Source organism: Pseudomonas sp. A214 (genome assembly GCF_900156295.1).
Lineage (GTDB): Bacteria > Pseudomonadota > Gammaproteobacteria > Pseudomonadales > Pseudomonadaceae > Aquipseudomonas > Aquipseudomonas rhizophila.
On the sequence record NZ_LT707062.1, the window covers coordinates 5,648,435 to 5,706,105 of the forward strand.

Genomic DNA, 57,671 nt, shown 5'->3' on the forward strand with positions numbered 1-57,671 from the left:
CACGGCCGGACGGCAGAGTCTGGTCGTGGCGGTTCAAGTGTCATGACGGCACTACCAACGCCACTGAGGGAAAATAACTTCGGTAGCGTTTGGCATCACGAGTGAGCAAAGGCAGGCCATTCACAGCCGCATGGGCACCGATAAAAAAATCGGCCAGCACGTTATTTTTCCCGCCTCCTACTGGCTGATGTGAAACCAGAAAGATGGATAAAGGCGCAATCCGAGCTCTCTACGAGCAGATCCGCACTCATTCAAAACCTCGAAACACTGCGCATCGCATCCATCAGGCAACGCATGGCGATCCGGTCGTTTTCCGACAGTTCGCGATAGCGTTCCACCAGTCTTAGTTCGTCCATGCTGAGCGGCCGGGTCCGGCGCGCGCTCGTCAAGCATGGAAGGATCCCCAGCAATTGGGTGATGCCCTGTATTTTTGTCATTGAGCCTTGTCCTTCTGTACGTCGAATTGACCGATAGCACCTGCTGAATCCGCGGGTTCAACCTCTATCACGCTAAAGGATAGGGAGGATTCACACCGTGAACAGGGAGTTTTAGAGTAATTAGTCAAAAAATGCAGAGTTACCCGTTAAAAAAGGAAATATCTGTAAGGAAATTTAACTAAACCACGCTTTCCTCTCTCTCCCGTGCCACGTATCCCCTATGATTTTGCGCCTCGGTGAACCGATCCAGCTCTCAGGTATCTGTTCTAACGTCCGTCGCGTTTGGCCAAAGGCATGTCCGAACTTCTTTACCAGTCTCTGTTGCCAGGAAAGGCTCGGGATTGTTTCCAGAAAGGTTGTATTTATGCACCGCAGGAATCTGCTCAAGGCGTCCATGGCTTTCGCTGCCTACACCGGGCTTTCGGCCTCAGGGCTTATGGCCGCACGCGCCTGGGCTGCTGACCGGACCGCCGACGGCGAGGCCCGTCCTTTCGATTTCAATGGGTTGAAAGAACAGGCCCGGGAACTGGCCAAGAGCCGTTACGTCGACACCAAGCAAGTTTTGCCGCCGACACTGGCGATGATGTCCCCGCTGCAATTCAACGCCATCCGCTACGACGCCAACCACTCGCTGTGGAAGGAGCTGGACGGTCAACTGGACGTGCAGTTTTTCCACGTCGGCATGGGCTTCAAGCAACCGGTGCGCATGTACAGTGTCGATGCCAAGACCCGCATGGCCCGTGAAGTGCACTTCCGCCCGGAGTTGTTCAACTATGAGAAAACCACGGTCAACACTTCGCAGTTGACCGGTGACCTGGGCTTCTCAGGGTTCAGGGTGTTCAAGGCGCCGGAGCTGGACCGGCACGATATCGTTTCGTTTCTGGGGGCCAGTTATTTCCGCGCCGTGGACAACACCGGCCAGTACGGATTATCGGCCCGGGGCCTGGCCATCGACACTTACGCCAAGAAGCGTGAGGAATTCCCGGACTTCACCAAGTTCTGGTTCGAAATCCCGGACAAGAACAGTACCCGTTTCGTGGTCTACGCCCTGCTCGACTCGCCCAGCGCCACCGGCGCCTATCGTTTTGACATCGATTGTCAGCCCACCCGCGTCGTGATGGAAATCGATGCGCACATCAATGCCCGTACCGCCATCGAGCAATTGGGCATCGCGCCGATGACCAGTATGTTCAGCTGTGGCACCGTTGAGCGGCGCATGTGCGACACCATCCACCCGCAAATTCACGATTCCGACCGACTGGCGATGTGGCGCGGCAATGGCGAGTGGGTTTGTCGCCCGCTGAACAACCCCGCCACCCTGCAGTTCAACGCCTTCGCCGACAACAACCCCAAAGGCTTCGGCCTGGTGCAGACCGATCACGACTTCGCCAGCTACCAGGACACCGTGGACTGGTACAGCAAGCGCCCGAGCCTGTGGGTCGAACCGACAACGGCCTGGGGCGAAGGCTCGGTCGATCTGCTGGAAATTCCTACGACCGGTGAAACCCTGGACAACATCGTCGCATTCTGGACGCCGAAGAAGCCGGTCGCTGCCGGTGAATCGCTGAACTACGGCTACAAGCTCTATTGGAGCGCCTTGCCACCGGTGAGCACCGAGCTGGCCCAGGTCAACGCGACCCGTTCAGGCATGGGCGGCTTCATCGAAGGCTGGGCACCGGGCGAGCACTACCCCACCGTCTGGGCCCGACGTTTTGCCGTGGACTTCAACGGCGGCGGCCTCGACCAGCTCCCCCCTGGCACCGGTATCGAACCGGTAGTGACCTGCTCCCACGGCGAGGTGAAGGACTTCAACGTGCTGGTGCTCGATGCGATCAAGGGTTACCGCATCACCTTCGACTGGTACCCGACCGACGACCGCGTGGACCCGGTGGAGATGCGCCTGTTCCTGCGCACCAATGACCGGACCTTGAGCGAGACCTGGCTGTACCAGTACTTCCCGCCGGCGCCGGATAAGCGTAAATACCCTTGATCCTTGCGCGTCAGGGATGACGCCATCGCGAGCAGGCTCGCTCCCACAGGGTGGGGTGTGGATCACAAATTCTGTGAACAACACCAATCCACTGTGGGAGCGAGCCTGCTCGCGATGAGGCACGTACAGACGCCGTACCATCCAGCCAAATAAACAAAAGCCCCGGCCAAAACGACCGGGGCTTTTTGTTTCAAGCTAACCCTTAATCGCGCAAATCCGACTCATGAATCGGCTGGTCCCGATGCGTGGCTCTCTGATACTGCGCTGGCCACGTGGCCTTGCGGCCCCCCAGGTCATCATCGGCATGCAACGCCCAGTACGGATCACGCAACAGTTCGCGGGCCAGGAAAATGATGTCGGCCTGGCAGGTCCGCAAGATGTGCTCGGCCTGGGCCGGTTCGGTAATCATGCCGACAGTGCCGGTGGCGATTTCCGACTCCTTGCGCACCCGTTCGGCAAAGCGCGTCTGATACCCCGGACCGGTGGGAATTTCCGCATTCACAGCGGTGCCGCCCGATGACACATCGATCAGGTCCACCCCCAGCGCCCTGAATCGCCGCGCCAGCTCCACGGTTTCATCCGGGTTCCAGCCATCCTCGACCCAGTCGGTGGCCGATACGCGCACGAACACCGGCAATTCCTCAGGCCATACCGCCCGGACCGCTTCGGTCACTTGCAGCACCAGCCGGATGCGATTCTCGAACGAGCCGCCGTATTGATCGCGCCGCTGATTGCTCAAGGGAGACAGGAATTGATGCAGCAGATAACCGTGGGCTGCATGGACTTCCACGACTTTGAACCCGGCCGTCAGGCTACGTTTGGCCGCCTCCACGAACGCCTGGATGACACCGGCAATCTGCCCCTCGTCCAGTTGGATCGGCTGGGTGTGCTGCGGATCGAAGGCAATCGGCGACGGGCCGACCGGAACCCAGCCGCCCTCCTCCGGTTTTACGCTGCCATGCTTGCCGAGCCAGGGTCGCCAGGTGCTGGCCTTGCGTCCGGCGTGGGCCAGTTGAATGCCGGGCACGGCCCCTTGGGCGGTGATGAAGCGGGTGATGCGTTGCAGGGGGCCGATCTGTTCATCGTTCCACAACCCCAGGTCCTGATCAGTAATGCGACCGTCGGCAGTGACGGCAGTGGCTTCGGTGAACACCAGGCCGGCACCGCCCACGGCGCGGCTGCCGAGGTGTACCAGGTGCCAGTCATTGGCCAGGCCATCGGCGCTCGAATACTGGCACATCGGCGACACCGCGATGCGATTGGGCAGGGTCAATTGGCGAAGGGTATAGGGTTCCAGCAGCAGACTCATGGGGCACCTCTCGAATCATTGGGCAGGCTCCAGGGTTCTGTTTGAAAAGTCGACGAGTGACAAAAGGTGCAACACCCGCCCCCGCGGGCAAAGAAATCCGACAAGACGTCACAAGGGCTATCAAGCAGTGCTTAGAGCCTAGTCGACAACCTGGGAGGCGGGAGGGTTCAGAACTTAAAAATCGACGGTGTGACGCAATGGTGTACCCCTGTGGCGAGGGAACTTGCTCCCGCTGGGCTGCGAAGCAGCCCCGGCATTGCAGCCATCACATCGCAAGGGGACGCTGGCGCGTCCAGCGGGAGCAAGCTCCCTCGCCACAGAGTACGAACGCAAGATGGCGGCGTGTCTACCGCGGTTCGATATGGGCAATCATCAACTGCACCGTTTCCTGGCCGCGAAACTCGTTGAGGTCGAGTTTGTAGGCCAGTTCCACCCAGCGCACGGTGGGGTTTGGCCAGATATCGCGGTCGATGCCGAAGGCGATACCGTCCAGTTTCACCGAGCCGCATTCGCTTTTGAGGACGACCTTGAGGTGCCGTTCGCCCACCACGCGCTGTTCGACCAACTGGAACACACCGTGAAACATCGGCTCCGGGAAATGCTGGCCCCAGGGCCCGGCGTGACGCAGCGCCCGAGCCAGCTCCAGGTGAAACTCTTCCACCGCCAGGGTGCCGTCCGACAACAGGCGCCCGGTCAGGTCTTCTTCGCGCAATTGGCGGCGCACTTCAGCGTCGAACGCCTCGGCGAACAGTGGAAAATTCTCTTGCGCCAACGTCAGGCCCGCCGCCATGGCGTGACCGCCATACTTGCTGATCAGCGTTGGATGTTGCGCCGCCACCACACTCAGGGCATCACGAATATGAAAACCCGGCACCGAGCGCCCCGAGCCCTTGAGCAGGCCGTCTCCGGCATCGGCAAAAGCAATGGTCGGGCGGAAATACCGCTCCTTCATCCGCGAGGCGAGGATCCCGATAACGCCCTGGTGCCACTGAGGATCGAACAGACATAGACCGAACGGCATGGACTCCACCGGCAAGTCCTTGAGCTGGGCCAGCGCTTCACGCTGCATGCCCTGTTCGATGGATTTGCGATCCTGGTTCATGCCGTCCAGTTGCGCCGCCATCTCCCGCGCCAAGGCCGGATCGTCAGTGAGCAGGCATTCGATGCCCAGGCTCATGTCGTCCAGACGCCCGGCTGCGTTCAGGCGCGGGCCGAGGATAAACCCGAGGTCCGTGGAAGTGATACGAGAATGATCGCGCCTGGCCACTTCCAGGATCGCCTTGATGCCGGGTCGGGCGCGCCCTGCACGAATGCGTTCCAGGCCCTGATGCACCAGGATCCGGTTGTTGGCGTCCAGGGGCACCACATCCGCCACGCTGCCCAGTGCCACCAGATCCAGCAGTTCGCCGATGTTTGGCTGGGGGCTGCTGGCGTACCGGCCCAGGCTGCGCAGACGCGCCCGCAAGGCCATCAGCACATAAAAGATCACACCGACACCGGCCAATGCCTTGCTCGGGAACTCACAGCCTGGCTGGTTCGGGTTGACGATAGCGTCGGCCGCCGGCAGTTCGAGGCCCGGCAAATGGTGGTCGGTAACCAGCACCTTGAGCCCCGCCGCTTTCGCCGCTGCCACACCTTCGACACTGGAAATGCCGTTGTCCACGGTGATCAGCAACTGCGGCTCACGGGTCAGGGCGACCTCGACAATTTCCGGGGTCAGTCCGTAGCCGTACTCGAAGCGATTGGGTACCAGATAATCGACATGGGCCGCACCGAGCAAACGCAGGCCCAACATGCCCACCGTGCTGGCTGTCGCCCCGTCGGCATCGAAGTCGCCGACGATCAGGATGCGCTGGCGCTGCTCCAGCGCCACCACCAACAGATCCACGGCCGCGTCGATACCCTTGAGTTGCTGATAAGGAATCAAGCGCGCCAGGCTCTTGTCCAGTTCAGCCTCGGACTGCACGCCACGGGCCGCATACAGGCGCGTCAACAGGGGTGGCAAGTCACCGAGGAATGGCAGGGTGTCGGGTAGCTGGCGGGGTTCTATGCGCATGGGGTGACAAAGTTTTCTCTGGAAATCGTGAAGGTTGTGGCAAGGAAAGCTTGGGTGGGAGCGGGCTTGCTCGCGAAAGCGGCGGCACATTCAACATCAATGCAAACTGATCTGCCGCCTTCGCGAGCAAGCCCGCTCCCACAATGGCTCACTCAATACCGGGTCAATGGCTCAGCCGCGCTCACCCAGCAACCATTGCAACTGGACTTCATGCTGGCCGCGATCATCGGTCACGAAAATCGTCCCCTCGCTGATCATCACATCCCACTTGATCACGCGGGGCATGTCCTTAGCGAGCGTCTCCAGCACTTCCTGGGGCACGGCGGCGATGTTGACGTTCTTGAGGTTCTTTACCGCCGGGATCACCTTGCCTTCCCAGACTCGCAGGCTGCCGTAGGCCAGCAGGCTCGTGCGTTCAGTGCGTCGCGAGCACCAGGTCAGGCGGTCGGCGTCGGGTTGGCCCACTTCGATCCAGTGCAGCACACGGTCATCCAGGCTTTTTTCCCACAGCGCAGGTTCATCGACATCCGACAGACCTCGGCCAAATGCCAGCAGCTCGTTGTACCAGAAAGCGTAGGCCAACAGGCGCACGGTCATGCGTTCTTCGGTTTCCGAAGGATGACGGGCGATGGTCTGCTTCACGTTCTCGTACACACTGCGGTCGAGGTCGGTGAGGTTCAGTTCAAACTTATAGGTCGTGGACGGCTGGGCCATGAACGGGCTTCTTGATACGAGGAAAGGCGGCAAGTCTAACCGATGAGGCGGGCATTCCACGAATTGCCGACCATCAACCTGCGGCGACTGACGCCGGCCTATGATAAAACGCTCTTTCGTTCTGCCTTTGTTCTACAGGATCCGTCATGTCGCTTACTGCCAAACCCCTTGCGGGCGTCAAAGTCATCGAACTCGGCACCTTGATCGCCGGACCTTTTGCCTCGCGGATCTGCGGTGAATTCGGTGCCGAGGTGATCAAGGTCGAATCGCCCGATGGCGGCGACCCGTTACGTAAATGGCGCAAGCTGTATGAAGGCACGTCCTTGTGGTGGTTCGTCCAGGCGCGGAACAAGAAATCCCTGACCCTGAACCTCAAGCACCCCGAAGGTCTGGCGATTCTGAAAAAGCTGATCGGCGAAGCCGACATCCTGATCGAGAATTTTCGCCCCGGCGTGTTGGAAAAGCTCGGCCTGGGTTGGGATGTATTGCATGCGCTGAACCCGAAGCTGGTCATGGTGCGGCTCTCGGGCTTCGGTCAGACCGGGCCGATGAAAGATCAGCCCGGGTTTGGCGCAGTGGGCGAGTCCATGGGCGGCCTGCGTTACATCACCGGGTTCGAAGACCGGCCACCGGTGCGCACCGGCATATCCATCGGCGATTCGATTGCCGCCCTCTGGGGCGTGATTGGCGCACTGATGGCGCTGCGTCATCGCGAGGTCAACGGCGGAACCGGGCAAGTGGTGGATGTGGCGCTGTACGAGGCGATTTTCGCCATGATGGAAAGCATGGTGCCGGAGTTCGATGTGTTCGGTTTCATCCGTGAGCGCACCGGCAACATCATGCCCGGCATCACCCCGTCGTCTATCCACACCAGTGCCGATGGCAAGCACGTGCAGATTGGCGCCAACGGCGACGCGATCTTCAAGCGCTTCATGCAGGTCATCGGTCGTGAGGATCTGGCCAATGACCCGCAACTGGCCAGCAATGACGGGCGCGACAGCCGCCGCGATGAGCTGTACGGGGTCATTGATCGCTGGGTCAATTCACTCCCGCTCGATACTGTTATCGAGCATTTGAACCAGGCGGGAGTGCCGGCCAGCCGGATTTTCAGCGCCGAAGATATGTTCAGCGATCCGCAGTTCCTGGCCCGGGAAATGTTTCTCCAGGCCAAGCTGCCGGACGGCAAGGCGTTCAAGATGCCGGGCATCGTCCCGAAACTCTCCGACACCCCGGGCAGCTCTGAATGGGTGGGACCGACGCTGGGTGAGCACAATGCCCAAGTGCTAGGCGAGCTTGGCTATGATGCACAGCAGATCGCCCAACTGCGCATCGACGGTGCCATTTGATGCGGTGAACGAAAGTCTGTGGCCACTGAAGATCAACTGTGGGAGCGGCATCGCTCAGCGCCAGAGCACGCTAAAACCTTAAACGCCGGGCAAAAAGAAACCCCGAGAAGTGGGGAGACAACTCGGGGTTAAACGCGACCATTCAGGTCCGTACAACAAGCGACAAGCACCGGAGCACAATGCTTGATCTTGCTGGTAAAGGGTCTGACTCATCAGGACGTAGGAAGGTTCCCACGAAATAGTGTTCAATTCGGGAGAGCCATCACCTTGTCACGTGCCAGATTACGCAGCGCCGCGATCACACAGGGCTCAAGCCGGCCCTCGGCAATCAGCACGTCGCGGTGCAGGCCATCGACCACGTCCGTCAGTTGGCGTCTGTCGGTCAATTGCGCTTGGTTGAACATGCGTTCGACCATGATGGCCCCGGAGGCATTCTTCAGCGTTACCAGACACTCGCCCCTGGCGCCAGAGGGAGTCAGCGTCACCTGATACGGGCTCAAAGCCTCACCCAGCAATAGGCTGATACTTTCCATTCGCTCACCCTTCAATAGTCCGAAAACAACTGCTTGTTCACAGTAAATGACCGTGGGCCGCAGCAGAAAGTTCGTTCGCATACCGAGCCGGTACACCTCGAAGCCGTTGAACCGAGCATGCGCGTCCAATATGACAGGCAAACAACAGCTACCGCTTGAGGGAATTTTCTCGCGAGCCGGTTGCGTCAAGCCAGCAATGGCTCAGCGCGGTTCCACCGGCGCCCGACATCGATCCAGCCTCCCAGCAAACCGCGCAACTGCCCATCGGCCCCATAAAAAGGCACCGACCAATGATAGATTTTGCGTAATCCACTCCTGAACATCAGTTGACGATCGACGAACCGGGACTGGCCGGTTCGCAGTTGCTCCATGACCTCTCCATGCAGCAGCTCGGCAGTCGCCGGCGGGAACACCGCGGAATCCGTCAGCCGGGTCCCCCGCAACTTTTCAAAGCGCGTCGCGAACTGCTCTTCGTAACTCTTGTTGCACATGATCAGGCGCCCTTCCAGGTCACGAATGAAGATCGGATCGGGAATGGCATCCATCAAGGCCCTCTGGAGCATCAACTGATCATTGAGGACAGCCTCGGCCTTGAGGCGCTGGTCGATTTGTATCTGCAGGCGGCGGTTCCAGAGCAGGGACAGCAGAGCGAACAACACGACCACCGTCACACACCAATAACCCCAGCGGGAAATCCGCAACCAGACCGATGGCGCCTGGCCAGGGGCGATACCGGCCATCCATTTGGAACGCAGCGCCCGCATTTCTTCGGCCGGAAAAGCTTCCAGCGCCTTGTTCAGAATACTCAGCAATGGGAGCAGATCCTGACGTACAGCCAGATAATCCGGTTCCCACTTGCCCTCCAGACTTCTTCCTACACGCAACTGTCCCGCCGGATAAAGGTGCACCCCGGTTTCGTTTTCAATGGTGGCGTGGGCCTCCCGGCTCTCCACCAGGGCCCTCGCTTCCCCGTAAGTCTTGACCGTGCGCAACTCGATGGCCGGGTAGTCGCGCCGGATCTGCGCCTCCAATGCATGCCGTGCCGGCAATGCCAGGATCTTGCCATTGAGCTGCTCCAGCGAATCGGGGACGGACTCCCCGTCGCGCCCGACGAATACCCAGCCGGAACCGCCAAAGGCGTGGCTGAAGCTCAGAAAATCCCTGCGTTCGTCGTTCATCGCCAGCGTGGTCGTCATGTCGGCCTCTGCGTTTTCCAGCATCGCCAGCAATTGTTCAGGGGAGAACGACTCCCGATGCACAAACTCAAGGCCTGTCATGCGCGCAATACGCTGGAGAATGTCGTTGTTCAGGCCGTTCCACTGCCCATGCTCATTCTTGAACAGGTACAACGGAAACTGCATCGAGGCCACGATGACCTGCGGGTTTTGCTCGATCCATTTCAATTCCTGCGGATCCAGCACCAACCGTTCGCCGGGGCCGAACGGTGGCGTTTCGTAGGTCGCCAACTGTGCGGCGTCCACCCCCAGTGTCCAAAACACCAGGACCAGGCCCATCATCCAGCCCAGGGCTGGTTTGCGTCTGATAAAAAACAACATCTGCATATCCTTCGAGATTACTCGCCCGTCCCTCCAAGGGCGAAAACCCGATCAGTTTGGCATGCAGAAACAAGAAAGCCCGTCAGGAGACGGGCTTCAAAATGTGACAGGTTTCAGCGCTCAGAGAGGCTTGCCGCGGTTGCCATGCTGACTGACAAAGGCCTGCACGGCTTTCAAGTCATTGGGCAACACGGTGCAACGCTCATCTCGCTCAAACAAATCAGAAAGATGTGCGGGTAGTTCGAGCGCTTTTCCTACACCGGCCTTCTCCACCGCTTCCGGAAACTTGACCGGATGAGCAGTGCCCAGGATCACCATCGGAATGTCCAGACTGCGACGGCACTCACGAGCGGCTCTCACACCGATGGCCGTATGTGGATCGAGCAATTCACCGCTCTGCTCGAACACCTCGGCAATGGTCTCGCAGGTTTGCGCATCATCCACCGCCAGGGAGTCAAACAGCTTGCGCGCTTCGGTCCAGCGCTCAGGCTCGACGCTGAAACCACCGCCCTGCCGGAAGCTGTCCATCAGGCCGGCAATTGCCGCGCCATTGCGACCGTGCAGGTCGAACAGCAAGCGCTCGAAGTTCGACGACACCATGATGTCCATGGACGGCGACAGCGTAGCGTGCAGGGTTTCCTTGACGTACTGGTTGCCGCTCATGAAGCGGTGCAGGATGTCGTTGCGGTTGGTGGCGACGATCAACTGGTTGATCGGCAGCCCCATGTTGCGCGCCAGATAACCGGCAAAGATATCGCCGAAGTTACCCGTAGGCACCGAGAACGATACCGAACGGGCCGGGCCGCCCAGTTGCAGGGCCGCGTGGAAGTAATAAACGATCTGGGCCATGATCCGCGCCCAGTTGATCGAGTTCACTGCGACCAGCCGCGTACCTTTGAGGAAGCTCTGGTCGGCAAAACTGGCCTTGACCATTTCCTGGCAGTCATCGAAGTTGCCTTCGATGGCGATGTTATGGATGTTATCGCCGAAAATCGTCGTCATCTGCCGACGCTGCACTTCCGAGACACGGTTGTGCGGGTGCAGGATGAAGATGTCGACGTTCTCGCAATGCTTGCAGCCTTCGATGGCGGCCGAACCGGTATCGCCGGAAGTGGCACCGACAATCACGACACGCTCGCCACGCTTTTGCAGCACGTAGTCCAGCAGACGACCGAGCAATTGCAGGGCGAAGTCCTTGAAAGCCAGGGTCGGGCCGTGGAACAGCTCCATCACCCATTCGTTACCGTTGAGCTGACGCAACGGCGCGATGGCGTTGTGGGAAAAGACGCCATAGGTCTCTTCCAGGATTTTCTTGAAGTCGGCGTCCGGGATGCTGCCGGTGACAAACGGGCGCATGACCCGGAAGGCCAGCTCGTGATACGGCAAGCCGGCCCAGGAGGCGATCTCTTCCTGGGTGAAACGCGGCAGGTTTTCCGGCACATAGAGGCCGCCGTCCGTGGCCAGGCCGGCCAGCAGGACATCTTCGAAATTCAGGGCCGGTGCCTGGCCGCGGGTGCTGATATAGCGCATAGGAGCAAACCTTTGGTTTGAGCTGCAAGCTACGAGCTGAAAGCTACAAGTAAAGCGGGGTTGCTTTTAACTTGTAGCGTGCAGCTCGTCGCTTGTAGCTGCTTCAGTTCAAGTGTTCGACGCGGATACGGACCACCGGCCCGACGACGCCCTGGAGAGCCTCCAACGCGGTGATCGCGTCGTTGATGCGCTGCTCGACCACTCGGTGGGTCAGCAGGATCATCGGCACCAGGCCATCGTGTTCCTCGACTTCCTTCTGCATGATCGACTCGATGTTGATGCCGCGCTCCGAAAGGATGCTCGCCACCTGAGCCAGTACCCCTGGGTGGTCCTTGGCCTGGATACGCAGGTAGTAGGCACTTTCGCATGCTTCGATCGGAAGAATCGGATGATCCGACAGCGAGTCCGGCTGGAAAGCCAGGTGCGGCACACGGTTCTCCGGGTCGGAGGTCATCGCACGCACCACATCCACCAGGTCGGCCACCACCGAGGAAGCGGTCGGTTCCATGCCGGCGCCAGCACCGTAGAACAGCGTGGAGCCCGCGGCGTCGCCGTTGACCATCACAGCGTTCATCACGCCGTTGACGTTGGCGATCAGGCGATCGGCCGGGATCAAGGTCGGGTGCACGCGCAGCTCAATGCCACTGGCCGTGCTACGGGCTACGCCCAGGTGCTTGATGCGGTAGCCCAAGGCTTCAGCGTAGTTCACGTCAGCGGTGGTCAGCTTGGTGATGCCTTCGGTGTATGCCTTGTCGAATTGCAGCGGAATACCAAAGGCGATAGACGCCAGGATCGTCAGCTTGTGCGCCGCGTCGATGCCTTCCACGTCAAAGGTCGGATCGGCTTCTGCGTAACCCAGGGCCTGGGCCTCGGCGAGCACGTCTTCGAAGGTGCGACCCTTTTCGCGCATCTCGGTGAGAATGAAGTTCCCGGTGCCGTTGATGATCCCGGCGACCCAGTTGATGCGGTTGGCCGAAAGGCCTTCACGAATCGCCTTGATCACCGGAATGCCACCGGCCACGGCGGCTTCGAACGCAACGATCACGCCCTTTTCCCGCGCCTTGGCGAAAATCTCATTACCGTGAACAGCGATAAGCGCCTTGTTCGCGGTGACCACATGCTTGCCATTCTCGATGGCCTTGAGTACCAGCTCGCGGGCAACGGTATAGCCGCCCATCAGCTCTATGACGATGTCGATCTCAGGGTTCGTGGCCACTTCGAAGACATCGTTGGTAATCGCAATACCGGTCGTCTGGAACTGAGGCTTTGGCGTGCGCATGGCAATTTGTGCCACTTCGATTCCACGCCCGGCACGACGAGCAATTTCCTCGGCGTTGCGCTGAAGTACGTTGAAGGTGCCGCCACCGACGGTACCTAACCCACAGATGCCTACTTTGACCGGATTCACTCTTGACTCCCCATGAAACGGCCGACGCAAGGTCGGCCGTGAAATACAGCCGCGCAGCAACGCGACTTTGTGTTTAACGGCCCGTCGAAGGTTTTCGCCGAGCCGTGATCTTCATAAACGCACTGCCCATGATCATTTGGCACCAAGGGCCAGTTTGGCGACTTGTGGCGCCGGCTGGTAGCCCGGAATCACCTGGCCGTCCGCCAAAACGATGGCCGGCGTACCGTTCACACCGATGGACTGACCGAGGGCGAACTGCTTGGAAACCGGGTTTTCGCACTTGGCGGCCTTGATTTCCTTGCCATCGACCATCTTGTCCATGGCCGCTTTTTTGTCCTTGGAGCACCAGACCGCCTGCAACTGCTCATCACCCGGTGAACCCAGGCCCTGGCGCGGAAACGCCACATAGCGCACTTCGATGCCGCGCTTGTTCAGCTCCGGCACTTCGGCGTGCAGCTTGTGGCAATACGGGCAGGTGGTGTCGGTGAACACGGTGATGTGGGACTTGGTTTCGCCGACCGCCGGGTAAACCACGGTTTCGGCAACAGGAATACCGTTGATCAGCTTGGAAATGCCCTGGCGTTCGGTCTTCTCGGTGAGGTTGACCGGCTTGCCATCCTTGAGCTCGAACAGGTTGCCCTGGACGATGTACTGACCGTCGGCGCTGGCGTAGAGCACGCGGCTGCCCTGGAGCTTGACTTCATACAGGCCGGACATGGGGCTGGCGGTGATGGTTTCGATCGGCACCTCCATCTGAAGGTTTTCCAGGCTCTTGCGGATAGCCTTGTCGGCCGCGTCGTCGGCGATGGCAACAGTACTGGCCAACGCAATGGCGGCGGCGGTGAACATCTGGATCAAACGCATGGGAGCTCCTGAGACGGACAAATGGGACGGGGAACGCCGACCGGCAGATTCGGGTTCCAACCGCCCACTGTGCAAACCGGCAAAGCCTACCACATAAGGCCCGCATGGCCGAATGCCGGTGATACAAGGCATATGGATGCCTTTTTTCTGTGTGCTGGCGTGGGTTCACATATCTGGCGCTCACCACAACTCCCTGTGGGAGCGAGCCTGCTCGCGATAGCGGTGGGTCAGCTTGCATTGATTTTGAATGCGCCACCGTCATCGCGAGCAGGCTCGCTCCCACATGGGCTATCGGGTACTCATCAATCCAGGGATCTTCATTCAGCCTCGGGGGTGATGCTTGGCGTGCAGATCCTGCAACCGCGCCCGAGCCACATGGGTGTAGATCTGAGTGGTGGACAGGTCGCTGTGGCCCAGCAGCATCTGCACCACACGCAAGTCGGCGCCGTGGTTGAGCAGGTGCGTGGCGAAGGCATGGCGCAAGGTGTGTGGGGACAGTGACTTGCCGATCCCGGCCACCTTGGCCTGGTGCTTGATGCGGTGCCAGAAGGTCTGGCGGGTCATCTGCTCGCCGCGCAGGCTGGGAAACAGCACGTCGCTGGGGCGCCCGCCCAGCAGTTCATGACGCGCATCGCGCATGTAGCGCTCAACCCAGACGATTGCCTCTTCGCCCATGGGCACCAGACGCTCCTTGCTGCCTTTGCCCATCACCCGCAGCACGCCCTGGCGCAGGTTGACCTGCTCCAGCGTGAGACTGATCAGCTCGGTGACCCGCAGGCCGCACGCATACAAAACCTCCAGCATGGCCCGGTCGCGCTGACCGATGGCTTCGCTGAGATCCGGCGCCGCCAGCAGCGCCTCTACATCGGCTTCGGACAGGGACTTGGGTAACGGTCGCCCCAGCTGCGGCATCTCCACGCGCAAGGTCGGATCCACCGCAATCAGCTTTTCCCGCAGTAAATAACGATAAAACCCACGCAAACCCGAGAGAAACCGTGCGGTCGAGCGCGGCTTGTAGTTCTGCTCCAGACGCCACGCCAGGTGATCGAGGATCAACTCTCGCCCGGCATTGGCCAGCTCCAGGCCTTGTTCCTGCAACCAGCCATTGAACAGCGCCAAGTCGCTGCGATAGGCATCGCGGGTGTTGTCGGACAGTCCCTTCTCCAGCCATAGGGCGTCGAGAAACTGGTCTATCAGCGGGTGATCAATGGCTGGCATAAAAACTCATGAGGGATGCGTGCGTACGCGGCATCGAAATGGAAATGATGAGATGCAGGGTGCTCAAAGACCAAATCGCAGGCAACAAAAAAGCAGCCCGCAGGCTGCTTTTTTTGCATCGGAAGCTGGACTTAAGCCAGTTTTTCCTTGATGCGAGCTGCTTTACCGGACAGGTCACGCAGGTAGTACAGCTTGGCTTTACGTACGTCACCGCGACGCTTGACAGCCATGCTGTCGATTTGCGGGCTGTAGGTCTGGAAAGTACGCTCTACGCCAACACCGTTGGAGATTTTACGAACGGTGAATGCACTGTTTACGCCGCGGTTACGCTTGGCGATAACAACGCCTTCGAACGCTTGCAGACGCGAACGGTCGCCTTCCTTCACTTTCACCTGAACGACAATGGTGTCGCCCGGGGCAAAGGTAGGGATTTCTTTGGTCATCTGCTCTGCTTCGAGTGCAAGAATGATTTTGTTAGTCATGCTGTGCTCCTAAGGCAAGTCGTCGGACTTACCATCGATACGTTGTGAACTATCGTCCCGCTCGCGGATATATTCCTCGAGCAGCTTCTTCTCTTCTCCAGAAAGCGAGCGGCTTTCCAGAAGATCGGCGCGTCGTTCATAGGTCCGACCAAGGGACTGCTGTAAACGCCAACGCCGGATGTGCGCGTGGTTGCCACTTAGCAACACGTCGGGAACACGCTGATCCGCATACACCTCCGGTCGGGTGTAGTGCGGGCAATCCAGCAGACCATCCGTAAAGGAATCTTCCTCGGCGGAATCTGCATGCCCTAAAGCTCCAGGCAGCAGTCGTGTAACCGCATCGATCAGGACCATCGCCGGCAGCTCGCCGCCAGACAGTACATAGTCGCCAATCGACCACTCTTCATCGACATGAGCTTCAATAAAACGCTCGTCAATGCCTTCATAACGGCCGGCAATCAGGATCAATGCATCCGAATTTGCCAGCTCGCGTACCGCCGACTGAGTCAGCTGACGGCCTTGGGGCGACAGGTAAATCACCTTCGCGCCCTCCCCGGCTGCGGTTCTGGCCTGAACCAGAGCGTCTTCCAGGGGCTTGATCTTCATCACCATGCCCGGACCACCGCCAAACGGGCGATCGTCCACAGTGTGATGCCGATCCGTGGTGTAGTCCCGCGGATTCCAACAGGTAAGCTGCAACAGCTCCTGTTTCACCGCGCGGCTGGTTATGCCGTACTCGCTGATGGCGGAAAACATCTCGGGAAACAACGTGATGACTTCAACGCGCAAATTAGCCACGTTTAGAAATCCGCATCCCATTCCACCTTCATCTCGCCTGCTGCAAGGTCGACGGCCAACACGCATTGCTCGGTATAGGGCAACAGGCGTTCGCGATCATCCAGGCTGCCGACGCAAGGCTTGACCACCATGACATCGTTCGAACCGGTCTCGAGCAGGTGATCGATTTTCCCGAGCAATTGCCCGAGGTGGTCGATGACCTTCAGACCCACCAGCTGGTACCAGTAGTACTCGCCGTCGGTCAGTTCAGGGAACAGGTTGCGTGGCACGCAGATCTCAAAACCGGCCAGAAGACGCGCTTCTTCACGATCATCGAGATCCTTGAGCTTTGCGACCAGGAACTTGTCGTTCCCACGTCCGCTGACCAGCTCAACCTGTTTCACGCTACCTTCGCGCTTGAGCGTCCAGGTTTTGTAGTCCAACAGGTTTTTGATCGGATCAGTAAAGGAATACACCTTCACTTCGCCGCGAACGCCATGAACAGAATAGATTTTGCCGACAACGATCAAATCATCAGCATCTTTTGGCGTCGCGTTCATATTGCTCAGGCCGCAGCCTTAGCCGATTCCTTCAACAACTGAGCAACACGCTCAGAAGGTTGTGCACCAACGCTCAGCCAGTAGGCTACGCGCTCTTGGTTCACGGACAGACGAACTTCCTGACCACGGGCAACAGGGTTGAAGAAACCAACCTGCTCCTTGTGGGAACCGTCACGCGGGTTGCGGCTGTCGGTTACGGTCAGGTGGTAAAACGGGCGCTTTTTGGAGCCGCCAAGGGCAAGACGGATTGTTAGCATGTGAACATCGTTCCTGTAGTCGGTGCTGCAAATCTAAATGCACAGCGGGCATAGGTGCCCGAAAGGCCGCATATTCTAAGGAATATCCGGACTTTTGCAAATGTCTTTTTCCGGCGCCTGGCGCCATGCGATCAAGATTTGCCATAGAGCCGTCATGAAAAACGGCAGGTCAGCTCCCGTGCAGCACGGGTTTGCTGGAGATCCCCGCATCCGTGCGGGGCAACGCCGGCATGACAGCCGGCGCAGATTCTTTACATTTTCGGCATGCCGCCGCCGGGCAACATACCGCCCATGCCGCGCATCATCTTGGCCATCCCGCCCTTGGCGGAGAATTTCTTCATCATCTTCTGCATCTGCTTGTGCTGCTTGATCAAGCGACCGATGTCCTGCACCTGGGTACCGGACCCCATGGCGATGCGGCGTTTGCGCGAACCGCTGATCAGCTCAGGGTCACGGCGCTCGGCCGGGGTCATGGAGTTGATGATGGCTTCCATCTGCTTGAACTGCTTTTCAGCCGCGCCCTGGGCATTGCCCATCTGCGCCAGGTTCACGCCACCGATGCTCGGCAGTTTATCCATGAGGCCGCCGAGGCCGCCCATGTTCTTCATTTGTTGCAGCTGATCGCGGAAGTCTTCGAGGTCGAAGCCCTTGCCCTTCTTCAGCTTCTTGGCCAGTTTGTCGGCCTTGTCCTTGTCGAGGGTCTGCTCGGCCTGCTCGATTAGGCTGAGCACGTCGCCCATGCCGAGGATCCGCGAGGCAATACGCTCGGGATGGAACGGCTCGAGCGCTTCGCTCTTCTCGCCCATACCGATGAACTTGATCGGCTTGCCAGTGATGGCACGGACCGACAGCGCGGCACCGCCACGGGCATCACCGTCGACCTTGGTCAGGATCACGCCGGTCAGCGGCAGCGCATCACCGAACGCCTTGGCGGTGTTGGCCGCGTCCTGGCCGGTCATGGCATCGACCACGAACAGGGTTTCCACCGGGTTGATCGCGGCATGCAACGCCTTGATCTCGCCCATCATCTCTTCGTCGATGTGCAGGCGACCGGCGGTATCGACGATGACCACGTCGATGAATTTCAGTTTTGCTTCTTTAATAGCCGCCTGGGCGATGTCCACCGGCTTCTGGCTCAGGTCGGACGGGAAGAACGTCACGCCGATGTCGTTGGCCAGGGTTTCGAGCTGTTTGATCGCCGCCGGGCGATAGATGTCCGCGGACACCACCATCACCGACTTCTTCTTGCGCTCTTTAAGGAAGCGCGCCAGCTTGCCGGCCGTGGTGGTCTTGCCCGCGCCCTGCAGGCCGGCCATCAGCACCACCGCTGGCGGCACGGCGCTCAGGTTCAGGTCTTCGTTGGCGGCGCCCATCAGGCTTTCGAGTTCGGCCTGGACGATCTTCACGAACGCCTGGCCCGGCGTCAGGCTGCGCGACACCTCGGCGCCGACGGCGCGTTCCTTGACCGAATTGACGAAGTCCTTGACCACCGGCAGGGCGACGTCGGCTTCGAGCAACGCCATGCGCACTTCGCGCAGGGTGTCTTTGATATTGTCCTCGGTCAGCTTCGCCTTGCCGGTGACATGGCGCAGCGTCTGCGAGAGACGGTCGGTTAGGTTTTCAAACATGCGCGATCCTTTCAGGCCCAGATAAGACCGGGATAATGGCGGCCCAGACCGTAAAAAATGTGCTCGGCGAGCCTGCGGCGTGGGCAGGTCGCGGATTATAGCGAAGACTGCGCCCGGCGCACACCTCGCCGTCAGTTGCGCTGGTCTTTCGTGCGATGGGGATTCTATGCCAAACTCAGCGCCTTTCGGGCCTGCCTAACAGGATTTATGCTCCCCTTGTCACCCAGTTTGCTTGCCTCCCTCGCCGCCGCTTGTCTTTATGCCGCTGCGACCCTCTATCAAGGCTCCCGCCTGGCCACCGGCGCCAAGGCGAACAAACGCCTGCTGGTCATGCTTGGCGTGCTGGCGGTGCTCGGCCACGCGGCCAGCCTTTATACCCACCTGATGACGCCCATTGGCCTGGGCCTGGACTTCTTCAACGCCGCCAGCCTCATTGCCGTGGCCGTGATCGCCCTGACGCTGCTGGCCTGTTCACGCATCCCGGTGGAAAACCTGCTGGTGCTGCTTTTCCCGCTGGGCCTGGCCACGGTGCTGCTGGCGCAATTCGCGCCGTCGGGCACGGTACAGATCATCGATGAAGAACCGGGCATCCTGGCCCACATCCTGCTCTCGATCCTCGCTTACGGCCTGTTCACCATCGCGGTGTTCCAGGCCTTGCTGCTGCTGGTGCAGGATCACCAGCTCAAGCACAAGCACCCTTCCGGGCTGATCCGCAACTTCCCGCCCTTGCAGACCATGGAAAGCCTGTTGTTCGGCTTCCTCTGGGCCGGCTGGACGCTGCTGTCGCTGTCGCTGATCTCTGGCTGGCTGTTCGTCGAAAACCTGTTCGCCCAGCACCTGGTGCACAAAACCCTGCTGGCGTGCCTGGCGTGGGTGGTGTTCAGCGTACTGCTGTGGGGCCGAAATCGGCTGGGCTGGCGCGGCCATAAAGCCATTCGCTGGACCCTGGCCGGTTTCTGCCTGCTGATGCTGGCGTACTTCGGCAGCAAGCTGGTTCGTGAATACATTCTGCATGTCTGACGGACGCCTCTGATGGATATGTTGCCCGTGGGCCCGCTGTTCGCTGTACTGGTCGTGCTGATCCTCTGGTCCGCCCTGTTCACGGCCATCGAAGCCGCCCAGCAGCATTTGCTGGCCCAACGCAAGGCTTCGCGCGCCGGTGACAAACCGCTGGCGAAGCTGAGTTTCCCCCGGGACAGTCTGATTCTGTGCAATACCCTCTGCCGCGCCCTCGCGGTGGTGATCGGAACACTGCTGGCGATTTTTACCTGGCTGCAACACGGCGCCTGGGTAGCGTGGCTCGGTACCAGTGCGGCCTTGCTGGTCTTTGCCGATTACCTGCCGCGCACCCTGGCCACCCGCCATCCCGACGCGGTACTGGCGTTGGGCAACGCCTTGCTTGGCGTACCCTTGAAGATTCTTTATCCATTTGCCTGGCTGTTGAATGGCATCAGTCAATTGCTGTTGCGTCCGTTTGCCCGCCAGGCAAGCGTGGTACAGCAAAACGACGATGAAATGCCCACACCCGCGCGCAACGATCACGAACCCGAACACAACAGCGGTCGGCCGCATCCGGTTTCCGGCATCCATGCCCTGGACAACATTACCGTCAACGATATTCTCGTGCCCCGCAGTGAGGTCGATGGCATTAACCTCGACGACCCCATCGGCGACATCATTGAACAGTTGCGCCTGAACCGCCGCACTCGCCTGCCGGTGTTTCACAGCGACATCAACCAGGTCGAAGCGGTGCTCAACACCCGCCAGATCCGCCACCTGCTCAAGGACGCGAGCCTGACCCAGGAAGCACTGCTGGCTGCCTGCCACGAACCCTACTTCGTTCCCGAGAGCACGCCACTGCAGCTGCAATTGCTGAATTTCCACAAGCAGCAACGGCGCCTGGGCATGGTGGTGGACGAATATGGCGAAGTGCTGGGCATTGTCACCCTGGAAGACATCCTTGAAGAAATCGTCGGGGAGTTCGAAAGCGAGCACAGCCTCGACAACCCCCACGTCCATCCCCAGCCTGATGGACGCCTCATGATCGATGGCGCCGCGTCGATCCGCGAACTGAACAGGACCCTGGGCTGGCACCTGCCTTGCGAAGGCCCCAAGACCCTCAACGGCCTGGTGACCGAAGCACTGGAGACCATTCCCGAAAGCCCGGTCTGCCTGAAGATCGGCCGCTATCGGCTGGAAATCATCGAAACCGTGGATAACCGCGTCAGCCAGGTGCTGGTGTGGCACAACAGTTCGGTGCCGCTGGCGTCCTAAGCCCTCGCCACAGGGTTGTGCGCAAGCGCCGCTATTGTGTACGGGCTCTCTTGTTGAATCGTTAGCCCCCTTCCTATACTCAACCCGCTTATCCAGCGCGCGCCAGCGAGCCGAGGGAGTTCGACCATAATAATTAGCTCCAACGGAGCACATGACTGTCAGGGATAACCGCATGACAACGACCACTTGCAACGAAGCTGTGTCTGCCCCGCCGACGAACTCCGCCACCCGCGTGGCGACCGCAAGCTTCATCGGCACGGCCATCGAGTTCTATGACTTCTACGTCTACGCCACGGCTGCGGCCCTGGTGATCGGGCCGGTGTTCTTCCCGCAAACCTCAGGCACGGCACAGATGCTCTCGTCCTTCCTGACGTTCGGCATCGCATTCCTCGCTCGCCCGCTGGGTTCGGCGCTGTTCGGCCACTTCGGCGACCGGATCGGGCGCAAGTCCACGCTGGTGGCTTCCCTGCTGCTGATGGGTGTGTGTACCACGCTGATCGGCGTACTGCCCGGTTACGCCAGTATTGGCGCCTGGGCGCCGATCCTGTTGTGCGTGCTGCGTTTTGGCCAGGGGTTGGGCCTGGGCGGTGAATGGGGTGGCGCAGCGTTGCTTGCCACCGAGAACGCGCCCAAGGGCAAACGCGCTTGGTTCGGTATGTTTCCCCAACTGGGGCCCTCGATCGGCTTTCTGGCGGCCAACGGGTTGTTCCTGACCCTGGCCATGACCCTGGACGACGAGCAGTTCCGTTCCTGGGGCTGGCGGATCCCGTTCCTGCTCAGTGCGGTGCTGGTGATCGTCGGCCTTTATGTGCGCCTCAAGCTTCATGAAACACCCGTCTTCGCCGATGCCATGGCCCGCCAGGAACGGGTGAAAGTTCCGCTGGTCGAGCTGTTCAGCCAGTACTGGGCGCCGACGTTGCTGGGTGCCGCGGCGATGGTGGTGTGTTATGCGCTGTTCTACATCTCGACCGTGTTTTCCCTGAGCTACGGTGTGTCCACCCTCGGCTACAGCCGCGAAACCTTCCTCGGCCTGCTGTGCTTTGCGGTGCTGTTCATGGCCGCCGCGACGCCGCTGTCGGCCTGGGCCAGCGACCGCTACGGCCGCAAACCGATATTGCTTATCGGGGGCGTACTGGCAATTGCCTCGGGCTTCCTCATGGAGCCCTTGCTGACCCAGGGCACAACCTTGGGCGTGGCGCTGTTCCTGTGCATCGAGCTGTTTCTGATGGGCGTGACCTTCGCCCCCATGGGCGCCCTGCTACCAGAACTGTTTCCCACCCATGTGCGCTATACCGGCGCCTCGGCCGCCTACAACCTGGGCGGCATCGTCGGCGCTTCGGCCGCCCCGTTCTTTGCCCAGAAACTGGTGGCAATGGGCGGTTTGAGCTACGTCGGTGGTTATGTCTCGGGGGCCGCGGTGCTCAGCGTGATCGCGGTACTGTGCCTGAAAGAGACGCGCCATAACGATTTGAACAGGGTCGCCTGAACCCTCGGTGCGGGCCCGGCGACAGGCCCGCACCGAACCTGTCACAAGGCTGAATGCCTTGCAATGAAATAACAGCTAACAATCGCCCACCATTGAAACCACCCCTCACCTGCCCCATCTAAGACCCATACTCCATTGCGCAGGTGCCCCATGAGCGACCAGCACTCTACTGAAGCCACGAACGATTACGCCGACTCCGAACACATCGAACACACCTCCTCCGGCACCGGCCTGGCCCTGCCCGGCCAAAACCTGCCGGACAAGGTCTACATCATTCCAATCCACAATCGCCCGTTCTTCCCGGCCCAAGTGCTGCCGGTCATTGTCAATGAGGAACCTTGGGCTGAAACCCTGGAATTGGTCGCCAAATCCGAACACCATTCCCTGGCGCTGTTTTTCATGGATACGCCCCAGGAAGATCCGCGCCACTTCGACACCTCAGCGCTGCCGCTGTATGGCACGCTGGTCAAGGTGCACCACGCCAGTCGCGAAGGCGGCAAACTGCAGTTCGTTGCCCAGGGTCTGACCCGCGTGCGCATCCGCACCTGGCTCAAGCACCATCGCCCACCGTACCTGGTGGAAGTCGAATACCCGCACCAGCCAAGCGAGCCGACCGACGAGGTCAAGGCCTATGGCATGGCGTTGATCAATGCGATCAAGGAGCTGCTTCCACTCAATCCGCTGTACAGCGAAGAGCTGAAGAATTACCTCAACCGCTTCAGCCCCAACGACCCGTCGCCCCTGACTGACTTTGCCGCCGCACTCACCTCGGCCACCGGCAGTGAGTTGCAGGAAGTGCTCGATTGCGTCCCCATGCTCAAGCGCATGGAAAAAGTGCTGCCGATGCTGCGCAAGGAAGTTGAAGTCGCGCGGCTGCAGAAGGAGATTTCTGCCGAGGTCAACAACAAGATTGGCGAGCATCAGCGCGAATTCTTCCTCAAGGAGCAGTTGAAGGTCATCCAGCAGGAGCTGGGGCTGACCAAGGACGATCGCAGCGCCGATATCGAACAATTCGAGCAACGGCTGGAGGGCAAGGACTTGCCGGCCCAGGCGCAAAAGCGCATCGAAGAGGAAATGAACAAGCTCTCGATCCTGGAAACCGGCTCGCCGGAATACGCGGTCACCCGCAATTACCTAGATTGGGCGACGTCGGTGCCGTGGGGCGTGTATGGCCAGGACAAGCTCGACCTCAAGCACGCGCGCAAGGTGCTCGACCAGCACCATGCCGGGCTGGGGGACATCAAGGACCGCATCCTCGAGTTTCTCGCCGTGGGTGCCTATAAAGGCGAAATCAGCGGCTCCATCGTGCTGCTGGTGGGGCCGCCGGGGGTGGGCAAGACCAGTGTCGGCAAGTCCATCGCCGAAACCCTGGGTCGGCCGTTCTACCGTTTCAGCGTCGGCGGCATGCGCGATGAAGCCGAAATCAAGGGCCATCGGCGCACCTACATCGGTGCTCAACCGGGCAAGCTGGTGCAGGCGCTTAAAGATGTCGAAGTGATGAACCCGGTGATCATGCTCGACGAGATCGACAAGATGGGTCAGAGCTACCAGGGCGATCCGGCCTCGGCCTTGCTGGAAACCCTCGACCCGGAGCAGAACGTCGAATTCCTCGATCACTACCTGGACCTGCGCCTGGACCTGTCGAAAGTGCTCTTCGTGTGCACCGCCAACACCCTGGACTCGATCCCTGGCCCGCTGCTGGACCGGATGGAAGTGATTCGCCTGTCGGGCTATATCACCGAAGAGAAGGTCGCCATCGCCAAGCGCCATTTGTGGCCCAAACAACTGGCCAAGGCCGGCGTGTCCAAAGGCAGCCTGAATATCACCGACAGCGCCCTCAAGGCCCTGATCGACGGTTATGCCCGTGAGGCCGGGGTGCGGCAGCTGGAGAAACAGCTGGGCAAGCTGGTGCGCAAGGCGGTGATGAAACTGATCGATGACCCGAAAGCCGTGATCAAGCTCGGGCCCAAGGACCTTGAGGCATCGCTGGGCAAGCCGGTGTTCCGCAACGAGCAAGTGCTGTCCGGCATCGGTGTGATTACCGGCCTGGCCTGGACCAGCATGGGCGGCGCGACGCTGCCGATCGAAGCGACGCGCATCCACACGCTCAATCGCGGCTTCAAGCTCACCGGGCAACTGGGGGAGGTGATGAAAGAGTCAGCAGAAATCGCCCACAGCTACGTCAGCTCGCATTTGAAGCAGTTTGGCGGCGATCCGAAGTTCTTCGACGAAGCCTTCGTTCACTTGCACGTACCGGAAGGCGCCACCCCCAAGGACGGTCCGAGTGCCGGGGTGACCATGGCCAGCGCCTTGCTGTCCCTGGCTCGCAACCAGGCGCCGAAAAAAGGCGTGGCCATGACCGGCGAACTGACCCTCACCGGGCACGTGCTGCCCATTGGTGGGGTGCGCGAGAAAGTGATCGCAGCGCGACGGCAGAAAATCAATGAGCTGATCCTGCCGGAAGCCAACCGGGGCAACTTCGAAGAACTGCCGGACTACCTCAAGGAAGGCGTCACCGTGCACTTCGCCAAGCGGTTTGCCGATGTGGCCAAGGTGTTGTTCTGATAGTCCTGTAGCGCTTGTGCGGGCCTCATCGCGAGCAGGCTCGCTCCCACAGTGGCTTTGTGTTGTTCACAACATGTGTGATCCACACCAAACCCTTGTGGGAGCGAGCCTGCTCGCGATAAGGCCATGAGATCCAACACATGCCCCGCTGACACACCCAGTAGCATCTTCGGTTATGCTCGCCGTTCGTCGTGAATGCCGGAGCCCTTATGTCCCTCACCCGCCTGCTCGTCCCTTTCAGCCTCGCCCTGCTGAGTGCCTGCGCCACGCAACCGAAACACAACGTGACCGTGGAAAAACTGAGCCAGTGCCCGGTGCAGCTCACTAACGGCCAGAACCTGATCCTGAATTTGCCCAGCAACCCCAGCACCGGTTATCGCTGGGCGGTCCAGGATTCGGCTGGCGGCGTGCTGAAGGCCTGGGGGCCTGAGGTTTACCGCAACCCGGAAGACGCCGGCATCGTCGGCGCGGCCGGGGTATCAACCTGGCGTTTCCAGGCATTTGCTGCCGGAACCGGTCGCTTGCGCCTGACTTATCAACAGCCCTGGGCACCTGAAGTACCGCCGGTGGAAACCTTCGACTGCGCCATTTCGGTGAATTGATCATGGGTTGGCTGATCCTTGCATTGATGGGCGCGGCCACCTATGTGTACGGGCTCACTGTGCATGCCACCCTGCTGTGCCTGCTGGTCAAGCCGATGCCGGTGCTGGCCCTGCTCGGCTGGCTGCACGATGCGCCACCCAGCGAATATCGACGCTGGATCAGCCTGGGATTGATTTTCTCGCTGGTGGGCGATGTGCTGCTGGCTTGGCCCGGGGATCTGTTCGTGTTCGGCCTTGGCGCGTTTCTGCTGGCGCACCTGGCCTATCTGAAAGCCTACCTCAGCGACTGTCGCCGTCCGGCGTTGCTATCGCTGGCCCTGGCATTGGGGCTTGGCGCAACGCTGCTGGGGATTCTGATATCGAGCGGTCTGGGGCCTTTGCTCGTCCCGGTGATTGTCTATGGCCTGGCCATCAGCGCCATGCTCTGGCGTGCGCTGGCGCGATTGGGTACTGAAGTCCCCGAGCGCTCGGCCTGGCTGGCCGCTGCCGGGGCTCTGGCGTTTGTGTTTTCCGACAGCGTCATTGGCATAAACCGGTTCGTGGCGCCCTTTCATGCCGCGCCTTACCTGATCATCATCAGTTATTGGCTGGGCCAGTGGGGCATTGCGGCGTCGGCCTTCACTCAAAAAAACCACTGAACCAGAGAGCAAGCCCGGCGCTCACAAAGGCTCGCTCCCAGAGGTTTTTTGGTTAAAATGCCGGCCTTTTCACCACCCATGCCGCTGGAACTGCCGTGAGCAAAGAACCCGATCGTCTATTCGCCCAGCCCCTGGCCCAGGTGCCTGACTTCGCCTTTAACGAGGACGTGGTGCGGGTGTTTCCGGACATGATCAAGCGTTCGGTGCCGGGTTACCCGACCATCGTCGAGAACCTGGGCGTGCTCGCCGCGCAATTTGCCCAGCCGGACAGCGTCCTCTACGACCTGGGCTCGTCCCTGGGCGCGGTGACCCAGGCCCTGCGCCGCCATGTGCGCACCGACGGTTGCCGGGTGATTGCGGTGGATAACTCAGCGGCCATGGTCGAGCGCTGCCGCGAGTACCTTAACGGCCAGGACTCGATGTTCCAGGAGTTGCTGCCGGTTGAAGTGATCGAAGGCGACATCCTCGCCCTGACGTTCCAGCCGGCCTCGGTGGTAGCGCTGAACTTCACCCTGCAATTCATCGCGCCGGATCAGCGTACCGCCTTGTTGAGCCGCATCCGCCAGTCCCTGCTGCCCGGCGGTGCGTTGATCCTCTCGGAGAAGCTGCGCTTTAACGATGAACAAGAGCACGCGCTGCTCAACGACCTGCATGTGGCGTTCAAGCGCGCCAACGGCTACAGCGAGCTGGAAATCGCCCAGAAGCGCAGCGCCATCGAAAACGTCATGAAGCCCGACAGTCTCGAAGAACACCGCGAACGCCTGCTGGCGGCCGGTTTCTCGAAAGTCGTGCCGTGGTTCCAGTGTCTTAATTTTGCCTCGTTGATTGCCCTGCCATGATTGATCTGTCTCCCCTGGCCCGCCATCTGGCCGGCACACCTCTGGCCGATTGGGCCGCGACGCTGCAAACGCAACTGGACAGCAAAATGGAAAAGGGTCATGGCGACCTAGAGCGCTGGCAGAGCGCCCTCGATGCCTTGCCAGTGCTGCAACCGACCCGGATTGACCTGCTGAACGGCCTGACCCTCGACACCGATTGCAGCGACGAAACCCGTGAACAGATGCGAACCGCGCTGATGGGCCTGTCGCCGTGGCGCAAAGGGCCTTTCGACCTGTTTGGCGTGCACGTTGACACCGAATGGCGTTCGGACTGGAAGTGGTCGCGGGTCGCCCCGCACCTGGACCTGGTGGGCAAGCGCATCCTCGATGTGGGCTGCGGCAACGGTTATTACATGTGGCGGATGCTCGGTGCCGGTGCCGACACGGTGATCGGCGTCGACCCCAACTGGCTGTTCTTCTGCCAGTTCCAGGCGGTGCAGCGCTACCTCTCGCAGCCCAACGCCTGGCACCTGCCTTTCCCATTCGAGGCGCTGCCGCCGGAGCTGGAAGGCTTCGATACGGTGTTTTCCATGGGCGTGTTCTACCATCGCCGCTCGCCGATCGAGCATTTGCTGGCGCTCAAGGATTGCCTGGTCAAGGGCGGAGAGCTGGTCCTGGAAACCCTGGTGATCGAGGGCGATGAACATCAGGTGCTGGTCCCCGAGGACCGTTACGCACAGATGCGCAACGTCTGGTTCCTGCCTTCAGTCCCAGCCCTGGAACGCTGGCTGCGCCGCGCCGGGTTCAGCGATGTGCGCTGTGTGGACGTGAGCTTGACCACCGTGGAAGAACAGCGCAGCACCGAGTGGATGAAGTATCAGTCGCTTAGCGACTTTCTCGATCCCGCCGACCACAGCAAAACCATCGAAGGACTGCCGGCGCCAATGCGGGCGGTGATTGTGGCGCGGAAATAAATCGCCCTGGTACCACAACCCCCCTCTGTGGGAGCGGGCTTGCTCGCGAAGGCGGCAGCACATTCAACATGAATGCAAGGCTCAGCTCCCACAGGGATTGTGGTGAACGCAGGATCTGTGGACACCCGGGACCCCATGTGGGAGCTGAGCTTGCTCGCGATGGCGGCGGACCATTCAACATCTATGTGACTGACACGCCGCTTTCGCGAGCAAGCCCGCTCCCACAGGGTACAGCGTCAGTCTTGGGATTTGGCTCTGCGGGCCTTGAAGAACTCGCTCAACACCGCACTGCACTCGTCAGCCAACACCCCGCCCTCGAACATCACCCGGTGATTCAGAAACCCCTGGCTGAAAAATTGCCCCTGGCTCTGCACAATGCCGGCCTTGGGCTCCAGGGCGCCGTAGACGACCCGGGCGATGCGCGAGTGAACGATGAGGCCGGCGCACATGCTGCACGGCTCCAGCGTCACATAGAGGGTGCTGCCGGGCAGGCGATAGTTACTCACGGCCTGGGCGGCGGCGCGGATGGCGACCATTTCCGCATGGGCGCTGGGGTCGTGGCCGCTGATCGGGCAGTTGAAGCCGCGGCCGATGATCTCACCGTCCTGCACGAGCACTGCGCCCACCGGCACTTCACCCAAAGCCGCGCCTTGTGCGGCGAGGCTCAGGGCTTCGCGCATGAAATCCTGGTCACGGCTGCGGTCGATGATTTTGGCGGGGCGAATCTGGCGCATCACGCCACCTCGATGGCGGCCATCAGGCCGGTTTCCATGTGGTCGATCACATGGCAATGGAACATCCACACGCCTGGGTTATCCGCCACCAGCGCCACCTGCGCCCGCTCGTTCTTGCCCAGCAGATAGGTGTCGGTGAAATACGGGATGACCTTGTGCCGGTTGGATGCAATCACCTTGAAGCTCATGCCGTGCAAATGGATCGGATGCTGGTACTGAGTCATGTTCTTCAATTCGAAAATATAGCTCTGGCCTTTTTTCAACGTGGCGATTGGCCGGTCGGCGCAGGTCTTGTCGGTGATGTCCCAGGCCTTGCCGTTGATCTGCCACAAACTCGGTGGTTTGCCGTTGTCGACATTGACCGACACCGAACCGACCCACTCGAAATTGAAGTTGAGTTTCTCGGCATTGGCCAGGTCCGGCTCGGCCACCGGGTTAGGTGGCAGCGCGGGCGGCCACTGGGCCGGCGCCTCGTTGTTGGGCACGGAGCGCAAAGTGCCCAGCCGCACCGGACCATTGCGCAATGACAACTCCTCCCCGGCCGCCGGCGCCTTGATCGCCAGGCAAATGCGCATGCCCGGACCCAGCCAGTATTCCTTGCCCAGCGGGCGCGGCGCGACAGGGTTACCGTCCAGGGCGTAGATCTGCGCCTCGACGCCAGGAATGTTGATGCGGTAGGTCAGGGTATTGTCCAGGTTCAGCAAGCGTACCCGGGTGATCTGTCCGGCCGGCAGATCAATCACCGGTAGCGGCACGCCGTTGATGGTCGACAAACGCCCGGCCGTCCCGCCACGGGCCGCTTCACGGGGAATGCTGAAGGCGACGAACTCGCCTTGCTCATCCACATGCCAGTTCTTGAGGCTGAGGGTTTGTTCGTATTTGAAGCCGGTGGGCTCACGCTCCTCGACAATCAAAGGCCCAACGAGCCCGCGACCGAGCTCCTCGCTGCTGTTGACGTGGGGGTGATACCAATAGCTGCCGGCGTCCGGCACGCGGAATTTGTAATCGAAGTATTCACCCGGCAGCACCGGCAATTGCGAGACATACGGCACGCCGTCCATCTCCAGCGGCAGACGGATACCGTGCCAGTGAATGGTGGTCGCAACCGGCAGGTGATTAATGAAGCGCACCCGCAACCATTCGCCCTGACGCACCCGCAATTCAGTACCCGGTGCCGACGGACCAAAAGCCCAGGCCTGGGTCTTGTGCCCGGCCACCAGCTCCACGTCCAGGGGCGCGGCGATCAACTCATAGTCGTGACCGGCCTCGGCATCGGCCATCTTGCCCAACCAATACCGCGACGCGCCCCCCGCCCCTACGCCCACGACAACAAGACCGGCCAGGCCACCGAGTATTTGGCGACGGGTAAAGGACATGAAGCGACCACCTCTTGAATCTGCGGCGGACCCTGGGGCCCGCAAAAGGCGAATACGATACACCTGCAATTGAGAAATATTAAGTGAAGGATTGTCGCGCCACCCGGTCGAGCCATGATCGTCAGATGCGACAAGGGCGCCTAATGGCGCCCCAAGCGGTTCAGACGGTCACCCAACCAAAGCTTCCAACTCTCTGGCAGCCAAGCCAGGTAACCGCCGCCCCTCTTTCGCAACGTTGACCTGCAAAGCCACCTGCGCCAGATCCAACACGTGCTTGGGAAGTGAATAGCTGCCCTTGGCCTGCAGCCAGGTCAGGATGTCTGCCAAGTGCCAGATAGACGAACTCCCTTCGTGCACAGGCGTCGGGAAGCTGCCAGGATGAGCCAACATCAGCTTGCGCATGTTCTGTCGAGATACGCCTACGATTTCGGCTACGTCGGTCAGCCCGACCCAATCAGGAGCAACCTCGATCAGTTTGGCCGACGGCACCGCGCGGCGGACATCGCCCAGGGCGCTAAGCACGGCCTTGATCGCATCCGCAGCCTCCCGAGTGAACTCAAGCGCCAGCCGCACCGGTTGCCCAATGCCTACCAGAGCGTCGTCGCAGCCAGCCTCACCCAGCCGCTCGACCAGTTCATCCGCGGGACAGTCATCACCAGCGAGCTGATATTTCAAGGTAAAGGTGTATTCCATTTCCTAGTCCTCAGCACCGTCATCAGCTTCGCGCCAATTACGATGCGCAGTGCAATTGTCCACAACGCGCCGCAATGCTCGCGCGTGATTGCCAGGGTTCTTTGGCGTGCTCCATATCGACGTAATGCAGAACTCACCGCAGCGGCAGTCCTCATCGTTATAAGGACAATAAGCCGCCCCCAGGCGTGACTACCGCCAACTACTACACGCCAGCCCTGCGCTTCGGCATGCCTAAGCACTTCTTCGACCTCTTTCTTCGGGTGCGAGGGACGACTTATCCGTGATCTCCAGTATTCGCATGGCCCACTAGGTTGTCAATCGACAACCTTGGCCCGCTCTTCAATAGCTGCGATACCCGCAGGCCATACCGCCCGATGATAAGCGCCTCTCGGCCCCCGCTGAGACGGTAATCGTAGCGAAACGTGACGGGAAAACCGCTTGACAGAAGCTTTCCTCAGGAGACCCGCAGATGAGAAATAGTAAGGCCAGTCAAAATGAAAAAACCCTGGAGAGGTTATCCACAGGGTTTTCCTGTACACATCGATACGGTGGTCATTCGTGCAGCATGCGCAGATAAGAGACTCTTCGCGCATCTGCTGCGTTGAATCAGCAACTTGGGGATCGAAATCGGATCTATAAATGGCAGCGCTTCGAACTGGGATAGGCTGGTCGCCACATCCTGCCATCGCTGCCCTAACTTAACCAAGAACTACACTGCCAATGCCGACTTCAATGCCGATGCTGCCAATTGCCAAGGTGTGTTACGACAGATGATGAGTAGATACTTTTCCTGTCGTGGGACATTGGCCGGCTTCTATAAAGCCTGGATGGTGATGGTCAGCGCGCTTCTCATCGCCTGCCAATCGCCGCGCGAGGCACTGCAACAACTGGCTGAAGAGCACGGGCGACAATGGGAGGTCTTGCCAGGCCACGCCTTCCCCCTCCTCATACTTGCGCCGCACACTGGGGAAAAGATGACTCGCCTGCGTGTCTACCTGGAAGGCGATGGCCATTCCTGGGCGACGGCCACTCAACCCAGCCTGGATCCGAGCCCGCACAATCTGTTAGTGCCACGACTGGCGGTCGATGATCCGACACCGAACGCGTACCTGGCACGCCCCTGCCAGTTCGTCATGGCCGCAGCCTGTCAATCAGCACTCTGGACCAATCGCCGCTTTTCTCAGGAAGTGGTCACCCGTCTCAGCCAGGCGCTGGACCAACTGAAACAGCGATATGGCAATAGGGAGTTCGAACTGGTGGGGTATTCAGGTGGAGCCGCTCTCGCATTATTGTTAGCGGCACAGCGCAATGATGTTACTCAGGTGCAAACCCTTGCTGGCAATCTCAGTCCACGTCTGTGGGCGACGATGAAAGGACTGTCGCCACTCGACGGTTCACTGGATCCGCTGGACTATCGTAGTCGACTCGCCTTATTGCCCCAGCGTCATCTCATCGGAGAAGCAGACCTGATTGTTCCAGGTCGTTTAGCTGATAGGTACCAACAGGCGCTGGGCTCGCCCCTTTCCCAATACGTCCATGTACCAGGAGCCAGCCATGATAGGGGGTGGGAAGCGACATGGAGCCGGTGGGCCAAAATTCCATTGGCACATGAGAATCCTGAGATTAAGGGTGGGCACGTCCGTTTAAAAACATCCGAACACTATTCCCCCTAGTGCCTGACCCGGGCGTGACCACAACGGTGACCTTAAGTTCCGCTTATTGCTGAATAACCCTATAAAGCCTCAAAAAATAACTGTAACGTCGCATTTTTTAGCTTTTTCTTCGTCATTTATTCTTTTTATGGTGATTTGCCCTACAAGCATCGTGTAAATTTCACCGCGCTTGAATCAGCACTTCACTGACAAGCTGGCAGGGAAGCCTAAAACAGACGCTGACGCGCAGGTTGTTCTCTGTCAGTTTCTACCCTGTAAGGATACTGTCTTGAACATCTCCCACCTGCGCCGCTCGTTGTTGGCGCTGTCCATCGCGGCTGCCACTGCCACGGTCCATGCCGCACCCGCACCCGACTTCAACCACGACCTGAGCACAGGGGCATACAGCAGCTCCGGTGACGTTTTCAATAACGCCACCTTCACCGGGACGTCGCAAAACGCTGGCGTAGAGCTGACCGACGTGACCCTGGCGGGCAACCTGGTCAACCAGGGCAACATCAACCTGACGGCCGCGAACCCCAGCGACATCCCGGCCGGCATCGCCATGACCCTCAATTCCAACGTCGCTGGCGATCTGGTAAATCATGGCGACATTACGGTGAGCGGCAATGGCGCCATGGGGCTGGACCTGTATCTGGCGAATATCGCTGGCGAAGTGAACAACAACGGCAACATCACTGTGACTGGCGAAGATGCCAACGGCATGATGATCACCTCGACCCAGGCGAACATCAATAACTCGGGCACTATCACCGCTCGTGGCATCGACTCTGCGGGTATCGAGATCGAGAACGCTCGCTTTACCGGTCAGATGACAGGCGCTCCCTTCAAGAGCGATATCAACAACAGCGGGACTATCTCCGCCGATGGAGTCGGTATCCATTTTCGCAGTCTCGACACCTCCGGCGGTTTCGACATCCTCACCATCAGGCAGACAGGTGGCCTGATCGAAGGCGGCACCGCAGCAATTCTGGCGGACGACAATGCCTCCCCTTCGTATTTCTACTGGCAAGGTGGTCAGGTCAAGGGTGACCTGCTGGGCCTGAGTGGTGTGCTGGTGCAAGGGGACGCGATGTTCGATGGCTCGACCATCCGCGCCGGTTTCGTCGATATCGACGGGGGCCGCCTGACTCTGCTTCGCCCGCAGACTACGATTGTGGGCGACCTCGACATGGACAGCGAGACTGCGCGTTTGCGCCTGCTGCTGGATAACAACACACTGCCCAACACGCCGATCCTGAAAGTCACCGGCAATACCTACTTCTCTCCTGGCAGCCAGATCGAACTGCAGGCTCGCTCCGACGACTTCCGCACGTCGGGCACCCGCTACACCCTCATCAACTCTGGCACTTGGGAAGACCCGCAGAACCTGTCCGTGGTTTCCTCCTCGGCGTTGCTTGAGGTGAGGAACTTCGGCATTGAAGGTCAGGACGTGAAAGCACTGGTTGCCACCCGCAGTGATGAGGCGATCACGCAAGACCTGCTGGGTGCCCGTGGTTCGCGCAACGCGGTGAACGCCATCAATCCGTTCAAGAACACGGTCATGGGCCAGTTGGACGAAAGTGACCCGGTATTCCAGCGTTTCGCCAACGCCGCCACCAGTGAAGATCTGGCCGAACTTGCCGAAACCCTGACCCCGGACGTCAGCCGCGGGGCGATCAACGCCGCCACCAACAGCCAGAACCTGGTCGCAAGTGCCATCAACCGCCGCGCCAGCAAAGCGCGTAGCGGTCTGTCCTCCGGTGACGTCCTGGCAGAACAAGGCGTATGGCTGCAAGCGCTGTCCAGCGATGCCAACCAGGACAGCCGCCACGGTATCGACGGCTACGACGCCAACACCAACGGCATCGCCGTGGGTGCCGACGGCAAGCTCAACGCCGATACCACCATGGGCCTGGCTTACAGCTACCTGACCAGCGACGTTAAATCCGACCTGGGCCACAAAACCGACGTCAGCGGCCATGCACTGACCTTGTACGGCAACTGGACCCATGACAACTTCTTTGTCGACACCTCGCTGATGTATGGCTGGAACGACAACGAGTCCAAACGCTACATCGCCGGTACCCGCGCCAAGGCCGACTACGACAGTGAGATCTTCGGCGTCAACGCACTGGCAGGCTACACTTTCCAGCTCGACAAGCAGTGGCTGCTGGAACCACAGATCGGTGCGCGTTATGCCAACGTGTCGATTGACTCGTACCGTGAAAAAGGTAGCTCAGCCGCCCTCAACGTCGGTAGCCAGCGCTATGAAATCGGCGAAATGGGCCTGGGCGCTCGTCTGGCGGCCGCTTTTGACGTAGGTGTGGGGAGCCTGGAACCGGAAGCCAAGCTGATGGCCTGGCACGATTTCATCGGCGACAAGGCCGGCACCACCTCCACCTTCGTACTCGGTGGTACCCCCTTCACCACCACAGGCGCGACACCGGCGCGCGACAGCTACGAGCTGGGACTGGGCGCGAACTACCGCGTGGGCGCGTGGAGCGTGGGAGGGACGTACAACTACCTGACCAGCAGTGGTTTCGACGCCGACACCTTCACTGCGAACGTGCGTTACGACTTCTGATCAACGTGTTCGTCTGAAACAACAAAACCCGCCAATGCGGGTTTTGTTGTTTGAGGCTGATGGTAAAGCCTGTAAGCGTCTGGCGATGTCACTTGCCTGACTGAATATCACCCAGGTCACAATTCTGTTTCGACCTGGGGCTCTCTAGTTTTTTACTTATAAAACAGAGAGCTGCGGATCAACCTTATTCCCACTCAATCGTCGCCGGCGGCTTGCTCGACACGTCATACGTCACGCGGGAGATGCCTTCGATTTCGTTGATGATCCGCCCGGAAACGGTTTCCAGCAGCTCGTACGGCAGGTGCGCCCAGCGAGCGGTCATGAAGTCGATGGTTTCCACGGCGCGCAGGGCCACGACCCAGGCGTAGCGACGGCCATCGCCGACCACGCCAACCGATTTCACCGGCTGGAACACCACGAACGCCTGGCTGACCTTGTGGTACCAGTCGGCCTTGCGCAGTTCTTCGATGAAGATGTGGTCGGCGCGACGCAGCAGGTCGGCGTATTCCTTCTTCACTTCACCAAGGATCCGCACGCCCAGGCCCGGGCCTGGGAATGGGTGGCGGTAGACCATGTCGTACGGCAGGCCCAGTTCCAGGCCGAGGCGACGCACTTCATCCTTGAACAACTCGCGCAGCGGCTCGACCAGCTTGAGGTTCATTTCCTCTGGCAGGCCACCGACGTTGTGGTGGGACTTGATCACGTGGGCCTTGCCGCTCTTGGCGCCGGCCGACTCGATCACGTCGGGGTAGATGGTGCCTTGGGCCAGGTACTTGATGTTGTCCAGCTTGCAGGATTCGGCATCGAATACGTCGATGAAGGTGCGACCGATGATCTTGCGCTTCTTCTCCGGGTCGGACTCGCCGGCCAGGTTGTTCAGGAACTGCTCTTCGGCGTTGGCGCGGATCACCTTGACGCCCATGTTCTCGGCGAACATGGCCATCACTTGCTCGCCTTCGTGCAGGCGCAGCAGGCCGTTGTCGACGAAGACGCAGGTCAACTGGTCGCCGATGGCCTTGTGCAGCAACGCGGCAACCACCGAGGAGTCCACGCCGCCGGACAAGCCGAGCAGTACGTTGTCGGTGCCGACCTGGGCGCGAACCTGGGCGATGGCGTCTTCAGCGATTTTCGATGGTGTCCACAGGGCTTCGCACTCGCAGATATCGAGGATGAAGCGCGACAGGATGCGACCGCCTTGCTTGGTATGGGTCACTTCCGGGTGGAACTGCACGCCGTAGTAACGGCGATCATCGTTGAACATGCCGGCAATCGGGCAGCTCGGGGTGCTGGCCAGGATGTGGAAGTCTTCCGGCATCTTGGTGACCTTGTCACCGTGGCTCATCCACACGTCGAGGCCAAACAGGCCGTCGGCGTCGATGTGGTCTTCGATGCCATCCAGCAGGCGGCTCTTGCCGACCACGTCAACGCGGGCATAACCGAACTCACGCAGGTCGGAGCCTTCTACCTTACCACCCAGCTGCTCAGCCATGGTCTGCATGCCGTAGCAGATACCGAAGACCGGCACGCCCAGGTCGAACACCGCTTGCGGGCAACGCGGGCTGTCGGCTTCGTGCACGGACTCGGGGCCGCCGGCGAGGATGACGCCTTTAGGCGCGAATTCGCGAATCGCTTCGTCATCCATGTCGAACGGATGCAATTCGCAGTACACGCCGATTTCACGCACGCGGCGGGCGATCAGCTGGGTGTACTGGGAACCGAAGTCGAGGATCAGGATGCGGTGAGCGTGAATGTCGAGGGCCATGACTCATTCTCATGTAGTGAATCAGAAACAACTCGGGGCTGAATGAACAGCCCCGGTGATTAACGTTTTGCTGAAGGCCTTAACCTACGCGGTAGTTCGGCGCTTCCTTGGTGATCTGTACGTCGTGGACATGGGACTCGGCCATGCCGGCGCCGGTGATGCGCACGAACTCCGGCTTGGTGCGCATCTCTTCGATGTTGGCGCTGCCGGTGTAGCCCATGGAAGAACGCAGGCCGCCCATCAGTTGATGGATGATGGCGCTCAGGGTGCCTTTGTACGGCACACGACCTTCGATGCCTTCGGGCACCAGCTTCTCGGCGCCCGCGGAGGAGTCCTGGAAGTAACGGTCGGAGGAGCCCTGGGCCTGGGACATGGCACCCAGCGAGCCCATGCCGCGGTAAGCCTTGTAGCTGCGGCCCTGGAACAGTTCGATCTCGCCTGGCGCTTCTTCAGTACCGGCAAACATCGAACCCATCATCACGCAGGAGGCCCCGGCGACGATGGCCTTGGACAGGTCACCTGAGAAGCGGATGCCGCCGTCGGCGATCAACGGTACGCCAGTGCCTTCAAGGGCTGCGGCGACGTTGGCGATGGCGCTGATTTGCGGCACGCCGACACCGGCAACGATGCGGGTGGTGCAGATCGAGCCTGGGCCGATACCGACCTTGACCGCATCGGCGCCAGCTTCGGCCAGGGCCTTGGCGGCAGCGCCGGTGGCGATGTTGCCGCCGATCACCTGCACTTCAGGGAAGTTCTGCTTGACCCAGCGAACGCGGTCGATCACGCCTTTGGAGTGACCGTGGGCGGTGTCGACCACCACCACGTCGACGCCGGCATTGACCAGGGCCGCGACGCGGTCGCCAGTGTCCTTGCCGGTGCCGACCGCAGCGCCTACGCGCAGACGACCCTGGTCGTCCTTGCTGGCCAGCGGATAAGCCTTGGCTTTTTCGATGTCATTGACGGTCATCATGCCCTTGAGGGCGAACTTATCGTCGACGATCAGCACGCGCTCGATGCGGTGCTTGTGCAGCAACTCGCGAACTTCGTCCTTGCCGATGCCTTCCTTGACCGTAACCAGACGCTCTTTAGGCGTCATCACCTGACGGACGGTGGCGTCCAGGCGGTTCTCGAAACGCACGTCGCGGGAGGTGACGATGCCGACCAGGTCGCCATCGTGCAGCACCGGAACGCCGGAGATGTTGTGCATGCGGGTCAGTTCGAACAGATCACGAACCGTGGCGTCAGCCTCGATGGTGATCGGGTCCTTGACCACGCCAGCCTCGAACCGCTTGACCTTGCGCACTTCGGCGGCCTGCTGTTCGATGGTCATGTTCTTGTGGATGATACCGATACCGCCTTCCTGGGCCATGGCAATGGCCAGACGGGCTTCGGTCACGGTGTCCATGGCGGCGGAAACCAACGGGATATTCAGTTCGATGCCACGGGTAAGACGGGTTTTGAGACTGACTTCGTTAGGCAGTACCTCGGAATAACCGGGCACTAGGAGAATGTCGTCGAAGGTCAGAGCTTCTTGGCTGATACGCAGCATCGCGGGGGCTCCCGAGCGGGAAAATGGAAGCGCGCCATTATATACATGCACCCCCTCTGGCTCAATGTAAAACTCTGTCTATTATTGCCGGGGTGATTGAAGGGGCTAAACACTGCCCGATTGCTACACATTCCCTTGTGGGAGCGAGCCTGCTCGCGATAGCGGTGTATCGGTCAACACCGTGCCAACTGACCCGACGCCAATCGCGAGCAGGCTCGCTCCCACAGGGGGGGAATCGCTCTCTTACAACTCCACCTTCACCCAACTCACCGGCTGATCCAGCCAGTCGGCGAACTCGTCGATAAAGTCCTGCTTGAACCCCGCCTCCAGCCAGTTGTTGAAGATAAACCCCAAATTGGAAAAGCCACACGGTTGCAGGAACAGAAACCCGTTGATGTCATCTTCATGCCCACACTCCGGGCAGGTGAAGTTGTCGGTGCGGGCCGGCATCCAGTCTTCCAGGCTTTCGAACAGCGCCTCGCCGATTTCCTTGCGGCATTCGGCGCAGCCCGCTTCCTCGAGAAATCCTTTGGCCGGGGTATAGATGCAGCGCTTGGTGATGATTTCCAGGCCATTGACCGGTTCGCCAAACGGCAAGGCCTCAGGGTGCATGACCACCTCGCGGGCGCCGGGGGCGATGGCGTGGGCCATGCGATTGCCGGTACGCCCGCAGGTGGTCAGTTGTTCTTCGACGATATTCTTGCGCACCAGCCAGCGCACAACCGCCCGGGCCCGAGGCTCGTGGACCGGCAAGGAGGAAATTTTCGGGACGATGATGCTTTGCGAATTCATGGGACATCCTGCGGCGAATCTACGGGTGGCGACGAGCAAGCCCGCGCCCACCTTGAACCTATGGGCAATGGTGCATTGTACCGCGCCAATTCCCGGAAGGTTTTTCGGTGAACATGGAGATTGAGCAGCGAATGCCCTTATCATGCTGCCCATGATTAAAGATCCCTTTGCCCGACTGGGCCTGGACCGCGAGGTCCTGACTGTCAGCCAGCTCAACGGCCGTGCGCGGGTGCTGCTTGAAGACGTGTTCAGCAACATCTGGGTCGAGGGCGAAATTTCCAACCTTGCCCGCCCCGCCTCCGGCCATGTGTATTTCACCCTCAAGGACAGCGGCGCCCAGGTGCGTTGCGCACTGTTCCGGCAAAATGCCGCGCGGGTGCGTCAAGCCCTCAAAGACGGACTGGCGGTGAAAGTACGCGGCAAGGTCTCACTGTTCGAGGGCCGCGGCGACTATCAGCTGATTCTCGACACCGTGGAACCGGCCGGCGATGGCGCCCTGCGCCTGGCCTTCGATGCGCTCAAGGAAAAGCTCAGCGCCGAAGGCCTGTTCAGCGCCGAGCGCAAGGTGCCGCTGCCGGCCCATCCGCAACGCATCGGCATCATCAGTTCGCCCACCGGCGCGGTGATCCGCGACATCATCAGCGTGTTCCGCCGCCGTGCGCCGCAGATTTCCCTGACGCTGATCCCCACCGCCGTACAGGGCCGCGAAGCCACCGCGCAAATCGTCCGCGCGCTGAAACTGGCGGATGCCCGGGGGTTCGATGCGCTGATCCTGGCCCGAGGCGGCGGCTCGCTGGAAGACTTGTGGTGCTTCAACGAAGAAGCCGTGGCCCGGGCGGTGGACGCCTGCGTCACGCCGATCGTCAGCGCCGTCGGCCATGAAACCGACGTGTCCATCAGCGATTTCGTCGCTGACGTGCGCGCCCCGACCCCGTCCGCCGCTGCCGAACTGCTGGCCCCCGATGCCGGCGACCTGGTGCGCCGGGTCGAAAGTCTGCACCGGCGGCTTGTGATGCGCATGCGCGACCGCCTGATGCGCGATCAACTGCGCCTTGAAGGCCTGACCCGACGCCTGCGCCACCCCGGTGAGCGCCTGCGCCAGCAAGCCCAGCGCCTCGACGACCTGGACATGCGCATGCGCCGGGCCTTCGAGCGCAGCCTCAATACCCGCCGCGAACGCCTGATCCGCCTGGAAACCCGCCTGGCCGGGCAACATCCGGGACGGCAACTGGCACTGCTGCGCCAACGCCTGGACAGCCTCGCCGCGCGCTTGCCCCGGGCCATGCGCGAGGGCCTGAAGGCGCGACGCCTGCAACTGCAAAACCAGATGCAGACGCTGCACATCGTCAGCCCCCTGGCGACCCTCGGCCGCGGCTACAGTATTTTGCTCGACGAACGCGGCCAGGCGATCCGCAACGCCGCGCAGACCCAAACCGGCCAGCGCCTGACCGCGCGGCTCGGTGAAGGCGAACTGCTGGTGCGGGTCGAAGACAATCACCTGACGCCGGTCACCCTTTCTCTATTGGATTGATTCATGCCGCGATATCTCGCCCCATTGCTCTTGCTGTGCCTGACCTTCAACGCCAACGCCGACAGTTACATCACCCGTCTGCTGAACAAACCGGTGCCCGGCGGCGTGGCCGTGGTGGACCTGGGCAGCGCGGCCCAGGCGCCAAAAGCCAGTTACCAGGGCAAACCGGTGCTGGTGGTCAAGGAAAAGGATAACTGGCTGGCGATTGTCGGCATCCCGCTGACGGTCAAGCCCGGCACCCAGCAGATCAGCAGTGGCGGCAGCACCCAGCCGTTCGTGGTCGGCTATAAAAAGTACCCCGAGCAACACATCACCCTGAAGAACAAGCGTCAGGTCAATCCGAACCCGGCGGACCTCAAACGCATCAACGCCGAACTGGCCGTGCAACTGAAGGCCTATCGCAGCTTCAGCCCGAACATCCCCAGCAACCTGCTGCTGGACAAGCCGGTCAATGGTCCGATGTCGAGCAAGTTCGGCGTGCGGCGCTTCTTCAACGGCGAAGAACGCAACCCCCACGCCGGCCTGGACTTCGCCGTGCCCGCCGGCACACCCATCAAGACTCCGGCCGCTGGCAAGGTGATCCTCACCGGCAATTACTTCTTCAATGGCAACACCGTGTTTGTCGATCACGGCCAGGGTTTCATCAGCATGTTCTGCCACATGTCGAAGATCGACGTGAAGGTCGGCCAGCAGCTCAAGCGCGGCACGGTCGTCGGCAAAGTCGGCTCCACGGGCCGGGCAACTGGCCCGCACATGCACTGGAATATCAGCCTGAACGATGCGCGGGTGGATCCGGCGATTTTTATCGGGGCATTCCAGCCCTGAGTTTTTGCGGTGAAGCTGCCGGCCTGACCGCGAGCAGGCTCGTTCCCACATTTGGATCTCTTGTGAACACAACATTTGTGACCCACAGAAAATCCCTGTGGGAGCGAGCCTGCTCGCGATGACGGCAGCCACATCACCACCATCCAGCGAATTGCCAAGCTCAAAACATCGACGCAATTTCCAAGATGAACACTTCGAACCTGCGCGATTAAATCTCGCAAACCCGCCTAAAAACAGAACTTATCTCAATTTTTCCCGACTGCTTGCGATCCGCCCTCCGCGCGGTTAGGGTTGAAGGCATGAAAACCTCTCACACCCTCATTCAGCTTCGCCAGCACCGCAGCCTGTGCCTCGTCAGCGCACGACTGCCGGGCTGAATCGCGGCACCTCGTTCCGGCTGTAAAGCCACCCCGTTCGAACCACCGGCAGGCCGCCTTTTCCCGGCCACGACAATAAAAGGATTCTGCGATGAGCATGCTCAAAGACCCGTCTTCCAAGTACCGCGCCTTCCCGACCATCAACCTGCCGGATCGCACCTGGCCGTCGAAGACCATCACCGCCGCGCCGATCTGGTGCAGCTCCGACCTGCGTGACGGCAATCAGTCGCTGATCGAGCCGATGGACGCCGCCAAGAAGCTGCGTTTCTGGAAAACCCTGGTCGCTGTGGGCGTGAAGGAAATCGAAGCGTCGTTCCCGGCGGCTTCGCAGACCGACTTCGACTTCGTGCGTACCCTCATCGAAGAAGGCCACATCCCGGACGACACCACCATCCAGGTGCTGACCCAGGCCCGTGAAGACCTGATCGCCCGCACGTTCGAATCCCTGCGCGGCGCGAAAAAAGCCATCGTCCACCTGTACAACGCCACCAGCCCTTCGTTCCGCCGCATCGTGTTCAACCAGGACAAGGAAGGCGTGAAGGAAATCGCGGTGAATGCAGCCAAGCTGTTCGTCAAATACGCCGCCCAGCAGCCAGAAACCCAGTGGCAGTTCGAATACTCGCCAGAAACCTTCAGCGCCACCGAGCTGGAATTCGCCAAGGAAGTCTGCGACGCAGTGATCGAGGTCTGGAACCCGACGCCTGAGCGCAAGGTCATCCTCAACCTGCCGGCCACCGTGGAAGTCGCGACTCCGAACGTCTACGCCGACCAGATCGAGTGGTTCGGTCGCAACATCACCCGTCGCGACAGCGTGCTCATCAGCCTGCACACCCATAACGACCGTGGCACCGGCGTAGCCGCCACCGAACTGGGCCTGATGGCCGGCGCCGACCGTGTCGAAGGCTGCCTGTTCGGCAACGGCGAACGCACCGGTAATGTCGACCTGGTGACCGTCGCGCTGAACCTCTACACCCAGGGCATCAACCCTGAGCTGGATTTCTCCGACATCGACGGCGTGCGCAAAGTGGTCGAAGAGTGCAACCAGATCCCGGTGCACCCGCGTCATCCGTACGTGGGCGACCTTGTTCACACCGCGTTCTCCGGCTCGCACCAGGATGCCATTCGCAAAGGTTTTGCCCAGCAGAAACCGGACACCCTGTGGGAAGTGCCGTACCTGCCGATCGACCCGGCCGACATCGGCCGCAGCTACGAGGCGGTGATCCGGGTCAACAGCCAGTCGGGCAAGGGCGGTATCGCCTACCTGCTGGAGCAGGAATACGGCATCAGCCTGCCGCGTCGCATGCAGATCGAGTTCAGTCAGGTGGTTCAGCGCGAAACCGATCGCCTGGGCCTGGAAATGACCGCCCAGCAGATCCATGCCCTGCTCCACAGCGAATACCTGCAAGCCAACACCCCGTACGCGCTGGTCAGCCATCGTCTGCAGGAAGAAAACGGCAACAGCGCCGTGGAAGTCGAAGTGGCCAGCAAGGGCCAGGGCGAAACCAACCTGCACTGGCGCGGCAAGGGCAACGGCGCGCTGGAAGCGCTGGTGGCCGGGCTGCCGATTCCGGTGGAGATCATGGACTACAACGAACACGCCATCGGCGCCGGCACCAACGCCAAGGCTGCGGCGTACATCGAGCTGCGGGTCAACGGTGAGCGTGCGGTGCACGGCGTGGGTATCGATGAGAACATCACCACCGCCAGCTTCAAGGCCCTGTTCAGCGCGCTGAACCGCTCCCTGAGCCAGCCGGAAGCCAAAGCGGCCTGATGGTTTAGCTGAAATGCAAAAAGGCCCTGGGGTGTGAACCCTGGGGCCTTTTTGTTTGGCTGATGACTTGGGTGACTGTTCCGGCCTCATCGCGAGCAGGCTCGCTCCCACAGGGAATCTGAGGTGGGCACAGGATTTTGAACCCGCTGAAGATCAGTGTGGGAGCGAGCTTGCTCGCGATGGCGGCCTGTCAGGCAATACAAGTCTCAGGCATGGGTATCAATCGAAATAGTCATCGCCTGCAGCAAAGCGGCCTGCAAGGTCTGCAATGTGGCCTGGGTCGCCATGATCTGAGTCTGGATCGCCATGGCTTCCTGGGCTTTCTGCTCCTGGTTGGCCTGGCTTTTCTGCACGCGAGCCAACTGGGCTTGCTGCTCGGCCAGCAGCTTTTCAGTTTGCTCTATCTGTTTTTTCAGCTGCTCGATGACATCGCCGCTGCCGCTGGCTGGAGCACCGCCGATGTTCGCGCCACTGGTGTCAACTTTCAACTGGCGGTCTTTGTCTTCGCTGGCGTCAGTCGATACCGCAGGGCTGACTGCTGCTTCGTCTTCCGCACCCTTGATGGAAACCTTGGGTGCAGAGAGAGGGTATGGATTTACCGTGATTGCGCTGATGCTGGTCATAAGGGACTTCTCCTTGGCTGCCCCGGTTATCGGCAAACACCAGCGCTTCTGAAGGGCTGAAACGTTTCAATCAGATGAATTCAAAACGATCGGCATCCAGGTTCGCCGGAAAGCGTGCGCGGTAAGCCGCCAGCTCCGCCGCACTCAGACACACAGTGAATACCCCGTCGGCCTCACCGGTGCTGAGCAGGGTTTCGCCCTGGAAGTCCAGCACCTGACTGTCACCGGTATAGGCAAAGCCCTTGCCGTCGTGACCGATGCGGTTTACCGCGGCCACGTAGCACAGGTTCTCGATTGCTCGGGCCGGCAGCAAGCGGTTCCAGTGCTGGCGCCGCGCGCCGGGCCAGTTGGCGGTGTACAGCAACAGGTCGGTGTCCTCGGCGTCGCGGCTCCACACCGGGAAACGCAGGTCATAGCAAATCAGCGGGCGGATCCGCCAGCCGTTGAGTTCGAACAGCACCTGGCGCTCGCCCGGCGTGTAGTGATTATGCTCACCGGCCATGCGGAACAGATGACGCTTGTCGTAATGCAGCACTTCGCCGTCCGGTCGTGCCCAGAGCAGACGATTGCGATGGCTGCCGTCGGCGGCCTGGATAATCACACTGCCGGTGATCACCGCTCCGAGCTTCGCAGCCTGAGCCTGGAGCCACTTGTGCGAAGGACCGTTTTCCGGCTCAGCCAGGGTCTCGGACTCCATGGAAAAACCCGTGGTGAACATTTCCGGCAGGATAATCAGGTCCGCCCCGCGCGCCTGCGCAAGCAAGCCCTCGAAATGTTCCAGATTGGCCTGGCGATCGTGCCAGGCCAGGGTGGTCTGGATCAGCGCAACATTGAGATTGGGCAAGGTACTCAGATCACGCATAGTTTTTCCGCCGCTTCGCGCAGCGTCTCCTCGCGTTTGGCAAAGCACAGGCGCACCAGGCGCTGGCCTTCGGGTGGGTTCTGGTAGAACACCGAGACAGGGATCGTCGCCACGCCGTGCTCACGGGTCATCCAGACTGCCATGTCGACGTCATGGAGGTCCGGGCGGATCTGCGAGTAATCCACCAGCTGGAAATAGGTGCCGGGTACTCGCTTGAAACTGAAGCGCGAGGGGGCCAGCAAATCGCAGAACAGGTCACGCTTGGCCTGGTAGAAGTCCGGCAGTTCTTCGACGTGCTCCGGGTGATCGGCCATGTAGTCAGCCAGGGCGTACTGCAACGGCGTCACGCCGCAGAAGCTGACGTACTGATGCACCTTGCGCAGTTCCGCCGTCAGGGCCGGTGGCGCCACCACATAGCCGGTTTTCCAGCCGGTGACGTGGTAGGTCTTACCGAAGGAACTGACCACAAAGGCCCGTTGGTACAGTTCTTCATGGGCCAGGACACTGGCGTGGGCGACGCCGTCGAACACCAGGTGTTCGTAGACCTCGTCACTGATCAGGTAAATGTCGCGGTCGCGAATCAGCGTCGCCAACTGGTCGAGTTCGGCGCGGCTGATCAGCGCTCCACTGGGATTGTGCGGCGTGTTGAGAATGATCATGCGCGTACGCGGGCTCAGGGCTTCAGCGAGCTTCTGGAAATCGATGGCGAAATCATCCAGGCCCAATTGCACATGCACACAACGGCCACCGGCCAACTCGACGGCGGGCTCATAGCTGTCGTAGCAAGGGTCGAACACGATCACTTCGTCGCCGCTGTGAACCACTGCCGCGATGGCGCAGAAAATCGCCTGGGTCGCACCGGGGGTCACGGTCACTTCCTGGTCGGCATCGACGGTGACGCCATAGCTGCGGGCGATCTTCGCCGCGATCTGCTGGCGCAGCGCCGGCAAACCGGTCATGGGCGAGTATTGGTTATGCCCTTGGGCGACATGCCGGCCGACTGCATCGCGCAGGGCCTGCGGACCATCGAAATCGGGAAACCCCTGGGACAGATTGAGCGCGCCGGTCTGCGCGGCGAGCTGGGACATCTGGGTGAAGATAGTGATGCCGACATTCGGCAACTTGCTGGTGATCATTGGGGGTTCCCTGCGTCTACACCCGGCTCTGGTGCGGCGCGGGAGAGGTCGAGGATAGCCCAATCGCCGGGCATGAAAAAGGGTGCCACCAAGGGCACCCTTCTTACGCTGACACAACTCATACCCTGTGGGAGCGAGCTTGCTCGCGATGGCGGTGGATCAGCATGCATCCCTGTTGATGTACTGCCGCTATCGCGAGCAAGCTCGCTCCCACAGTGGAACTGCGGTGACTATCGATCAGCGTTTATCACGACGCTTCTTGTCAGCCTTCTTATGGTGCGACATCAAGCGGCGCTTCTTGTTGACCTGACGGTCGGTGAGCGTGTTCTTGTTGCCTTCGTACGGGTTCTCGCCGCCCTTGAACTCGATGCGGATCGGCGTGCCGACCAGCTTCAGGACGCGGCGATAAGTGTTTTCCAGATACCGGACGTACGACTTGGGCACCTTCTCGATCTGGTTACCGTGAATCACGATGATCGGCGGGTTGGCGCCACCCAGGTGAGCGTAACGCAGCTTGATCCGGCGGTTGTTGACCATCGGTGGAGCGTGCTCGCCGACGGCGTCTTCCAGGATCTGGGTCAGACGGTTGGTCGGCCAGCGGGTGACCGCCGACTTGAACGAGTTCTGCACCGACGCGTAGAGGTTGCCCACGCCCGTGCCGTGCAAGGCCGAGATGAAGTGGATGTCGGCAAAGTCCACGAAGAACAGGCGACGCTGCAGTTCAACCTTGACGAAATCCCGTTCGCTAGGCGTCATGCCGTCCCACTTGTTGATCGCGATGACCAACGCACGGCCGGCTTCCAGGGCGAAGCCCAGCAGATTCAGGTCGTGATCGACCACGCCTTCGCGGGCGTCCATCACGAAGATCACCACGTTGGCGTCTTTGATCGCCTGCAGGGTTTTGACCACGGAGAACTTTTCGACTTCTTCGTGGATCTTGCCGCGCTTGCGCACACCGGCCGTGTCGATCAGCGTGTACTTCTCTTCGTTACGCTCGAACGGGATGTAGATACTGTCGCGGGTGGTGCCGGGCTGGTCGTACACGATGACCCGGTCTTCGCCGAGCATGCGGTTGACCAACGTCGACTTGCCGACGTTCGGGCGGCCGATGATGGCGATCTTGATCCCGTCTTTTTCGCTAGGGCCAGGAATGCGCTTGGCTTCCTCACCTTCGGCAACGATTTCTTCTTCACCGTCTTCCGGTTCGTCTTCGTCGTCTTTGGGGAAATCAGCCAGGGCGATTTCCAGCATCTGGGTGATGCCACGACCGTGGGCGCCAGCAATCGGGATCGCCTGGCCCATGCCCAACGGCGCGAATTCAGCGCGAGCCATGTCCGGGTCGATGTTGTCGACCTTGTTGGCCACCACGTAGGAACGCTTGTTACGTTTGCGCAGATGCTCGGCGATCATCTGGTCGGCGGCGGTAAAACCGGCCTTGGCGTCTACCAGGAACAGCACCACATCCGCTTCTTCGATGGCGAGCAGCGACTGCTCGGCCATTTTTTCGTCCATGCCGTGTTCATCACCGGAGATGCCACCGGTGTCGACCAGAATATAGGTACGCCCTTGCCACTTGGCCTCACCGTATTGGCGATCACGGGTCAGACCGGACAAGTCGCCGACAATGGCGTCGCGAGTCCTGGTCAGGCGGTTGAACAAGGTGGACTTGCCGACGTTCGGTCGGCCCACCAGGGCGATTACGGGAACCATGCGGCTCTCCACTTCGTTATTTCAGAAAATACAAAAGCCGCTGCGAGGCAGCGGCTGGTGCTCGGGGGCCATCCTGTGGGAGCGAGCCTGGTCGCGAAAGCGTTGGATCAGTCGACATCCAAGCCACTGGACCACCGCATTCGCGAGCAGGCTCGCGCCCACAAAAATGAAGCCGCTTGGGATTAACCCAAGCATAGTCTTACTTGATGGTCAGGGCTTCCAGTTTGCCGCTGTTGCCATACACATAAATCATGTTGCCCACCACCAGCGGACGGGCACGCAGGCCGTCGCTGTCGATGCGCTCACGGCCGACGAAACGACCGTCCACCTGGCTGAGCAGGTGCAGGTAACCTTCCAGGTCACCGACTGCAACGTAGCTGGAGAACACTTCCGGGGCCGACAGTTGACGACGGGCCAAGGAGTCGTTGCTCCACAATGCGGTGGTGGAACGCTCGTCGACGCCTTCAACCGTGCCCGAGGACAGGCTCACGTAGACGCTGCCCAAACCCTCGGCGACACCGGCGTAGCTGGACGCATCGCGCTGCCACAGCGGGCGACCGCTTTCCAGGTCCAGCGCCGCAACGCGTCCCTGGTAGCTGGCAACGTACAGCGTACTGCCAGACAACAGCAGGCCGCCGTCGATGTCGACCACGCGCTCCAGTTCCGAACGGCCCTGCGGGATGGCCACGCGCTGTTCCCAGACCGGCACGCCGTTGGAAATATCCAGGGCCACCACTTTACCGGTCGACAACCCGGCCACCGCGAGGCGGTTGGTGACGATCGGCGCACTGGTGCCGCGCAGGGTCAGTACCGCCGGGGTGCTGTCGTACAACCAGCGCTGCTCGCCAGTGGCGGCATCCAGACCGATCAGGCTGTCATCCTGGGTCTGTACCACGACCACGTCACCGTTGGTGGCCGGCGGTGCGAGGACTTCACTGGTCACGCGAGCGCGCCATTTCTCTTCACCGCTGCTGGCGTCCAGGGCCACGATTTCGCCCTTGAGCGTGCCGATCATGACCAGCCCGTAACCCACGCCAACGGCGCCGGAAACGGGCAGTTCAAGATCCTGCTCCCACTTGACGTCGCCATTGGTGCGATCCATCGCCATCACCACGCCAGTGACGTCGGAGGCATAGATAGTGTCGCCATCGATGGCTGGCACCAGCATGTTGTAGGTTTCACCCTGGCCGTCACCGATGGAGCGACTCCATTGCTTCTGCAGCACGACTTCTTCTTTGAAGTCGGTCAGTTCGGCCGGTGGCAGTTCTTTCTTGCTGTTGCTGCTGCAACCCGCGGCCAGAATGGCCAGAGCCAGCAATGCTGCATGTTTCCAACGGATCACGTCACGCATCCCCTTTGGCCAGGTCGTCCAGCTTGATTTGCAGGCCACCGACCGCGGCTTCATCCGACAGCGCAGCCTTGGCTTTTTGGTAGGCCGCATGGGCCTCATCAGCACGACCAAGCTGTACCAGCAGGTCGCCCTTGAGTTCTTCGCGGGTCGCCAGGAACGCCTTGTCGGCATCACCGTCGAGCAGCTTCAACGCCTCTTCGGCCTTGTTCTGCGCCGCCAGCACCTGCGCCAGGCGCTGACGCGCCACTTCGCCCAGGGTCGGGTTGACCGGCTTGTCGACAATGGCCTTCAGCTCGGTGGCGGCGTCGTCCAGCTTGCCGGTGTCTACCGCGACCTTGGCCACGAACAGACGGCCATATTGCGCGTAGGCCGTGCCGCCGAATTCGTTGTCGAGCTTGCCGGCCAACTCCGCCACGCGGGCAGCGTCAGGCTTGCCGTCCGGGGTCAGGGTGGTTTCCAGCAACTGCTGATAGAGCATCGAAGCGCCTTGCGCCTGGTTGCTCTGGTATTTCTGCCAGGCCTGCCAGCCGAACACGATGACCAGCGCCAACAGGCCGCCAGTGACCAGCGGCTTGCCGTTGCGCGTCCACCAGTCCTTCAAATCCGCCAGCTGTTCATCTTCGGTACTCGACACCCCAATACTCCTTAATCGCTAAATCGGCTGTTTGACAGCTTCAACCCTGCACGACGCAGGTGGCCAGGTGTGCGGCAAGCGCATCCCAGGCAATGCTTTGTTGTTCGCCCTGGCCACGCAGGGGTTTGAAACCTACCACTTGCTGGGCCAATTCGTCGTCACCGAGAATCAGTGCATACAGCGCACCACTCTTGTCGGCCTTCTTGAACTGGCTCTTGAAGCTGCCGCCGCCGGCGTTGATCTGCAGGCGCAGGTTGGGCAACTGGTCGCGGACCCGCTCGCTCAGCGCCAGGGCCGCCAGTTCGGCTGCTTCGCCGAAGGCGCACAGGTAAACGTCGACCTGACGGGCGATTTCCTGCGGGATCTTGTCCAGCGTCTCAAGCATCAACACCAGACGTTCGATGCCCATGGCAAAACCCACGCCCGAGGTCGGCTTTCCGCCCATCTGTTCCACCAGCCCGTCGTAACGGCCGCCGGCACACACAGTTCCCTGGGCGCCCAACTTGTCGGTGACCCATTCAAAGACGGTCTTGCTGTAGTAATCCAGGCCGCGGACCAGCTTCGGGTTGATGACATAGGGAATACCGACGGCATCCAGACGCGCCTTCAGCCCCTCGAAGTGCGCACGGGATTCGTCGTCGAGGTAGTCAGCCATTTTCGGCGCATCGACCAGGATCGCTTGCGTGTCGGCGTTCTTGGTATCCAACACCCGCAGCGGATTGGTCTTGAGGCGGCGCTGACTGTCTTCGTCCAGCTTGTCCAGGTGAGCGGACAGGAACTCCACCAGCGCTTCGCGGTAGCGCCCACGGGACTCGCTGGTGCCCAGGCTGTTGAGTTCGAGCTTGACCGCATCACGAATGCCCAGCTCGCCCCACAGGCGCCAGGTCAATACGATCAGCTCGGCGTCGATGTCCGGACCGTCGAGGTTGAATACCTCCAGGCCTATCTGGTGGAACTGGCGATAACGACCTTTCTGTGGACGCTCGTGGCGAAACATCGGGCCGATGTACCAGAGTTTCTGCACCTGGCCACCACCGGTAATGCCGTGCTCGAGCACCGCACGCACGCACGCCGCCGTGCCTTCGGGGCGCAAGGTCAGCGAATCGCCGTTGCGGTCTTCGAAGGTGTACATCTCTTTTTCGACGATGTCGGTCACTTCACCGATGGAACGCTTGAACAGCTCGGTGAACTCGACGATCGGCATGCGGATCTGCCGGTAACCGTAGTTATCCAGCAAACGCGCCACGGTGCCCTCGAAATAGCGCCACAGGGGCGTCTGCTCGGGCAGGATGTCGTTCATGCCACGAATGGCTTGCAGGGACTTGCTCACAGGTAATCCTTAAATTCGTTCGACTCAACCACGCGCGATTACAGCAGCGTCGGCTTCGACCTTTTCGGCCGCTTTCTGGCGGATCAGCCGTTCCAGTTCATCCACCAGATTGTCATTCGTCAGTTTCTGCGACGGCTTGCCGTCGATGTAAATCAGGTTCGGTGTACCGCCGGTGAGGCCTATATGGGCCTCCTTGGCTTCACCCGGCCCGTTGACCACGCAACCAATCACCGCGACATCCAGCGGCACCAGCAGGTCTTCCAGGCGCCCTTCCAGCTCGTTCATGGTCTTGACCACATCAAAGTTCTGCCGCGAGCAGCTTGGGCAGGCGATGAAGTTGATGCCACGGGAACGCAGGTGCAGGGACTTGAGAATGTCGTAGCCGACTTTCACTTCCTCCACCGGATCGGCCGCCAACGAGATGCGGATGGTATCGCCAATTCCTTCGGCGAGCAGCATACCGAGGCCGACGGCGGATTTCACCGTGCCCGAACGCAACCCACCGGCCTCGGTGATGCCCAGGTGCAGCGGCTGGACGATTTCCTTGGCCAGCAAGCGATAGGCTTCGACGGCCATGAACACGTCGGAAGCCTTCACGCTGACCTTGAAGTCCTGGAAGTTCAGGCGCTCCAGGTGCTCGACATGGCGCAGGGCCGACTCCACCAGTGCAGCCGGGGTCGGTTCGCCGTATTTCTTTTGCAGGTCTTTTTCCAGGGAACCGGCGTTGACGCCGATGCGGATCGGAATACCACGGTCGCGGGCGGCATCCACCACCGCACGCACGCGGTCTTCGCGACCGATGTTGCCCGGGTTGATGCGCAGGCAGTCCACACCCAGCTCGGCCACGCGCAGGGCGATGCGGTAGTCGAAGTGAATGTCGGCCACCAGCGGCACTTTGACCAACTGCTTGATTTTGCCGAACGCCTCGGCGGCGTCCATGTCCGGCACGGAAACCCGCACGATGTCGACACCGGCGGCTTCCAGTCGGTTGATCTGCGCAACGGTGGCGGCCACGTCGTTGGTGTCGCTGTTGGTCATGCTTTGCACAGCGATGGGCGCATCGCCGCCAACAGGAACGTTGCCGACCCAGATCTTTCGCGATTCGCGACGTTTGATTGGAGATTCGCCGTGCATGACTTATTGACCCAACTTCAGGCGAGCGGTCTCGCCACTGGTGAACGGAGCCACGTCGACCGGTTGGCCGTTGTAGCTGACCTGCGCGCCACGGGCATAACCCAGGCGCACGGCAAACGGCGGCGTGCCGTTGACGGAAGTGCTGTCGCCCTTGCGCTTGAGGCCACTGAACAGCACCTTGCCGGTGCCATCGGTGATCTGCGTCCAGCAGTCGGCGGTAAATTGAATCTGTACCTGGCCTTGACCGGCTGCGGGAGCGACGGGCGCTACCGCAGTGGTGGAGGCTGTCGGAGTTGCTGGCGCTGCGGCTGGCGCAGCCGGAGTCTCGACGACAGGGGCTGGTGTGCTCGGTACAGCTGGCGCTTGAGTAGCCGGCGCATTGGCGGTCGGGGCTGGCGTGGCGGGTGCAGCAGGCGCGTCTGCCGGAGCGGCCGGCACACTCGGTTCAGCACCGACGGCCGGATCTGCGCCATCCTGCCCCTGAGGCAGCACCAGGTTGGTCTCCCCTGCGCTCTGGCCTTCCACCACAGCCTGATCTTCCGGCTCATCCAGCGGATGTATGCGGGTGGTGCCGTCGGCGCCTTCGACCTCGACATGCTCAGGGTTCATGGCGATGGGATCCTTGGCGCGCAAGGCGGCCTGGTCCTGCCACCAGAGGAAACCGCCACCAATCACCGCGATCAACAGCAACAAACTGACGATTCGCAAAATGGTGTGGGAAACGCGAACCGGCTCTTCGATGCGGCCCAGGCTGTGCACACTGCTGCCCTGGGCGTCGGAACCGGTGTATTGATCGAATTGCTGGACCAGTTCGGTCTGGTCCATGCCGAGCAATTTGGCGTAGGCACGGATGTAGCCCCGAGCGAAAGTATGCCCAGGCAATTTATCGAACGCGCCGGCTTCCAGGTTGCCCAGGGAAGCCACGGTGAGATTGAGCTTGAGGGCCACCTCTGCCAGCGACCAACCATTGCTTTCGCGAGCTTGGCGCAGGGTCTCACCGGGATTTACGCGAGTCGCTGCTACAACTTCAGGATGCGCCGCTTTCATCATTGCTCCGACAGGTATTGCTGATATTCCGGCGTACCGGGATAGAGTCTTTTTAGTTGCAGGCCAAAACTGGCGGCCTTGTCACGATCTTCGAACACGTGGGCCAGCCGAACACCGAGCAATAGACTACGTGCATTTTGCTCGCTCAGCAGGCTAAAACGTTCGTAATAATCGCGCGCGGGCACATAATGCCTGTCTTCGTAAGACAACTCAGCCATTTCCAGCAATGCCCGTGGCTGCTGGCGGTTGAGCCGCAGCGCTTTTTCAAGCTGCTGGCGAGCCAGATCACGCTGGCCGAGTTTCGAGGCCGTCATGCCCAGGTTTTCAAACACCCGCGAACGCTCGGGGTAAAGGGTATCGGCGGTCGCCTGCTCGAAGCGCTCGTAGGCCTCTTTGTAACGCTTCTGCTCGAAAAGGAAGCTGCCGTAGTTGTTCAGGATCCGCGCATCCTGCGGCACGGCGGAGAGCGCCTTGCGAAAATGCGCGTCGGCCAGTTCAGGTTCCATCTCGGCCTGGAATACCAACGCCAGGGCCGCGTTGGCATCAGCATCTGAATCGTCCAGCTCCAGGGCTTTCTTGAGCGGCACCTTGGCCCGCTCGGTCATGCCCTGTTGCAGATAGCCTATGCCCAATTGCACATAGGCTTCACGCGCCTCGTCGCGCCCCTTGCTGGTTTTCATGGGGTTGTAGTCACCCGACAGAACACAACCGGTGCAAAGACCGGCCAACAGCAACAGCAGCGCGAAGCGCAGGGACATAGAGTTCCTCTCTTAGTGACTGTTCGCAGCGTTTTGCGCGACATCGTCGGCGGCGTTCAACTCACGCACGGCAATGTAGCGTTCACTGCGACGGGTGCGATCCAGCACCTGTCCTACCAATTGGCCACACGCGGCATCGATGTCTTCGCCGCGGGTGGTACGCACGGTGACGTTGAAGCCCGCGTGATGAAGCTGGTCCTGGAAGCGACGAATCGCGTTGTTGCTCGGGCGCTCGTAACCGGAATGCGGGAACGGGTTGAACGGGATCAGGTTGATCTTGCAAGGGATGTTCTTGAGCAGCTCGATCATCTCGACCGCGTGTTCAACCTTGTCGTTCACGTCCTTGAGCAGCGTGTACTCAATGGTCAGCACGCGTTTTTCGCCCAGGGACGACATGTAGCGCTGACACGATTCCAGCAGCATCTTAAGCGGATATTTCTTGTTGATCGGCACCAATTGGTTACGCAATGCGTCATTGGGTGCGTGCAGCGACAACGCCAGGGAGACGTCGATGTGCTTGGCCAGCTCATCGATCATCGGCACCACGCCGGAGGTGGACAGGGTCACCCGGCGCTTGGAGATGCCATAACCCAGGTCATCCATCATCAGGTGCATGGCAGCGATGACGTTGTCGAAGTTCAGCAGCGGCTCACCCATGCCCATCATCACCACGTTGGTGATGGCACGGTCGACGGTCGCCGGGACGCTGCCAAAGGATTTGTTGGCAATCCACACCTGGCCGATCACTTCGGCGGCGGTGAGGTTGCTATTGAAGCCTTGCTTGCCGGTGGAGCAGAAACTGCAATCCAGGGCACAGCCTGCCTGGGACGAAACGCACAAGGTGCCGCGTTTGCCCTGGGGAATGTAGACGGTCTCGACGCAGCTACCGGACGCCACGCGCACCACCCACTTACGGGTGCCGTCGCTGGAGATGTCCTCGCTGACCACTTCCGGACCGCGAATTTCAGCAACGGCCTTGAGCTTTTCGCGCAGGGCCTTGCTGACATTCGTCATGGCGTCGAAGTCGTCGACGCCAAAGTGGTGAATCCATTTCATCACCTGGCCGGCACGGAAACGCTTCTCCCCGATCGAGTCGAAGAATTTCTCCATTTCCGGCTGGGTCAGGCCCAACAGGTTGGTTTTGCCGTTCGATGTAGTCATGGATTCACCTTCACTCAAAAGCCTGGGCTTAGCGAGTGATTACTTCAGTAGCGGAGAAAAAGTAAGCGATTTCGCGAGCAGCAGCGGCTTCGGAGTCCGAACCGTGAACGGCGTTGGCGTCGATCGACTCAGCGAAGTCAGCACGGATGGTGCCGGCAGCAGCTTCTTTAGGGTTGGTGGCGCCCATCAGCTCACGGTTGCGAGCAATGGCGTTTTCGCCTTCCAGCACCTGAACGACAACCGGACCGGAAGTCATGAAGGCAACCAGCTCACCGAAGAAGCCGCGCTCGCTGTGCTCAGCGTAGAAGCCTTCGGCTTCGGCTTTGGACAGTTGCTTCATTTTCGAAGCTACAACGCGCAGGCCAGCGTCTTCGAAGCGGGTAACGATCTTGCCGATCACGTTTTTAGCAACGGCGTCAGGCTTGATGATGGAGAAAGTACGTTGAACAGCCATGGTGTAACTCCAGAAACGGTAATTTGCGAAAAATTAAACCCGCGAATTATACGCGGGTTCTTGGGTATTGCCTAACTGCGTAAGGGAAGCTTCAGTCCTGCTCTTCTTTCCAGGCAGTCTGGATCGCTTCAAGGACCTTTTCACCGCCGCGATCCCGATCGTCGTCAAACCCCGGCAAAGCCATGACCATGTCACGCAATGCCACAAAGTTTACCGAATAGGGATCCGTATCCGGATAAGCATCAGCCAACAGGATAGCGATCTCTTGTACATCAACCCATTTAAGGCCCATGACAGCTCCTTGAATCAGTGCGGCGCTTCGGCAGCGTGGTTAAGCGAGTATCTTGGGATTTCGACAGTCAGGTCTTCCGTACCGACAATTGCCTGACAGCCCAGGCGCGATTGCGCTTCCAGGCCCCAGGCCCGATCGAGGAAATCCTCTTCCAGCTCGTCTGCCTCTTCGAGCGAATCGAAGCCCTCGCGAATAATGCAATGGCAAGTCGTGCAGGCACAGACGCCGCCACAGGCACTTTCCATCTCGATATGGTGCTCATGGGCCAGCTCGAGAATGGAAATTCCGGGCTCACACTCCACGACCATGCCCTCGGGACAGAACTTCTCGTGGGGCAGAAAAATCACCTGCGGCATCAGTTATTCCTCAATTTCATTCAGGTTGCGCCCCGCCAGGGCGGCTTTGACCGTCGAGTCCAGGCGGCGGGCAGCAAAGGCATCGGTGACTTGCGACAGACGCTTGGTCTGCTGCTCGATGGCATAACCATCGGTGCCTTTAATCAATTCAGACAATTCCTGCATTTGCAGCTCGATCACCATGCGTTCCTCGGCGTCCAGCAGACGGTCGCCATCGGCCTCAAGAGCGGCCTGCACGGCTTCGACCAGACGCTGGCCGTCGACCTGTTGCTCGCGCAATACCCGGGCGACCTTGTCGTCGCTGGCATGCTGGAACGAATCCTTGAGCATTTTGGCGATTTCGCCGTCGGTCAGGCCGTAGGACGGCTTGACCTGGATGCTCGCCTCGACGCCCGAACCCAGCTCGCGGGCGGAAACATTGAGCAAACCGTCGGCGTCGACCTGGAAGGTCACGCGGATCTTCGCCGCACCGGCCACCATCGCCGGGATGCCGCGCAATTCGAAGCGGGCCAGGGAACGGCAGTCGCTGATCAGTTCACGCTCGCCTTGCAGCACATGAATCATCATGGCCGACTGGCCGTCTTTATAAGTGGTGAAGTCCTGGGCGCGGGCAACGGGGATGGTGGTGTTGCGCGGAATCACCTTCTCCATCAGGCCGCCCATGGTTTCCAGCCCCAGGGACAATGGAATCACGTCGAGCAACAGCAGCTCGCCGCCGTCGCGCTTGTTGCCGGCCAGTGTATCGGCCTGGATCGCGGCGCCGATGGCAACCACCTGGTCCGGGTCGATTTCAGTCAGCGGCTGGCGGCCAAAGGCCTCGGCAACGGCTTCGCGAACCCGAGGCACACGGGTCGAACCACCAACCATGACCACGGCCTTGACGTCTTCGAGCTCCACGCCGGAATCACGCACGGCGCGGCGGCAAGCCTTGAGGCTGCGGGCAACCATGGGCTCGATCAGCGCATCAAAGGCCTCACGGCTCAGTGCAGCCTTCCAGTCGCCGTACGCCACTTCGACACTTGCAGCGTCGGTCAGGGCTTCCTTGGCGGCGCAGGCCGTTTGCAGCAGGTGACGTTGCGCGCCCGGATCAAGGTCGGCGGACAGGCCCGCTTGCTCGATGATCCAGCCGGCGATGGCGTGATCGAAGTCATC

General features: G+C 60.5%; 51 protein-coding genes and 1 pseudogene (1 of these 52 cut by a window edge). 15 read left to right on the forward strand and 37 right to left on the reverse strand.

Annotated features, from left to right (window positions below):
* Positions 1 to 251: 251 nt before the first annotated feature.
* Entirely contained in the window at positions 252 to 437 is a 186-nt protein-coding gene (locus BW979_RS25280) for a hypothetical protein (RefSeq protein ID WP_047227515.1), read from the reverse strand.
* A 364-nt stretch (positions 438 to 801) separates the two neighbouring features.
* Here BW979_RS25280 and BW979_RS25285 point away from each other — a divergent pair, with 364 nt between their 5' ends.
* The gene (locus tag BW979_RS25285) at positions 802 to 2,427 is read left to right on the forward strand and encodes a glucan biosynthesis protein D (RefSeq protein ID WP_047227514.1); all 1,626 of its coding nucleotides are present in this window, start codon (positions 802 to 804) and stop codon (positions 2,425 to 2,427) included.
* Positions 2,428 to 2,629: 202 nt separating this feature from the next.
* Here the strand turns inward: BW979_RS25285 and BW979_RS25290 are convergent, their stop codons facing one another.
* The 3 genes from BW979_RS25290 to BW979_RS25300 form a co-directional block, all read right to left on the reverse strand.
* Entirely contained in the window at positions 2,630 to 3,736 is a 1,107-nt protein-coding gene (locus tag BW979_RS25290; RefSeq protein WP_047227513.1) for an NADH:flavin oxidoreductase/NADH oxidase, read from the reverse strand.
* Between the two features lie 346 nt (positions 3,737 to 4,082).
* On the reverse strand, positions 4,083 to 5,792 hold the full coding sequence (gene recJ, locus BW979_RS25295) for a single-stranded-DNA-specific exonuclease RecJ (protein ID WP_047227512.1): 1,710 nt from the start codon (positions 5,790 to 5,792) through the stop codon (positions 4,083 to 4,085).
* 171 nt (positions 5,793 to 5,963) lie between these two features.
* Complete coding sequence (locus BW979_RS25300) at positions 5,964 to 6,506, reverse strand: YaeQ family protein (protein ID WP_047227511.1); 543 nt, start codon at positions 6,504 to 6,506, stop codon at positions 5,964 to 5,966.
* Between the two features lie 146 nt (positions 6,507 to 6,652).
* Here BW979_RS25300 and BW979_RS25305 point away from each other — a divergent pair, with 146 nt between their 5' ends.
* The gene (locus BW979_RS25305) at positions 6,653 to 7,852 is read left to right on the forward strand and encodes a CaiB/BaiF CoA transferase family protein (RefSeq protein WP_076386213.1); all 1,200 of its coding nucleotides are present in this window, start codon (positions 6,653 to 6,655) and stop codon (positions 7,850 to 7,852) included.
* A gap of 245 nt (positions 7,853 to 8,097) precedes the next feature.
* Here BW979_RS25305 and BW979_RS25310 read toward each other — a convergent pair whose 3' ends face one another.
* From BW979_RS25310 to ffh, 11 genes are all read right to left on the reverse strand, one after another.
* A complete protein-coding gene (locus BW979_RS25310) occupies positions 8,098 to 8,385 on the reverse strand; it encodes a DUF3509 domain-containing protein (RefSeq protein ID WP_047227509.1) in 288 nt (95 codons plus the stop codon).
* A gap of 185 nt (positions 8,386 to 8,570) precedes the next feature.
* Positions 8,571 to 9,941 (reverse strand): transporter substrate-binding domain-containing protein, encoded by a 1,371-nt coding sequence (locus BW979_RS25315; RefSeq protein ID WP_076386214.1) that lies wholly within the window; start codon positions 9,939 to 9,941, stop codon positions 8,571 to 8,573.
* 120 nt (positions 9,942 to 10,061) lie between these two features.
* Entirely contained in the window at positions 10,062 to 11,471 is a 1,410-nt protein-coding gene (gene thrC / locus BW979_RS25320; protein ID WP_047227507.1) for a threonine synthase, read from the reverse strand.
* A gap of 103 nt (positions 11,472 to 11,574) precedes the next feature.
* Positions 11,575 to 12,879: a homoserine dehydrogenase gene (locus BW979_RS25325; RefSeq protein ID WP_047227506.1), complete on the reverse strand. Its 1,305-nt coding sequence runs from the start codon at positions 12,877 to 12,879 to the stop codon at positions 11,575 to 11,577.
* Between the two features lie 132 nt (positions 12,880 to 13,011).
* On the reverse strand, positions 13,012 to 13,743 hold the full coding sequence (gene dsbC, locus BW979_RS25330; RefSeq protein WP_076386216.1) for a bifunctional protein-disulfide isomerase/oxidoreductase DsbC: 732 nt from the start codon (positions 13,741 to 13,743) through the stop codon (positions 13,012 to 13,014).
* 321 nt (positions 13,744 to 14,064) lie between these two features.
* On the reverse strand, positions 14,065 to 14,961 hold the full coding sequence (gene xerD / locus BW979_RS25335) for a site-specific tyrosine recombinase XerD (protein ID WP_047227504.1): 897 nt from the start codon (positions 14,959 to 14,961) through the stop codon (positions 14,065 to 14,067).
* Between the two features lie 131 nt (positions 14,962 to 15,092).
* On the reverse strand, positions 15,093 to 15,443 hold the full coding sequence (gene rplS, locus BW979_RS25340) for a 50S ribosomal protein L19 (RefSeq protein WP_003175895.1): 351 nt from the start codon (positions 15,441 to 15,443) through the stop codon (positions 15,093 to 15,095).
* A gap of 9 nt (positions 15,444 to 15,452) precedes the next feature.
* A complete protein-coding gene (trmD, locus tag BW979_RS25345) occupies positions 15,453 to 16,262 on the reverse strand; it encodes a tRNA (guanosine(37)-N1)-methyltransferase TrmD (RefSeq protein WP_171061421.1) in 810 nt (269 codons plus the stop codon).
* A complete protein-coding gene (gene rimM / locus BW979_RS25350; RefSeq protein ID WP_047227502.1) occupies positions 16,244 to 16,780 on the reverse strand; it encodes a ribosome maturation factor RimM in 537 nt (178 codons plus the stop codon). The genes trmD and rimM overlap by 19 nt, the downstream gene beginning before the upstream one ends.
* A 5-nt stretch (positions 16,781 to 16,785) precedes the next feature.
* Positions 16,786 to 17,037, reverse strand: a complete 252-nt coding sequence (rpsP, locus tag BW979_RS25355; protein ID WP_003198088.1) for a 30S ribosomal protein S16 — start codon at positions 17,035 to 17,037, stop codon at positions 16,786 to 16,788.
* Between the two features lie 251 nt (positions 17,038 to 17,288).
* Entirely contained in the window at positions 17,289 to 18,665 is a 1,377-nt protein-coding gene (ffh, locus tag BW979_RS25360; RefSeq protein WP_047227501.1) for a signal recognition particle protein, read from the reverse strand.
* Between the two features lie 207 nt (positions 18,666 to 18,872).
* Here ffh and BW979_RS25365 point away from each other — a divergent pair, with 207 nt between their 5' ends.
* The 8 genes from BW979_RS25365 to cmoB all read left to right on the forward strand — a co-directional run bounded on the left by BW979_RS25365 (position 18,873) and on the right by cmoB (position 28,022).
* The gene (locus BW979_RS25365; protein ID WP_047227500.1) at positions 18,873 to 19,685 is read left to right on the forward strand and encodes a cytochrome C assembly family protein; all 813 of its coding nucleotides are present in this window, start codon (positions 18,873 to 18,875) and stop codon (positions 19,683 to 19,685) included.
* A gap of 12 nt (positions 19,686 to 19,697) precedes the next feature.
* The gene (locus BW979_RS25370) at positions 19,698 to 20,939 is read left to right on the forward strand and encodes an HlyC/CorC family transporter (RefSeq protein ID WP_076386218.1); all 1,242 of its coding nucleotides are present in this window, start codon (positions 19,698 to 19,700) and stop codon (positions 20,937 to 20,939) included.
* A 172-nt stretch (positions 20,940 to 21,111) separates the two neighbouring features.
* Positions 21,112 to 22,425, forward strand: a complete 1,314-nt coding sequence (locus tag BW979_RS25375) for an MFS transporter (protein WP_047227498.1) — start codon at positions 21,112 to 21,114, stop codon at positions 22,423 to 22,425.
* 150 nt (positions 22,426 to 22,575) lie between these two features.
* Positions 22,576 to 24,990, forward strand: coding sequence for an endopeptidase La (gene lon / locus BW979_RS25380; RefSeq protein ID WP_047227497.1), 2,415 nt, complete (start codon positions 22,576 to 22,578; stop codon positions 24,988 to 24,990).
* A gap of 209 nt (positions 24,991 to 25,199) precedes the next feature.
* Positions 25,200 to 25,592 carry a protease inhibitor I42 family protein gene (locus tag BW979_RS25385; RefSeq protein ID WP_047227496.1) on the forward strand — a complete coding sequence of 131 codons (393 nt, stop codon included), beginning with the start codon at positions 25,200 to 25,202 and terminating at the stop codon, positions 25,590 to 25,592.
* 2 nt (positions 25,593 to 25,594) lie between these two features.
* A complete protein-coding gene (locus BW979_RS25390) occupies positions 25,595 to 26,230 on the forward strand; it encodes a lysoplasmalogenase (RefSeq protein WP_047227495.1) in 636 nt (211 codons plus the stop codon).
* A 95-nt stretch (positions 26,231 to 26,325) separates the two neighbouring features.
* Positions 26,326 to 27,069 carry a carboxy-S-adenosyl-L-methionine synthase CmoA gene (cmoA, locus tag BW979_RS25395; RefSeq protein WP_047227494.1) on the forward strand — a complete coding sequence of 248 codons (744 nt, stop codon included), beginning with the start codon at positions 26,326 to 26,328 and terminating at the stop codon, positions 27,067 to 27,069.
* Positions 27,066 to 28,022, forward strand: coding sequence for a tRNA 5-methoxyuridine(34)/uridine 5-oxyacetic acid(34) synthase CmoB (gene cmoB / locus BW979_RS25400; RefSeq protein ID WP_047227493.1), 957 nt, complete (start codon positions 27,066 to 27,068; stop codon positions 28,020 to 28,022). Before cmoA ends, cmoB begins: the two co-directional genes overlap by 4 nt.
* A gap of 236 nt (positions 28,023 to 28,258) precedes the next feature.
* Here cmoB and tadA read toward each other — a convergent pair whose 3' ends face one another.
* From tadA to BW979_RS27925, 4 genes and pseudogenes are all read right to left on the reverse strand, one after another.
* Complete coding sequence (gene tadA / locus BW979_RS25405; RefSeq protein WP_047227492.1) at positions 28,259 to 28,756, reverse strand: tRNA adenosine(34) deaminase TadA; 498 nt, start codon at positions 28,754 to 28,756, stop codon at positions 28,259 to 28,261.
* Positions 28,756 to 30,132 carry a multicopper oxidase family protein gene (locus BW979_RS25410; RefSeq protein WP_076386220.1) on the reverse strand — a complete coding sequence of 459 codons (1,377 nt, stop codon included), beginning with the start codon at positions 30,130 to 30,132 and terminating at the stop codon, positions 28,756 to 28,758. The genes tadA and BW979_RS25410 overlap by 1 nt, the downstream gene beginning before the upstream one ends.
* A 168-nt stretch (positions 30,133 to 30,300) precedes the next feature.
* Positions 30,301 to 30,825 carry a helix-turn-helix transcriptional regulator gene (locus tag BW979_RS25415; RefSeq protein WP_076386222.1) on the reverse strand — a complete coding sequence of 175 codons (525 nt, stop codon included), beginning with the start codon at positions 30,823 to 30,825 and terminating at the stop codon, positions 30,301 to 30,303.
* 3 nt (positions 30,826 to 30,828) lie between these two features.
* Positions 30,829 to 31,103, reverse strand: a pseudogene (locus BW979_RS27925) (hypothetical protein).
* Positions 31,104 to 31,598: 495 nt separating this feature from the next.
* Here BW979_RS27925 and BW979_RS25425 point away from each other — a divergent pair.
* On the forward strand, positions 31,599 to 32,498 hold the full coding sequence (locus BW979_RS25425; RefSeq protein WP_076386737.1) for an alpha/beta hydrolase: 900 nt from the start codon (positions 31,599 to 31,601) through the stop codon (positions 32,496 to 32,498).
* Positions 32,499 to 32,766: 268 nt separating this feature from the next.
* Complete coding sequence (locus tag BW979_RS25430; RefSeq protein WP_076386224.1) at positions 32,767 to 35,064, forward strand: autotransporter family protein; 2,298 nt, start codon at positions 32,767 to 32,769, stop codon at positions 35,062 to 35,064.
* Positions 35,065 to 35,248: 184 nt separating this feature from the next.
* On the opposite strand, the gene guaA is transcribed toward BW979_RS25430, so the two are convergent.
* The 3 genes from guaA to BW979_RS25445 all read right to left on the reverse strand — a co-directional run bounded on the left by guaA (position 35,249) and on the right by BW979_RS25445 (position 39,167).
* Entirely contained in the window at positions 35,249 to 36,826 is a 1,578-nt protein-coding gene (gene guaA / locus BW979_RS25435) for a glutamine-hydrolyzing GMP synthase (protein ID WP_047227488.1), read from the reverse strand.
* Positions 36,827 to 36,905: 79 nt separating this feature from the next.
* Positions 36,906 to 38,375: an IMP dehydrogenase gene (gene guaB, locus BW979_RS25440; protein ID WP_047227487.1), complete on the reverse strand. Its 1,470-nt coding sequence runs from the start codon at positions 38,373 to 38,375 to the stop codon at positions 36,906 to 36,908.
* A gap of 243 nt (positions 38,376 to 38,618) precedes the next feature.
* Positions 38,619 to 39,167, reverse strand: coding sequence for a hypothetical protein (locus tag BW979_RS25445; protein ID WP_047227486.1), 549 nt, complete (start codon positions 39,165 to 39,167; stop codon positions 38,619 to 38,621).
* Between the two features lie 151 nt (positions 39,168 to 39,318).
* Between BW979_RS25445 and xseA the strand changes: the two genes are divergently transcribed.
* The 3 genes from xseA to leuA all read left to right on the forward strand — a co-directional run bounded on the left by xseA (position 39,319) and on the right by leuA (position 43,671).
* Positions 39,319 to 40,698 (forward strand): exodeoxyribonuclease VII large subunit, encoded by a 1,380-nt coding sequence (xseA, locus tag BW979_RS25450; RefSeq protein ID WP_076386739.1) that lies wholly within the window; start codon positions 39,319 to 39,321, stop codon positions 40,696 to 40,698.
* Positions 40,699 to 40,701: 3 nt separating this feature from the next.
* On the forward strand, positions 40,702 to 41,523 hold the full coding sequence (locus BW979_RS25455; RefSeq protein ID WP_047227485.1) for a peptidoglycan DD-metalloendopeptidase family protein: 822 nt from the start codon (positions 40,702 to 40,704) through the stop codon (positions 41,521 to 41,523).
* A 468-nt stretch (positions 41,524 to 41,991) separates the two neighbouring features.
* The gene (gene leuA / locus BW979_RS25465) at positions 41,992 to 43,671 is read left to right on the forward strand and encodes a 2-isopropylmalate synthase (protein WP_047227484.1); all 1,680 of its coding nucleotides are present in this window, start codon (positions 41,992 to 41,994) and stop codon (positions 43,669 to 43,671) included.
* A 206-nt stretch (positions 43,672 to 43,877) separates the two neighbouring features.
* Here the strand turns inward: leuA and BW979_RS25470 are convergent, their stop codons facing one another.
* The 15 genes from BW979_RS25470 to hscA form a co-directional block, all read right to left on the reverse strand.
* Complete coding sequence (locus tag BW979_RS25470; protein WP_047227483.1) at positions 43,878 to 44,294, reverse strand: hypothetical protein; 417 nt, start codon at positions 44,292 to 44,294, stop codon at positions 43,878 to 43,880.
* A gap of 70 nt (positions 44,295 to 44,364) precedes the next feature.
* Complete coding sequence (locus tag BW979_RS25475) at positions 44,365 to 45,156, reverse strand: amidohydrolase (RefSeq protein ID WP_076386229.1); 792 nt, start codon at positions 45,154 to 45,156, stop codon at positions 44,365 to 44,367.
* The gene (locus BW979_RS25480) at positions 45,144 to 46,292 is read right to left on the reverse strand and encodes a pyridoxal phosphate-dependent aminotransferase (protein WP_076386231.1); all 1,149 of its coding nucleotides are present in this window, start codon (positions 46,290 to 46,292) and stop codon (positions 45,144 to 45,146) included. The genes BW979_RS25475 and BW979_RS25480 overlap by 13 nt, the downstream gene beginning before the upstream one ends.
* 237 nt (positions 46,293 to 46,529) lie before the next feature.
* Entirely contained in the window at positions 46,530 to 48,002 is a 1,473-nt protein-coding gene (gene der / locus BW979_RS25485; protein ID WP_076386232.1) for a ribosome biogenesis GTPase Der, read from the reverse strand.
* Between the two features lie 199 nt (positions 48,003 to 48,201).
* On the reverse strand, positions 48,202 to 49,353 hold the full coding sequence (gene bamB, locus BW979_RS25490; RefSeq protein ID WP_047227480.1) for an outer membrane protein assembly factor BamB: 1,152 nt from the start codon (positions 49,351 to 49,353) through the stop codon (positions 48,202 to 48,204).
* Complete coding sequence (locus BW979_RS25495; RefSeq protein ID WP_076386234.1) at positions 49,346 to 49,987, reverse strand: YfgM family protein; 642 nt, start codon at positions 49,985 to 49,987, stop codon at positions 49,346 to 49,348. Before BW979_RS25495 ends, bamB begins: the two co-directional genes overlap by 8 nt.
* A 40-nt stretch (positions 49,988 to 50,027) precedes the next feature.
* Positions 50,028 to 51,317, reverse strand: coding sequence for a histidine--tRNA ligase (hisS, locus tag BW979_RS25500; RefSeq protein WP_047227478.1), 1,290 nt, complete (start codon positions 51,315 to 51,317; stop codon positions 50,028 to 50,030).
* A gap of 24 nt (positions 51,318 to 51,341) precedes the next feature.
* Positions 51,342 to 52,451: a flavodoxin-dependent (E)-4-hydroxy-3-methylbut-2-enyl-diphosphate synthase gene (gene ispG, locus BW979_RS25505; protein WP_003185136.1), complete on the reverse strand. Its 1,110-nt coding sequence runs from the start codon at positions 52,449 to 52,451 to the stop codon at positions 51,342 to 51,344.
* 3 nt (positions 52,452 to 52,454) lie between these two features.
* Positions 52,455 to 53,498, reverse strand: coding sequence for a RodZ domain-containing protein (locus BW979_RS25510; protein ID WP_047227477.1), 1,044 nt, complete (start codon positions 53,496 to 53,498; stop codon positions 52,455 to 52,457).
* A complete protein-coding gene (pilW, locus tag BW979_RS25515) occupies positions 53,498 to 54,256 on the reverse strand; it encodes a type IV pilus biogenesis/stability protein PilW (RefSeq protein ID WP_047227476.1) in 759 nt (252 codons plus the stop codon). Before pilW ends, BW979_RS25510 begins: the two co-directional genes overlap by 1 nt.
* Before the next feature lie 12 nt (positions 54,257 to 54,268).
* On the reverse strand, positions 54,269 to 55,417 hold the full coding sequence (gene rlmN, locus BW979_RS25520; RefSeq protein WP_047227475.1) for a 23S rRNA (adenine(2503)-C(2))-methyltransferase RlmN: 1,149 nt from the start codon (positions 55,415 to 55,417) through the stop codon (positions 54,269 to 54,271).
* Positions 55,418 to 55,445: 28 nt separating this feature from the next.
* On the reverse strand, positions 55,446 to 55,871 hold the full coding sequence (gene ndk, locus BW979_RS25525; RefSeq protein ID WP_076386236.1) for a nucleoside-diphosphate kinase: 426 nt from the start codon (positions 55,869 to 55,871) through the stop codon (positions 55,446 to 55,448).
* A gap of 91 nt (positions 55,872 to 55,962) precedes the next feature.
* Complete coding sequence (iscX, locus tag BW979_RS25530; RefSeq protein WP_076386238.1) at positions 55,963 to 56,163, reverse strand: Fe-S cluster assembly protein IscX; 201 nt, start codon at positions 56,161 to 56,163, stop codon at positions 55,963 to 55,965.
* 14 nt (positions 56,164 to 56,177) lie between these two features.
* The gene (gene fdx / locus BW979_RS25535) at positions 56,178 to 56,519 is read right to left on the reverse strand and encodes an ISC system 2Fe-2S type ferredoxin (protein WP_076386240.1); all 342 of its coding nucleotides are present in this window, start codon (positions 56,517 to 56,519) and stop codon (positions 56,178 to 56,180) included.
* 3 nt (positions 56,520 to 56,522) lie between these two features.
* Positions 56,523 to 57,671, reverse strand: the 3' portion of a protein-coding gene (hscA, locus tag BW979_RS25540) for a Fe-S protein assembly chaperone HscA (RefSeq protein WP_047227473.1). 714 nt of this gene lie beyond the right edge of the window; 1,149 of the gene's 1,863 nt are visible here — the last part of the coding sequence; its start codon lies beyond the right edge, outside the window; it ends in the stop codon at positions 56,523 to 56,525.

Coding starts and splice junctions, on each gene's coding strand:
- BW979_RS25280 (WP_047227515.1), bottom strand. CDS start 437: ATGACAAAAATACAGGGCATCACCCAATTGCTGGGGATCCTTCCATGC.
- BW979_RS25285 (WP_047227514.1), top strand. CDS start 802: ATGCACCGCAGGAATCTGCTCAAGGCGTCCATGGCTTTCGCTGCCTAC.
- BW979_RS25290 (WP_047227513.1), bottom strand. CDS start 3,736: ATGAGTCTGCTGCTGGAACCCTATACCCTTCGCCAATTGACCCTGCCC.
- recJ (WP_047227512.1), bottom strand. CDS start 5,792: ATGCGCATAGAACCCCGCCAGCTACCCGACACCCTGCCATTCCTCGGT.
- BW979_RS25300 (WP_047227511.1), bottom strand. CDS start 6,506: ATGGCCCAGCCGTCCACGACCTATAAGTTTGAACTGAACCTCACCGAC.
- BW979_RS25305 (WP_076386213.1), top strand. CDS start 6,653: ATGTCGCTTACTGCCAAACCCCTTGCGGGCGTCAAAGTCATCGAACTC.
- BW979_RS25310 (WP_047227509.1), bottom strand. CDS start 8,385: ATGGAAAGTATCAGCCTATTGCTGGGTGAGGCTTTGAGCCCGTATCAG.
- BW979_RS25315 (WP_076386214.1), bottom strand. CDS start 9,941: ATGTTGTTTTTTATCAGACGCAAACCAGCCCTGGGCTGGATGATGGGC.
- thrC (WP_047227507.1), bottom strand. CDS start 11,471: ATGCGCTATATCAGCACCCGCGGCCAGGCACCGGCCCTGAATTTCGAA.
- dsbC (WP_076386216.1), bottom strand. CDS start 13,743: ATGCGTTTGATCCAGATGTTCACCGCCGCCGCCATTGCGTTGGCCAGT.
- xerD (WP_047227504.1), bottom strand. CDS start 14,961: ATGCCAGCCATTGATCACCCGCTGATAGACCAGTTTCTCGACGCCCTA.
- rplS (WP_003175895.1), bottom strand. CDS start 15,443: ATGACTAACAAAATCATTCTTGCACTCGAAGCAGAGCAGATGACCAAA.
- trmD (WP_171061421.1), bottom strand. CDS start 16,262: ATGGGATGCGGATTTCTAAACGTGGCTAATTTGCGCGTTGAAGTCATC.
- rimM (WP_047227502.1), bottom strand. CDS start 16,780: ATGAACGCGACGCCAAAAGATGCTGATGATTTGATCGTTGTCGGCAAA.
- rpsP (WP_003198088.1), bottom strand. CDS start 17,037: ATGCTAACAATCCGTCTTGCCCTTGGCGGCTCCAAAAAGCGCCCGTTT.
- ffh (WP_047227501.1), bottom strand. CDS start 18,665: ATGTTTGAAAACCTAACCGACCGTCTCTCGCAGACGCTGCGCCATGTC.
- BW979_RS25365 (WP_047227500.1), top strand. CDS start 18,873: ATGCTCCCCTTGTCACCCAGTTTGCTTGCCTCCCTCGCCGCCGCTTGT.
- BW979_RS25370 (WP_076386218.1), top strand. CDS start 19,698: ATGGATATGTTGCCCGTGGGCCCGCTGTTCGCTGTACTGGTCGTGCTG.
- BW979_RS25375 (WP_047227498.1), top strand. CDS start 21,112: ATGACAACGACCACTTGCAACGAAGCTGTGTCTGCCCCGCCGACGAAC.
- lon (WP_047227497.1), top strand. CDS start 22,576: ATGAGCGACCAGCACTCTACTGAAGCCACGAACGATTACGCCGACTCC.
- BW979_RS25385 (WP_047227496.1), top strand. CDS start 25,200: ATGTCCCTCACCCGCCTGCTCGTCCCTTTCAGCCTCGCCCTGCTGAGT.
- BW979_RS25390 (WP_047227495.1), top strand. CDS start 25,595: ATGGGTTGGCTGATCCTTGCATTGATGGGCGCGGCCACCTATGTGTAC.
- cmoB (WP_047227493.1), top strand. CDS start 27,066: ATGATTGATCTGTCTCCCCTGGCCCGCCATCTGGCCGGCACACCTCTG.
- tadA (WP_047227492.1), bottom strand. CDS start 28,756: ATGCGCCAGATTCGCCCCGCCAAAATCATCGACCGCAGCCGTGACCAG.
- BW979_RS25410 (WP_076386220.1), bottom strand. CDS start 30,132: ATGTCCTTTACCCGTCGCCAAATACTCGGTGGCCTGGCCGGTCTTGTT.
- BW979_RS25415 (WP_076386222.1), bottom strand. CDS start 30,825: ATGGAATACACCTTTACCTTGAAATATCAGCTCGCTGGTGATGACTGT.
- BW979_RS25425 (WP_076386737.1), top strand. CDS start 31,599: ATGAGTAGATACTTTTCCTGTCGTGGGACATTGGCCGGCTTCTATAAA.
- guaA (WP_047227488.1), bottom strand. CDS start 36,826: ATGGCCCTCGACATTCACGCTCACCGCATCCTGATCCTCGACTTCGGT.
- guaB (WP_047227487.1), bottom strand. CDS start 38,375: ATGCTGCGTATCAGCCAAGAAGCTCTGACCTTCGACGACATTCTCCTA.
- BW979_RS25445 (WP_047227486.1), bottom strand. CDS start 39,167: ATGAATTCGCAAAGCATCATCGTCCCGAAAATTTCCTCCTTGCCGGTC.
- xseA (WP_076386739.1), top strand. CDS start 39,319: ATGATTAAAGATCCCTTTGCCCGACTGGGCCTGGACCGCGAGGTCCTG.
- BW979_RS25455 (WP_047227485.1), top strand. CDS start 40,702: ATGCCGCGATATCTCGCCCCATTGCTCTTGCTGTGCCTGACCTTCAAC.
- leuA (WP_047227484.1), top strand. CDS start 41,992: ATGAGCATGCTCAAAGACCCGTCTTCCAAGTACCGCGCCTTCCCGACC.
- BW979_RS25470 (WP_047227483.1), bottom strand. CDS start 44,294: ATGACCAGCATCAGCGCAATCACGGTAAATCCATACCCTCTCTCTGCA.
- BW979_RS25475 (WP_076386229.1), bottom strand. CDS start 45,156: ATGCGTGATCTGAGTACCTTGCCCAATCTCAATGTTGCGCTGATCCAG.
- BW979_RS25480 (WP_076386231.1), bottom strand. CDS start 46,292: ATGATCACCAGCAAGTTGCCGAATGTCGGCATCACTATCTTCACCCAG.
- der (WP_076386232.1), bottom strand. CDS start 48,002: ATGGTTCCCGTAATCGCCCTGGTGGGCCGACCGAACGTCGGCAAGTCC.
- bamB (WP_047227480.1), bottom strand. CDS start 49,353: ATGCGTGACGTGATCCGTTGGAAACATGCAGCATTGCTGGCTCTGGCC.
- ispG (WP_003185136.1), bottom strand. CDS start 52,451: ATGCACGGCGAATCTCCAATCAAACGTCGCGAATCGCGAAAGATCTGG.
- BW979_RS25510 (WP_047227477.1), bottom strand. CDS start 53,498: ATGAAAGCGGCGCATCCTGAAGTTGTAGCAGCGACTCGCGTAAATCCC.
- pilW (WP_047227476.1), bottom strand. CDS start 54,256: ATGTCCCTGCGCTTCGCGCTGCTGTTGCTGTTGGCCGGTCTTTGCACC.
- rlmN (WP_047227475.1), bottom strand. CDS start 55,417: ATGACTACATCGAACGGCAAAACCAACCTGTTGGGCCTGACCCAGCCG.
- ndk (WP_076386236.1), bottom strand. CDS start 55,871: ATGGCTGTTCAACGTACTTTCTCCATCATCAAGCCTGACGCCGTTGCT.
- iscX (WP_076386238.1), bottom strand. CDS start 56,163: ATGGGCCTTAAATGGGTTGATGTACAAGAGATCGCTATCCTGTTGGCT.
- fdx (WP_076386240.1), bottom strand. CDS start 56,519: ATGCCGCAGGTGATTTTTCTGCCCCACGAGAAGTTCTGTCCCGAGGGC.